This window comes from Streptomyces sp. NPDC054786 (assembly GCF_053611685.1).
Window position 1 is genome coordinate 1 of the sequence record NZ_JBSHAW010000038.1, and the last position, 54,790, is coordinate 54,790.

The following is a 54,790-nucleotide window of genomic DNA, read 5'->3' on the forward strand; positions in this document are numbered from 1 at the left end:
AACCCGTGACCCACCGCATGGAGATGGCACCCATGGCCCTGCCCCCGCCCACCCCCCCCCGCGGCGCCCCCCGCCCCCCGCCCCCCCCCCCCCGCGCCCCCACCCCCCACCCCCGCCCCCCACGGCCGTTTCCGGGTTCCGGAGGGCCCCCGTCCGGCGCCCGGGGCCGGCTTCCGGATTCGTTTGTCAGTGGGTTGCACCACAATGGGTCAGGCGTGGAGCAATGCGTGGTGTGCGGCCGGGCACACACGCACCCCGCAGGGCACGAGCAGAACGGCACGGACAGGAACGGCGGACAGCGATGGCGGTATGGGACGACGTGGTCGGCCAGGACCGGGTGACGGCGCAGCTGGCCGCGGCCGCGCGCGATGCGGACGCCCTCATCACCGCGGAGCATGCAGGACAGGGGCCCCGGCCCGGTGAGCGGCCGCAGCCGCCCGCCGACCGCAGCGGCGCCTCCCAGATGACGCACGCCTGGCTGTTCACGGGCCCGCCCGGCTCCGGCCGCTCCACCGCGGCCCGTGCCTTCGCCGCTGCCCTGCAGTGCGTCAGCCCGGACCGCGCTGTCTTCGTTTCCTCCCGTCCCGCCCAGGAAGGCGGCGCCCCCGGCTGCGGATTCTGCGACGGCTGCCATACGGCCCTGGTCGGTACGCACGCCGACGTCGAGATCGTCCGTACGGACCTGCTCTCCATCGGCGTCAAGGAAACCCGCGACCTGGTCCGCCGGTCCTCGCTGTCCCCGGCCGGCGGCCGCTGGCAGGTGATCGTCCTGGAGGATGCCGACCGCCTCACCGAAGGCGCCGGCAATGTCCTCCTCAAGGCCGTCGAGGAGCCCGCTCCCCGCACGGTCTGGCTGCTGTGCGCCCCCTCCGTGGAGGACGTCCTCCCCACCATCCGCTCGCGCTGCCGCCATCTCTCCCTGCGTACACCGCCGGTCAGTGCGGTCGCCGACGTCCTCGTCCGGCGGGACGGCATCGAGCCGCAGGCCGCCGACCGGGCCGCCCGCGCCACCCAGGGGCACATCGGCCGGGCCCGCCGGCTCGCCACGGACGAGCGTGCCCGCGCCCGTAGGGCGGCCGTGCTCAAACTTCCGCTCCGCGTCGATGACATCGGCGGCTGCCTCAAGGCCGCCCAGGAGCTGATCGACGCCGCGGGGGAGGACGCCAAGCAGGTCGCCGAGGACGTCGACACCAAGGAGACCGAGGAGCTGCGCGCCGCGCTCGGCGCCGCCGCCGGCACGGGCGGACGCCTGCCGCGTGGCACGGCCGGCGCCATGAAGGAGCTCCAGGACAAGCAGAAGCGCCGCTCGACCCGTACCCAGCGCGACAGCCTCGACCTGGCCCTGGTCGACCTCACCGGCTTCTACCGCGACGTCCTCACCCTCCAGATGGGCGCCTCGGTACCCCTCGCCAACGACGAGGTACGCGACAGCATCCATCGCATCGCCACCGCCTCGACCCCCGAACGAACCCTGCGCCGGATAGAAGCCGTGATCGCCTGCCGCGAGGCCCTGGACCGCAATGTGGCCCCCCTCCTCGCGGTCGAGGCGATGACGGCGGCCCTCCGCGCCGGCTGACCACCTCCCCCGCCCCCGGCCGCTCGCCCGGCCCGCCCCTTCAAGGAGCCGCACACACAACGTTCCCGTCCGGATACTCTCCGTCCGAGTCATCGCCCGATGTCCGCCACCCGACATCCGCCACCGCCCTCACCGCCGGGCCCCAACTCCCCCCAGGCGGCCGACTCCCGGCCGCCACCAAGCGCAGCAAGCACCCCAACCACCAGCACCCACAGCGCCATCCCCGGCACCCACAGCGCCACCCCCACAGCACCGCCACCCGCACTCCACCTTCCAGGGACCGACACCGCACTCCACCTTCCAGGGACCGAGACCAAGGGACCGTCCATGGCCACCAGCCGCCTGCTCCGCACCTCCGCCGCGCTCCTCGCGGCCACCGCTCTGCTGATCTCCGGCTGCTCCTCGGGGAGTTCTTCCTCCGGCGCCGAGGCGTCCCCGGGCCCTACGACGGAGGCCGGTGCCCAGCGCCCCGCCGACGCCGCGACCCTCGCGCCCCTCCCGGCCTCGACCCCGGCCGGCCTCCGGTCGTACTACGACCAGAAGCTGAGCTGGCACCCCTGTGGGGCGAGCGGGTTCGAATGCGCGACGATGAAGGCGCCCCTGGACTACTCCCGCCCCGGCGCCGGCGACCTCAAGCTCGCGGTGGCCCGCAGGAAGACCACCGGCCACGGCAGCCGGCTCGGCTCCCTCATGGTCAATCCGGGCGGCCCCGGCGGTTCGGCGATCGACTACCTCCAGCAGTACGCGCCACAGCCCGCCGCGGTCCGTGCGCGCTACGACATGGTGGCGATGGACCCGCGTGGCGTGGCGCGCAGCCAGCCGGTCGAATGCCTCAGCAACAAGCAGATGGACCGCTACACCCAGACCGACCAGACCCCGGACTCACCGGCCGAGGCCAACAAGCTCTACACCGCGTACCGCAACTTCGCCAAGGGCTGCGCATCCCACTCCGGGAAGCTGCTCTCGCATGTCTCCACCATCGAGGCCGCCCGCGACATGGACGTGCTGCGCGCCGTCCTGGGCGACAAGAAACTCAACTACATCGGCGCTTCCTACGGCACCTTCCTCGGCGCGACCTATGCCGGCCTCTACCCCTCCCGCGTCGGCCGCATGGTCCTCGACGGCGCAATGAACCCGGAGCTCGACTCCCGCACCACCAACCTGGAACAGACGGCCGGCTTCAACACCGCATTCAAGGCGTTCGCCGCGGACTGCATCAAGCACAAGGACTGCCCCCTGGGCACCAAGAGCACCGAGGACGCCGCCAAGCAGCTCTCCGCCCTCTTCAAAAAGCTGGACACCCACCCGGCAGCAACGGGCGAGGACCGAAAGCTCACCGAGTCCCTCGCCACCACGGGCGTCATCGCCGCCATGTACGACCAACGCGCCTGGCCCCTGCTGCGCGAATATCTCACCCAGGCCAAGGCCGGCAACGGCCGAGGGCTGCTCACCCTCTCCGACAGCTACTACGAGCGCGACCCGAACGGCTCCTACAGCAACCAGATGTACGCCAACCCCGCCGTCAACTGCCTCGACCTGCCCCCCGCCTTCGCCTCCTCCGACCAGGTCCGCGCCGCCCTGCCCAGCTTCCGCAAGGCCTCCCCGGTCTTGGGCGAAAGCTTTGCCTGGGCCGCCCTGAACTGCACATACTGGCCGGTCAAGCCCACCGGCACGGCCCACCGCATCGAGGCCAAGGGCGCCGCCCCGATCCTCGTCGTCGGCACCACCCGCGACCCGGCCACCCCCTACGGATGGGCCAAGGCCCTCGCCTCCCAGCTCTCCAGCGCCACCCTCCTCACCTACGAGGGCGACGGCCACACCGCCTACGGCCGCGGCAGCAAGTGCATCGACACCACGATCAACACCTACCTCCTCACGGGCGCCGTCCCCTCGAAGAACAAGCGCTGCGAGTGACCCGCCTCACACCCCTTCACCCCGCTCCCCGCCCACCCCTGACCAGCTCCTAAACCGGTTACAGAGCACCCCTCCGCGATGTGTAGACTGGGCCGCGCACCACGCCGCCTTAGCTCAGTTGGCCAGAGCAACGCACTCGTAATGCGTAGGTCTCGGGTTCGAATCCCGAAGGCGGCTCTGTGGAAGCCCCAGGACTCACTCGCCGTGACCTGGGGCTTTTGCTTTTACTGGATGCGGCGGCGACGCCGGGTACGTGCCGCTTTGCTGCCCACGGTCTCAGTTCTGGTCTCAGTCGCCGGTTCCGGGCGGGGCATGAAGGCGTTCCCCATCCGGGGCATCGCGTCCTTCGACAGGTGAGATCGCCCCTTCACGTAGCGGCGGGTCTGGCTGATCTGGGTGTGCCGCAGGATCTCCATGATCGTGGGCATGTCCACGATCAGCTCGTTGAGGAGCGTGCCTGCGGTGTGACGGCTCCCTACAGGCGACGGTCGTCGATGCTCGCCTCTGCCAACAGCTCCTTGAACTCCTCCCAATCGGCCGGCGGGTCGAGCGGTCGGCCAGCCGGCCTTGAGAACACGACCTGAATGTCATGGCGGCCGTACACCCGGCTCCCCCTCCGCCCTCCTGACGCACTCGGATTGTCCCGAACTCCCAGGTGACACCCCATCTTGTCGTGTACACGTGGAAGGATGGAGGGGACTTGAGGGAGGCGGTGCCGCGATGTCCTATCGCGTACATGCGGTGGACCTGATCGACGCGTCGTGGGGGATGCACACGCTCAACGAGGAGCTCGTCGAGACGGTTCTCGCGTTGGCACGGGAGCTGGCTGAGCAAGTCGGCATGGTGGGTGACGACGACGCAGGCGAGGTTTTCGCCAACGTGTACAAGAGCGCGGCCAGAACAAGTGTGAACCAGCTCGGGGAAGCTGCCCACGCTATGGGGCGTGGCAGTGACGCAGTCCTGCAGACGGCCAACAACTACATGGCGGCCGAGAGCGTGGCAGCCAAGAAGATGCTGGAGGCGATGGGGAAGAGCGGAGCAGCTGGCCTTCCGACAGGTCGATCCGGCAACTGCACTCCAGCTCCACGGGGGCGGGGTGAGGGGTTGGAGGAGGTGGTTGGAGAGACGAGCACTTCCACCAAATGGTTACTAGGTGACCGGTTCCGCGGTGACCCCGACAAGCTGCGCAGCGTTGCTGCCACTTGGCGTAAAGTTCGCGCAATCACCGAACGGGTGCACACCGAGGCGCAGGATTGCTGGCTTCAGGCCAAGCGCAATCACGAGGGCAAAACCGCCGAGGCGATTGACAGGTTCTTCACCAAGTTCGTCGGGTGGGAGTGCACCCTGCTGGCCAACCTGCCCGCCGCATGCCAGCAGATCGCCAACGCGTGCGATCGGTACGCCGACCATATCGAGATCGCGCACAAAACGGCACTTGATGATGCATCCGACTTTTTTGGAGAATCATCCTTCCAAATGCCCTGGGAGAAACCGGCGTTCGGCGGTAACGGCAATGATGGCGGCCTGCTGAACGCCGTCGTCAGCGACGGTCGAATAACCCAGCTGGCGAGCCTCGCACATAACCTGGACGACTCCCAGGCCCGCATCCCAGTGCCCGGCCCGAAACCAGACGTCGACGGGCCAATGCCGGGCATCCCGCCGTTCATACGCGTCCCCGCGCCGATCCTCGTGCCCGCAGGGTATCGGCCGGCAGACCCCTCCGTACCGCGTGGGCAGCCCATTCCTCCGCCCAATCCGCCGGATCCACGCTTCCCACCGCTGAGTGCCCAGGAGCGAGCCGCCTTCACTCACTGGGCTGGCGGACTGCGCGACGGAGATTTCGCCAACGGTCGTGACAGAACCGACCCGGACAACGAGTACCAGCACCGTGTGAGCGGCTATCCGGAGAAGGAACTGCCGATCAAACCAGGCCTCACAAGGCATGGCACGCAGATGGCTGATGGCGTGCGCGCTTCTGACGGCATGGCGGTGGACGCCAAGCACGTCCGGGACCCCGGATGTTCCAAAACCTTCCGAAGTCTTGACAAGTTGGCCAAAGCGGACGACTTCCAGAAGAGAGTGCTGTTCCGCGACGACTCGGATGAGCTGAAGAAGTACAAGTCGGCCATGGAGTACGGGCCGAACAAGGGACAGATCCGCGGCCTGGAAATCGTCACCAACGACCAGTCATCCATACCCTACTGGGACGCCATGATGGCCGCCGAAGGCGTTAAAGGCTACGCCCGCTACGCACCCTGACAAGGAGCTCTTGTGCCAGACGCAACCGCGCACGAGTACCGGACGCTGTTCATGTTCGGCGCCCCTAACGCCAACCCGCACAGTTGGGACCTGTCACTCGACACGTTCGCCGACACCCTGCGAAGCCAAGATCCCGACGTCTTCCTGAACCGGGACAGCAGCGAGATCACCGGCGACGCGCTGACGTTCGGCTTCGGAGAGGACCTCGAAGGTTTCGCACAGTCCGACCCTGGCGGGACAGCGCTGCGGGACTGCACGGCCGAAGAGGCGGCCGAATTTGCCCTCTGGCTACGCCAGTACATCCTTCCCGAGGCGGCAGAGATCGAGTTCAACATCCGGCCTGCTGCCGAGGTCGATCTGCCCAACCGTCTCCTCCCTCGTGGAGACCCCACGGCTGTGGAGCAGGCCCTGCTGGCCTACATCCAGGATGTGCTCGCAGCCCAAGACCGCGAAGAGATGTGACAACAAGCGAAGGCATCGGAACCTCCGCCTTCTGCCGTGGGGTCTTCGCGAAGCGGACGTGGGCGCCCTCTGGCGGACAGCGAGGTAGCCGGCGGTGCCAGCGCCACACACTCGTCGCAGGCGGCGATCGCCATCCGTCGGACAGTGCGCGGCAAGCGCCATATCAGGTCCACTCCCAAGGCCGCCGGGTGTTGGCCGCGGACTGCGCAGCGTCGGCGAGTTCCCGGGCGAGGCCGGCCCAGTCGGCGGGCATCCGACGGTGGCCGGCCGCTGCGCGGAGGAGGCCGGCGATGTGCGCAAGGTCTGCGGCGGGGACAGCAAACGAGTCGCCGGACCGGTGCTGAGGAAGCTGCTCCCACCGCGGTCTCACGCGTGGTCTCGCATGATGCCCGATCCAGAGCGGTCCGGAAACGTGCATACGTGTCCACTACGCCTGATGACCTGGGGGACCGGATGGTGTGTGAGCACCGGGCGTCGGTGCCGCGGGTCCTTCACGGGCTTCGCGGCGTCAGGTCCACGACCGCCAGTGCGCCCCCGCCCAGGGGGTTTTCGTAGGTCACCCGGGCGTTCAGTACCCGGGCCTGGCCGGTGACGATGGCGAGGCCCAGGCCGATGCCGGAGCCTCGTTCGCGGGCGCCGGTGCGGAAGCGCCGGGGGCCGTGGGTGAGGAGTTCGGCGGGGAAGCCGGGGCCGTGGTCGCGTACGCGTACCGCTGCGCCGTCGACTTCCAGTGTGACGGGTGGGGCGCCGTGGAGTCGGGCGTTGGTGATCAGGTTGGCCAGGATGCGCTCGACGCGGCGGGGGTCGGTCGTCATGGGTGCTTCGCGGTGGACCGTTACCTTGATGTCCCCGCCTGCCAGGGTGGCGGCCCGGTGCGCCAGGGTGCTCGGGAGGATCTTCTCGTGCTGTGCCTGCTCGACGCCCGGGACATCGAGCCGGGCCACCTCCAGGACGTTCTCCACCAGGCTGCGCAGGGTGTCCACGCCCCCGCTGACCAGTTCGGCCGGGCGGCCGGGCGGCAGGAGCCCGACGGCGGTCACCAGGCCGGCCACGGGGGTGCGGAGCTCGTGGGCGATGTCGGCGGTGACCTGCCGTTCGGCCTCCAGGCGGGCGCTCAGGGCATCGGCCATGGTGTTGACGGCGGCGCCCAGCCGGGCGATCTCGTCCGTGCCCTTGGGGCGGACCCGGTCCGTCAGATCGCCGTCCGCGATCCGCTGCGCGGTGTCCGCGGACGCGGCGATACGCCGTCCCGCGCCGGCCGCCGCGACGATGCCCAGCACACAGCCGACCGCGGTCACGGACGCGCCGGAGCCCCACAACACCCGGTCGAGGTCGGCGAGGGCGCGGGCCTGTGGGGCGTAGGAGCGCCGGACGGCGAGGATGTCGCGGCCGCTGCGGGTGGCGGCCCACAGCACCGGGGCCCCGGAGCCACCGGTGTTCTGGAGGCAGGTGGCCCGCACGGGACGCTCGGTGACGGTCCTGCGGAGCGCGGTGGGCAGGTCCCGTGGATTGACCAGGGCGCCGCTGTCGATTCCGGAGGCGTAGGCGCTGACCGCCTCGACGAGCCGGGCGTCGACCACATGGGCCGCGTTCTTCCGCTGGTCCTCAACGGTGAGCTGGTGGACCAGCAGCCCGATGAGCGTGGCGACGATCGCGGCGGCCCCGGCGATGACCAGGGCGGTCTTGGTGCGCAGTCCCATGGTGGTCAGGGTGCGAGTTTGTAGCCGAAGCCGCGGACGGTGACGATGCGACCGTGGCCGATCTTGGCGCGCAGCCGCTGCACATGGACGTCGACGACACGGGGATCGCCGCCGCACGCGTAGTCCCACACGCGCTCCAGCAGAGTGGTCCGCGAGAGCACGACTCCGGGCTCGGCCGCGAATTCCAGCACCAACCTGCGTTCGGTAGGGGTGAGTTCGACCAGCCGGCCGGCCCGATGGATGTCCATGGAAGCGGTGTCCACCCTGAGATCGCCGAACCGCAGCAGCGTCTCGTCCTCGTGCGGGCCGGTTTCGGTGAAGTCGGTGGTGCGGCGCAGTGCCGCGCGTATGCGGGCGACGAGCACCGGTATGTCGTACGGCTTGGTGAGGTAGTCGTCGGCGCCCGCTTCGAGACCGAGGACGACATCGACCGGGTCGGTACGGGCGGAGAGCATCAGTACCGGCAGCCGGCTCACCTCGCGGATGCGGCGCACCACGCTGACTCCGTCGAGGCGGGGCAGCATGACGTCCAGGAGGGCGACATCGGGGGCGCGGTCCCGGAACTGTGCCAGCCCGGCGTGGCCGTCGGCGGCCGTGCGCACCTGGTATCCGTAGCGCTCCAGGGACAGTTGGGTGGCCTCCCGGAGCAGGGGGTCGTCCTCCACGAGCAGCACCTCGGTCATCGCTTGCCTTCCTAGGGCTCGGGGACGGGCAGCTGGACCTCGCGCAGCTCGGCTGCCTGGTCGGGTGGGAGGCGGGGGGCCCGTACGACGGCGCGGGTGTAGTACGAGACGTTCTCGCGGTGCTGCAGGCGGCTGAGTTCGACGGTGGCGGGATATCCGTTCGCGGGGCAGTGCGGGATGCACCACATGCCCTCCGCCCGTCCGGTGGCAACGGCCTTCGGCTTTCCCCAGGAGCGCCAGCTCAGCCGGGAGACCGAGGAGAACTCGGTGAGGGCGAATCCCGTGGGGCGGGCCAGCGGGTGGCCCAGGGTGTCGGAGACATAGACCGGGCCGGAGACCTGGGTGGGGTTGGGTGCGGGGCCCTCGACGTGGGGCTGTCCTGGGTTGCCGCACCCGGTGAGGCCCACGGCCGTCAGCACCAGCGCGAACACCGTGGCCACGGCCGTGGGCTTGTTCATCGCGAGGAGGTCCGGTCAGCTGGTGGCGAGGGGGCGCTTGCCCTGGAGGTCCTCCGAATCGTACGCACCGGAGCCCCCGGCGAGCTTCAGGGTGAAGGAGGAGAAGACCTTGTTGCCGTGCACGGTCTTGGGGTCCGAGAGCGTGAGGGTCGCCGTCAGCGGCTCGTCGAGACAGGTGTCGAGGCACCAGGCGCCGGTGACCTTACCGGTGGCGACCGCCTTCTTCGCGCCCCACTGCTTCCAGTTGAGGCCCTGTGCCGAGGTGAACTCGGAGAGCACCAGGTTCTTGGGGCTGCGCTCGGCACGGCCCTTGTCCGCGTTCTCCTCGCCGTAGTGGTTCATGACGTAGGGGGTGTGGACGGCGCGGACGGTACGTGTGGTGTGAGCGGCCTGCGCCGAGGCGGTGGCGGCGTTCGCCCCGTTGGCGGTGGCGAAGGTGCCGAGGACGGCGACGCAGGCCAATCCGGCGGCTATGGCCGTCTTGTGGCACCGGGTCATGGTCGGGGTGCGGTTCATGGCTCTCGCTCCGGTTCGTATGGATCGGTCGGCGCGTCAGAAGCTATGAGTGGCGCTTCTCGATGGCCTGTCAGCCGTGTAACCGCCGTCCATCGACGGCTGTTACGTGATCTACATACGCGGGGGAGGGCCTTGCGGCCCGGCCGATGAGGCCCGCGGTGAGGGGAAAGGCCAGGTCAGTCGCGGCTGAGGCGGCGCGCGGCGGGGGACCGTGGCCGCACCGCGGTCTGCTCTGCGGCAGGGACGGGTTCCCGTGGTCGGGGCGGTCGTCTTCACCGACCGGCAGATACCGGGTCAGCGAACGGCGGGCGACGGCAGCAGGCATCTGACCCGCCACCCCTGCGCGTACGGGCCCGCCTCCAGCGCGCCCCCGAGAGCGCTGACCCGTTCCGTGAGGCCTACGAGACCGGTGCCACCGCCCCGGCGGGTGCCCGCGGGCGCCCCGGAGCCCGCGGTGTCGGCGACCGAGACCTCCACGGACCGGTCGGCGGTCCGGCCGGCGAACACCACGACGCGGGCGGCCCGCGGCGCATGCCGCCGTACGTTGGTCAGTGCCTCCAGCACCACGCGGTACGCGGTGTCCTCGGCCTCCCGTGAGAGGGCACCGGCCAACTCGTCCTCCAGGGACAGGGTCACCTCGGCCGTGGCCATGGAGGAGAAACGGCCGATGAGTTCGGGCAGATCGGTCAGACCGTGGTGCCGGATGGGCGGCGGCTCGTCCGCCGTGCGCCCGTCAACCTCGCGCAGCGTCGCCACCGTACGGTCCATGGAGTCCAGCGCCCGCAGCCCGGCCTGCTCGATGCGGTGCAGCAGCGCGCCGTGCTCCACGGGGCCGGTGCCCTCGTCCAGCTGGGCCGCCTGGGCCTCCAGGACGATGCCGGTCACCTCGTGCGCCACGAAGTCATGCAGAGTGCGGGCGACTTCGAGCCGCTGCTCGCGCCGGGCCAGCGCCACGGCATGCGCCCGGCGGTTGTCCAGCGACCGCAGATAGAGCCCGACCCCCGTGGCACAGGCGGCCGGAAAGACAGCCGGCGCGGCCATGAAGACCGATTCCTTGAGCCCGAGGTGGGGGTCGTGCAGGGTGAAGCGCAGCGGCAGCAGGATCGCCGCGGTGCCGGTCAGGGCACCGGCGACGCCGGCACGGGGGCCGGGCACCTGGCGTACCACCCGCTCCAGGAGGACGAGCAGCGCGACCGCCTCGAACGGGAGCCAGAGGAGGGCCAGGCCCGCCTTCCCGAACGAGACGGCGTTCGCGGCGAGGGAGAGCACCGCGAGGCCGCCCGCCGCCCGGTCGAGGGAGATCGGGCGCGTCGGCCACGGCAGGATCGACACGACCAGCGCCAGTGCCGCCATGACGGCCGGCAGCCAGGCGCCGGGTGGCGAGATCGCGGCGGGCAGGAGCATCGCTGCCGCGGCCACCCCGCACCATCGCCGCCGTCTTCGCCGCGCAGGAACGATGTCATCCATGGCGACGAGGCTACGCAGCCGCCGGGAGCCGCCGGGAGCCGCCGGCAGCCGCCGAGCTGCCGGCCGCCACCCGGCGGCCTCCCGCCCCGGCCGTCAGTCGGCCGCCGGATTCCGTCAGCCCGGTGTCCGGCCGGTCGCGTACCCCAACTCCCAGGCCCGTACGGCGATTCCGACCCGATTGCGTACCTGCACTTTGCGCTGAATGCTGGCGACATGGGTTTTGACCGTGCCCGCGGAGATGAACAATTCGCGGGCGATATCGGCATTGGTCTTTCCCTCGGCGACCTTCCCGGCGATCTCCACCTCCCGGTCGGTCAGCACCGCATCGCGGCGGCGGGGGCGGCGGCCGGCCGCGGGCCCGGTGACATGCTGCAGCAGCCGGACCGTGATCGACGGGCTGATCAGGCTGTCCCCGGCCATGGCCGCCCGGACCGCCTCGATGAGCAGCGCCGGTCCCGAGCGCTTGAGCAGAAATCCCGAGGCGCCGAAGCGCAGCGCGGGATAGACATAGGCGTCGAGGTCGAATGTCGTCACGATGACGACGCGGACCGGGGCGACCGCCGCGGGGTCGGCCAGCCGGCGGGTCACCTCCAGGCCGTCCAGGCGCGGCATCCGGATGTCCACCAACGCCACATCGGGTTTCAGGGTGCGCCCCAACTCCACGGCGTCCGCACCGTTTGCCGCCTCGCCGACCACTTCCATGTCGGACTGGCTCTCCAGGATGCGGCGCAGACCCCGGCGGACCATCTCCTGGTCATCGGCGATCAGTATGCGAATCGTCACGCGCAGGAATTCTGCCGTACGGCGGAACGGAAACGAGGCAGTGAAAACGGGAGCGGCCCCGCTCCGGCTCCGGATCGGTGCCGGTCAGCGGGGTGCGGCGGCGCACGCCGCAGGCGGCGCCCACGATCTGTCCGTCGAGCGCGGCCACCCGTCATTGAACAACGCATCCGGCACCCGTCCGGCGGACATCGGCACACGGCTTACCGCACCCACGGCGCTCCGGCGATGGCGCGTGCACGGATGGAGGGGTGTCCGGGGAACCCCCGCCCGCCGGCTCCGCGCGCCTGTCCACCCTCGCTGACCTGGGGAAAAGCGATCGATGGGGCGGGCGGTCCACGGCGTCAGCGGGGATGCTCGCGTGGCGGGTGGCGGGGGATACGGGCATGTTGAGGGGACAGCCGCATTCCTGGACGGAAGGAAGGGCCTCAGGGGGCATATCACCCGCGGACGGGGCCGTTCGCGGGTGAGCGGACCAGGAGGCTCCCGCATGCTTCGGAGATCGCTGCGGATACCCGCCGCCGGGGTCGCCTACCTGGTGACGGCCGCGGTGACGTCGTCCGCGATGGCATCCGGTCCGGAGGAGTACGCGGATGTCGCCGTGAGCAGCGGGACGCGACTCGGGCCCGGCACCGCTGCAACGCTGGTGATCGCCCACCGCGGCGCCTCCCGTTACGCGCCCGAGAACACCCTCGCGGCCGTGGATGCCGCACACCGCCGCGGGCTCATATGGGTCGAGAACGATGTGCAGCGCAGCAAGGACGGCCGGCTGGTGGTGATGCATGACGCCACGCTGGACCGGACGACCGACGCCGCAAAGGTGTTTCCTGGGAGGGCGCCGTGGCGGGTGGGGGACTTCACGGCCGCCGAGATCGCGCGGCTGGATGCCGGCAGCTGGTTCGGCAAGCGGTTCGCGGGGGAGCGGGTGCCGACGCTCGCCGACTATCTACGCCGTCTGGACCATAACGCGCAGCGCCTTTTGCTGGAGATCAAGGCCCCGGAGAAATATCCCGGAATCGAGGCGCAGGTCATCCGCGAACTACGGGCACGAGGGTGGCTGGACCGGGCCCATGTCCGGAGCCGGCTGGTGGTCCAGAGCTTCTGCGTGTCGTGCGTCAAGGCCGTGCACGAGAGGGCACCGGAGATCCGTACGGGGATTCTCGGGGCGCCCGGGGTGGACAAACTGGCGCGCTATGCGCGGTTCGCCGATCAGATCAACCCCCGGGCGTCCGCGCTCAGTTCACACTGGCTGGCGGCCGTGCACCGACTGCGCGGCCCGCATGGACGCCCGTTGCAGGTCTATGCGTGGGACGTGGCGAAGAACACCAGCGCCCGGTCGGTGCGGGCCCGGGGCGTCGAAGGTGTTATTGAATAACGGGCAAGGGCCGGGGATTAGAGGGGCATTGTCCAGATCTCGCGGGGCGCCGGAGGGTGCTCCGGGCCGTGCTGCCGCCCGCGGTGCGTGAAGGAGCTGTGGAGGGCGGATGCGTCGCGTGTGGCCACCACAGACGGGGATTTACGTGATTCCCGCCGCGGGGCTAAGGTGCCTGAGATGTTCGACGCCGCCACACTCCCCGTAAAAGAACTAAGACGCAGGATTTGGCTTTTGGGTTCCGATTTGCGGCCCGGCGCGGGCCAGCGTCCAGCTCCTCCTCTGGGATCGCTCCGGGAGGCTCCTTGAAAAACGATTTTCCGGCATACGGCGAACGGCGGGTGCCGCTTCCCCCGCCCCGCCAGATGCCGCAGGATGCGCTGAGTACGACGGGCGCACCGGCGCGGGCCGGGACCGGCGGCGGGACGGCGACGATGGCACCGGCGGCGACCGCCTCCGGCCCGTCGACGGTCCGTCAGCCGACGGCCCCGGGCGGCACTTCGCATGCCAGGCCCCGTGGCCATGCCAAGGGCCGGGGCGCGGACCGTGCCAAGAATGCCGAGGCGGTCGACGCCAAGGCGAAGCCGCGCGACGCCTTCTTCGACAATGCGAAGTACCTGGCCATCGTGCTCGTGGCGATGGGCCACTCCTGGGAGCCGCTGCGCGACGGCAGCCGGTCGGCAGCGGCGCTCTACATCACCGTCTACGCCTTCCATATGCCGGCGTTCATCATCATCTCCGGCTATTTCTCGCGCAGTTTCGATATGCGCAAGGACCGGCTGCAGCGGCTGATTACCGGCGTCGCCGTTCCCTACATCCTCTTCGAAGTCGCCTACACGCTCTTCAAGAGGTGGGCGGACGATGATCCGGGTTATCCGATCAGCCTGATGGATCCCTGGTATCTGACGTGGTTCCTGGCCGCCCTGTTCATCTGGCGGCTGACCACTCCGCTGTGGAAGATCGTGCGCTGGCCGGTCCCGCTGGCCCTGGCCGTCGCCGTGCTCGCGTCCATCTCACCGGACATCGGCGACGATCTGGACCTCCAGCGGGTGCTGCAGTTCCTGCCGTTCTTCGTGATCGGGCTGTCGCTGCGGCCGGAGCACTTCAGGCTCGTACGCCGCAAGAAGGCGCGGATCCTGGCCGTACCGGTCTTCGCCACCGCGCTGGTCTTCGCGTACTGGGCGGCGCCGCGGATGAACGCCGCATGGTTCTACCACCGCGACGCCGCGCAGGAGCTGGCCGCCCCGTGGTGGAGCGGTGCGGTGATGACGCTGGCGATGTTCGGCTGCTCACTCGTGCTGGTGGCCTGCTTCTTCGCCTGGGTTCCGGGGCGCACGATGTGGTGCACGGCGCTGGGCGCGGGCACTCTCTACGGCTATCTGCTGCACGGCTTCCTCGCCAAGGGGTCGCGCTTCGGGGACTGGTATGAAGCGGACTGGATGCACACCCCGTGGGGTGCGGTGGTGCTGACGCTCATCGCCGGCACCGTCATCACGCTGCTGTGCACACCACCTGTGCAGCGGATCTTCCGGTTCGCCATGGAGCCCAAGATGACCTGGGCGTTCCAGAAGGACCCGGTGGGGATGGCCCGCGGCCGGAACTGAGCGGTCGCGATCCGTACGAGGGATCGCGACCCGCGCCGAGGGCCGCGATCCGCGCCGAACGTGGTGACGCGTCAGCGGTGGGCGACGGAAGCGTACGTCTGTGAACAGCGCCAGGGGCGCTCGTTCCACCGGGAGACCGGCGGGGCGGGCGCCCCTGGCGCGTGGGGAGGGGCAGCGGCCGGGCGCCGGCGTCGCGCCCGGGAAGACCGCCCTCAGCGGACGACGGCGATGCCTTCGATCTCGACCAGGGCCGTCTCGTCCCACAGGCGGGTGGCGCCGATCACGGCCATCGCCGGGTAGTCGCCGCCGACCAGGCGCTTCCACACCGCGCCGAGTTCGCGGGCCCGGCGGCGGTAGTCGGCGACATCGACGGCGAAGACGGTGAGCTTGGCGAGGTCGGACGGGCCGGCGCCGGAGGCCGCGGCGACGTCCAGGAGATTGGTCAGCGCCCGCTCGAACTGCTCGACGATGCCGTCCCCGACGATCCGGCCCGACCCGTCGAGAGCGGTCTGTCCGGCGAGAAAGACCATGGTGCCCGGGGCGGCGCGCACGGCATGGCTGAATCCGGTCGGCGGCGCGAGATGCGGCGGATTGATGCGCTCCAGCCCGCCGCCCGATGCCGCGCCGTGTTCACCGCTCTCGGCACCCGTCTCCGCACCCACGCTCGTCCCGCTCTCGTCACTCATCCCCGCCGGCTCCCCTCCGCTGCCAACTCGTATCGCACACCCAGGGATTGAAGCGCGTCCTGTTCCTCCTGGGGAAGCTCTTCATCGGAGATGACGAGATCGAAGTCGGCCAGCGGCGCGAGTTCGTAGAGTGCCTGGCGGCCGAACTTGGAGTGGTCCACCAGCAGCACTTTGCGCCGGGCCGCGGCCATCAGCGCGCGCTTGACCAGGACATTCTCCTGGGCCTGGTGGTAGCAGTGGCCGTTGTCGACCGCGGAGGTGGACAGAAAGGCGACATCCGCGCGGAAGCTGCGGGCGATATCGGCGGTGGACATGCCGAGGAAGGCGTTGAACGCCGCGTGATACTCGCCGCCCAGCGCGATCACCCGGATATCGGGCTCCTCGGCCAGTTCGTTGATGACCTGCAGGGAGTTGGTGATGACGGTGTAGGCACCCCGCCCGGAGAGCGCGCGGGCCAGCGGCAGCGCCGTACTGGAGTCATCGATGATCACGGCCTGGCCGGGCTCGGCTATGGCCAGTGCGGCCGCGCAGATGGCTTCCTTCGCGGCCACCTGCTCGTTGCCGCGCCAGCGCGCGTTGGACTCGAAGAGGGCGTTGGGCGCGGCCGTGGCGCCGCCGCGTACCTTCCGCAGCCAGCCCTGATGCTCCAGGGTGTCCAGATCGCGGTGCACCGTCATCTGGCTGACCCCGAGTTCCTGGACCAGTTCCTCGATGGTCACCTGGCCCTCGGCCAGCACCCGGTCGGCGATCCGCTTGCGGCGGTCCCTGGGGCTCAGCTTGGTGACCGACGCATCAGTCGCGACCGATACGTCGGCAGCCCCTTCGGTGTCGGTCAACGCTGGTCCCTTCCCGGATCGAATATCGGCCGTTCGCCCGTGGTCGGCCCCTACCCGGGGAGTTTAGGGCGTGCCCGGCGGATCCACGCGGGCCCGCGGCTCCCCATGGGGCCGCCGGGCCGCACGCCGGGCGACGGAGGCCACCTGGTGCCGCACCCGCGTGCTTTCCAGCTGCACCCGCGTGCCTCACGCTGCGGGGCAAAACAGCCGGCTGTGGGTCAGAGAATTCAGGGGGTGCGCGATGCCCTCGCGGCCGCTGCCACCGGCTCATGGCCGTCCAGCGTCCCCTGGGCGCCGTAGGGCCGGCAGCGCAGAAACGCCGACTCGTGGTGGAACGGCCTCGCCCGGTGCTCCCCGACCGCTTCCCTGTGGGCGGGCCGGTCGGCGCCGTAGGCGTAGTGGCGCATCGCCGACATGCTCTGCCAGAGGGAGAACGTGCCGACGAAGCGGGGCGGCCTGGCCAGGGCGACCGAAGCGATCATCGAAGGGTCGGCCGCGGCCCGGCCGGAAGCCCGGGAATTGGCGCGCAGGAACGGCAGTGCGCGGCGCAGCCGCAGCTGCCCGAGGGTGAGGACGACGACCGGTCCGTCCTCCTCGTCCCGCGCGGCGTCGGGGTCGATCTCGACCGGCATCGGGGGCCACGAACCGGAGATCCGCAGCGGCTGCAGTCGCACCTGCCAGCCGCCGGCCAGCCGTCGCGGCAGCGGGTCCTCGGCGAGGAAGCGGTCGAGCGCGGCATCGTCCTCCCACGAGGCGAGCAGTGCGGCCCGGCCGGGGCGCAGCACGGGCGGACCGGACGCGATGGCGCCGGTGAGCGTCGTCTGGGCGTACCGGAGGCCGGGGGTGGTGTCCGGCCGTGGGCGCTCGCGGAGGACGGCGCGCGCGTCGCGCACACCGATGTCGGCGAAGTGGACGGAAACGATCACGATGAGCCCCCGTACCTAGTCCTGCTGACGAAGTTACTATGCGTATACCATGTGGTACACGATCCAGTATCCTTCATCGCAGCGGCCATGGCGAGCCGAAAGCACCAGCCGGAACAAGCCAGATCGCAGGGTGGGAGCGCATGAGCGAGATCGACCGGAGCCGGGCCGCGCGCGCCGAGGCCAGGACGCGTATCGAGGACACGGCCGCCCGGCTGTTCGCGGAGCGCGGCTTCGCGGGCACGACCATCGGGGAGATCGCCGCCGAAGCGGGCCTGAGCAAGCCGATGCTCTACCGCCACTTCGACTCCAAGCAGGAGCTGCACCTCGCCCTGCTGGAGCGGCACCGCGATGAGCTGGCCGCCGCCCCGATCCGCGAACTCCTGCACGGCGAGGGTGATCTGGCCACGAGAATGACGGCGATGTACGACGCCTGGTTCGGGTATGTGCAGAGCCATCCGTACACCTGGCGCATGATGTTCCGGGACACCACGGGGGACGCGCAGGTGGCGGACTTCCACCGTGAGCTGCAGCGCAGACAGCGGGAGACGGATGTGGCGCTGCTGCGCGAGTTCGTGCCCGGCGTCCCCGAGGCCGAGCTGGAGCCCCTGGGCGAGGCGATCCGCAGCTCGCTGTACGGACTCGCCCTGTGGTGGCTGGAGCGGCCCGACCGCCCACGCGAGCTGCTGGTCGCGACGATGGTGCGGATCACCCGTGGCCTGATCTCCACGGTCGATGCCCCTGGCGGCGAGCACCGGGGCAACGGGACATCGACGAGGGAGGGCACCTCCGGTACGCCGGACGGAACGGACTGAACGGGCTCACACCACCGCCGGACACACCGGATGGAGCGCCGCCCTCAACTGCCCCGTCCAGTGCGCCGTCATCTCCCTCGCCACCCGGGTGTCCGGCGCGAACAGCTCGAAGCCGTGCCAGGCACCGGGCACATTGCGGACCGTGACCGCCACCCCCGCATCCATCAGGCGCCGGGCGTAGGCCAGTCCCGCCTCGCGCATCGGATCGAGATCGCAGACCAGGACATAGGCCGGTGGCAGCCCCGACAGCTCGGTGGCGCGGGAGGGTGCGGCATACGCCTCCGCCTGTGCCGTCCCCTCCGGAAGGTAGTGCTTCCACGACTCCTGGACACCGCGCCCATCGAGCACCCGCGTATCCAGGGCACTCTCCGTCGGCGCCTCGTCCGCCCCGACCCGGTCATCCAGATCCGGGACGCACAGCGACTGATGGGCGAGCGCCGGCCCGCCGCGGTCACGGGCCATCAGGGCGACCGCCGCGCTGAGACCACCGCCCGCGGACTTTCCCGCCACCGCGATCCGCCCGGGATCGATGCCCAGCCCGGCGGCCCGCCCGGCCACCCATTCCAGGGCGCGATAGCAGTCCTCCACCCCGGCCGGATAGCGGTGCTCCGGGGCGAGGCGGTATTCGACGGTGATGATGACGGCGGGCAGCGCACGGCAGAGTTCGATGGCCACGCGGTCCTGTCCCGGCAGCGACCGGCCGAGGGCGAACCCGCCCCCGTGGAAGTGCAGTACGGCGGGCAGCGCGCTCCCGGGGGCGTCCCCGTGCGTGCCCTCTCCCGGGGCGGCGCCCACCGCCCCCTCCGGACGGTAGACCTCGACCGTCAGCGCGCTGCCGTCCGTCCGCGGGATGCCGAACCGCTCGCTGCACACGCCCGTACGGTCGGCCGGGAAGGCGGCCAGCATCGCGTGGAACCCGTCGCGCGTGGCCTCGATGTCCTCATACGGATCGGAGAACTGCGGCAACGCCTCAAAAGCGGCTACGAGTTCGGGATGCACCCGCATCGCGGTCCGGTCATTCGTCTCGGGCTGGACGCTCATACGGGGTGCTCCTCGTTCAGGACGGACGTACCACTGCTTCTGCTCACGATCCCCGCCTGCACGCCCGCACCGGCCCCGCCGTGCCGGCCGCCCCGCTCACTTGGCCTGCGCATAGCACTCCACCACCGCCGTGGTGAACGGGAAGCGGACCGGGGTCTGCCCGAAGGCGATCCGGCCCGCCGTCACGGCGGCCGCCGCGATCGCTTCGGAGACCGTCGCCGCCTCCTCCGCGGGGCAGTGCACGATCACCTCGTCATGCTGGAAGAAGACCAGCTCGGCGCGGAGACCGCCCTCCGACAGTGAGCGGCGCAGCGCGGCCAGCAGCAGCAGGGCCCAGTCGGCGGCGCTGCCCTGGACGACGAAGTTGCGGGTGAACCGGCCGCGGGCGCGGGCGGCCGCCGAGCTGGTGCCGTAGGCCGGAGACTGCTCCTCCTCCTGGGGCAGGCCCGCCTCGTCGGGTGGTGCCACGGACGCGGGCGGGCAGGTGCGGCCCATCCAGGTGCGCACCAGCCGGCCCTCCTCGCCCGCGCGCGCCGCGTCGTCCACATACGCCACCGCGGCCGGATAGCGGCGGCGCAGGTCGGCCATGTGCTTGAGGGCGTCGCCGGACGTCTGGCCGTAAATCGCGCCCAGCAGACCGAGCTTGGCCCGGGCGCGGTCGCCGCCGAACGCGCGGGCCGCCAGATCCGCGTACAGATCCTCACCGCTGCCGGCGACCTCCATCAGGCCCCGGTCGCGGGAGATGGCCGCCAGCACCCGGGGTTCCATCTGGTCGGCGTCGGCGACCACCAGGCGCCACCCCGGGTCGGCGAGCACGGCCTGCCGGATCACCTTGGGGATCTGCAGCGCACCGCCGCCGTTGGCGGTCCAGCGGCCGGAGACCGTGCCCCCGGGCAGATACTCGGGGCGGAAGCGGCCGTCGTGCACCCACTGCTGGAGCCAGGTCCACCCGTGGGCGGTGTACAGGCGGTAGAGCGTCTTGTACTCCAGCAGCGGTGCCACCGCGGGGTGATCGATCCGCTGCAGCTCCCACTTACGGGTCGAGGTGAGCGAAATCCCGGCGCGGGCAAAGGCCTTGATGATGTCGTTGGGCAGATCCGGGCGCACCCGCGCGCCCGCCCCGAAGGCCCGGGACACCTCATCGGCCAGCTCCGCCATCCGGCGGGGCTCCCCGCCGCCCGGATAGCGCTCTCCCAGCAGTCCGTCGAGCAGCTTGCGGTGCACATCGGCACGCCAGGGCACCCCGGCCCGCCCCATTTCCGTGGCGACCAGCATGCCGGCGGATTCGGCGGCGAGCAGCAGCCGCATCCGGTCGGGATGTTCCGCTTTCTCCGTACGCGCCAGATGGCCGGCGTAGACCTCCAGCAGCGCCGTCAGCTCGTCCGTGCCGGGCGGCAGCGGCACCGGGCCCGGGTCGAACAGGGACGGCTGGGTCTGTGCCGTACGGACCGGCGCGTCCTGCGGGACGGGCAGGCCGTGCAGTCGCGCCCAGGCGGCGGCCAGCGAATGCGGCTGGCCCGACTGGCCCTCCTCGTGGCCGATCAGCAGCGTCTCCGCGGCCTCCACGTCATAGCACCGCTCGACCCGCACCCCCGCCGCCAGCAGCCGCCGGTAGATCTCCGAGGTGGACCGCCACACCCACCGCTCCACCTCGGGCCGCGAGCGCACGGCCTCGGCGAGCGACGCCTCCCGCAGCACCGGTCCCGCAGGCCGGCCGTCCCGGGCGAGCGGGCAGAGACGAGCACCCCCGTCGCCCGTCTCCACCACCGCCCATCTCATGTTCCCGAGTCTTCCACCAGGGTCTGACATTCGCCTTGACCAGCGAAGACGACACGACCCCGGCCCTCACGGCAGCGAGAGCGCGGCGGCCCGTCGTCCGCCCCTCGGCGGCGTGCCCCGCATCGCCCAGGGCCGTTCCAGGGGCCGCGGCGAGGGCCCAGGGAAGCCGTCCGCGGCACCAGATTCTGCTGCCCCAACCGCTATGCCGGCACCGGCGCTTGGGCCACCCCCCTGACGCCAAGGCACGCGACGCCACCGACAATCGGCCGCATACGGAGGGGGATTGGCGTCCCGTGCAATCATGAGGCGACCGGCGACAACGCGTCACTGCGTCCTTTCGGACACGTGAGCCAGGTATTCACTCGATTGAACCGCTACCTTTGTCCCAGTTGGTGAGTTGAGCAGCTTGTCGCTCTAAGCGGCACGTACAGATACCTGAATGCTGCTCAGTGAAGAGGTTCACCGTGAAGTTTGTCTCGAAGGCCGCCGTCCTGTCCGCCGCCGCGGGAATCGCTGTTGTGGGCGGGGCCGGTGTGGCCAGTGCCCATGGTGGTGCCGGCGCGGCGGGTGTCGCCCAGAACTCCCCCGGTGTTCTCTCCGGGAACCTCATCCAGGTCCCCGTCGACGTGCCGGTCAACGTGTGCGGCAACACCATCAACATCGTCGCCCTGCTGAACCCGGCGTTCGGCAACACCTGCGTCAACGCCTGATCCCCGTGTAGCACTTGAGGCCCGGCCCGCATTCGGGTGGGCCTCTCGACGGCAAAGGCCGGTACGAGTTCTTCGTACCGGCCTTTGAAATGCCAAAAAGGCAACCGGAAGGCGGACTTGGCCCGGGCGCGGTGATAAGTATCTATGGTTTCGTGGCATTCGGGTGAAACGGCGAAACCGCGCCCCCAGAAGCGAGTTGACCAGTGCGCTCCGGATACGGGCACTCCGCTTCGAGAAGGGTAAATCGTGATCAAGAAGGTCCTGGCCACGACGGCTGTAGCCGCGTCCGTCGTCGGCATTTCGGCGGCGGTCGCCCCCCAGGCGATGGCGATCGGAAACCACAACGGCACCTCCACGGTCAACGGCAACGGTGCCAAGAGCGCGTTCGGCAACTCCACCACCGTGGGCAAGATGAGCCCGCAGCTGGAGCTCGTCCAGGGCTCGCTGAACAAGCCCTGCGTCGCTATCAACAAGGTGCCCGCTCACATCCTGTACGCGTTCCACGTCTCCGACGTCGACCTGCTGTCCAACCCGCAGAACCAGCAGTGCACGGAGAACTCGACGCAGGCCAAGGGCGACGAGCCGCTGTCGCACATCCTCGACGGCATTCCGGTCCTGTCCGGGAACGGTGTCGGCAACCACTGAGCCGGCCCATCGGCCGCGGGCCTGGACCGCCGGCTCTCCTTTCCGGAGCGGTCCGGGACCTGCGGCACCCCGTTACGAATCGCAGGGACGAATCGTCCCGGGCTCCTTTCGGTAGGAATTCGTATCCGACGGGCGACCTGACTGTTCGAACTCCGGTGTTTTTTCCGCGTTGTATGCGCGGTGGCAATCTCCAGGAGCGGCCTTGCGTCGATCGGGCGATCCCGCCAAAAAACTCCCGGCAAGAGTTTCGTGCACGAGGAGAAATCGTTACCAATATCGGCAGCGGTGTTACGGGCGAGCAGAACAGCGCCCGTGCGACACGACGGTCGTGTTCGCTACGGACCCGCTGCAAGGAAGGGCTGAAAGTGAAGTACGCAAAGGTCGCAGCGATCACTGCCGGAACGATCATGGCGGTGGGCTCGGCTGCGCCGGCGTTCGCCGACGCGGGTGCCGCGGGTGGCGCCAAGAACTCGCCCGGTGTGCTCTCCGGCAACGCCATCCAGGTCCCGGTGCACATCCCGGTCAACCTCTGCGGCAACACCGTCAACATCGTTGCGCTGCTGAACCCGGCGTTCGGCAACAACTGCCTGAACCACTGACTCGAAGGAATTCGAGCCGTGTCCATGTGACCCGGCCCCGATGCGCTTCCCCCTGTGCATCGGGGCCGGTCGCTGTCCGGTTCCTGTACGACGGGTAATACGGCCGCGCCTTTCGGGTGGCATTGCCAAGAAGCGCGGACTTCAGAGTTTCTCCTTGCGACAGCACTCGTTAATCAACGTGAATGCGGTGACCCGAGCAATCGAAGTGAATGCTCGCGCGGCACTTGTGTCGCGGAACCGTCAAGCACCGCCGAAGGGACAGTTGAAAGTGAAGTACGCCAAGTCTGCTGCGGTTGTTGCCGGTTCCGTCATGGCGCTGGGCGTGGCCGCGCCCGCATTCGCCGCTCAGCCCGGAGCTCCGACCATGAGCCTCAACGGCGGACTGAACGATGCGCTGAGCAGCAAGCAGCTGGACGGCCACCAGCTCATGCCACTGGTCAGCACGGTCAAGACCGCGCAGGGCAAGATCGGGTCGACCAACCCGAAGAAGCTGCTCCGTGGCGTTACCGGGGCGACCAAGAAGGCCCCGCTGCTCGGTGGACTTCCGCTGAAGTAAATGCCGGGCGCGCCGGCGGCGGGTGGCGAGCGGAGCCGTCCGGCCCGGGGCGGCGACGTCGATGCGGACTGCACCACACCCGGCCGCGCCCGGTGAGTGCGACGCGGTATCGGTATTCCGTATTACTCGGCGTCGGATTTGACGAGGCCGGCGCTCCGGCGCACCCCGAATGTTCCCTTAAGGCTTCCGGCCGTGATCCCGATCGGAAAAACGGATCAGACCGGCCAGCTCATTTGAGTGAATGAGGGCAACCAAAAACATCCCTGTGAGTTGGGCAGACTGCCCGGCCCAAGGGCATCCCGAAACACGAAGGACCAAAATGATCAAGAAGGTTTTGGCGACCGCGGCAGCGGCTGCCTCCATCGTCGGTGTAGCCACAGCTGCGGCCCCCGCGGCGATGGCGATCGGTAACCAGCACGGAACGTCTTCCGTCAATGGCAACGGTGCGCGGGAGTACTTCGGCAACTCCACCACGTACGGCTACATGAGTCCGCAGATCGGCCTGATCCAGGGCTCGCTGAACAAGCCCTGCATCGCTGTGGGCAAGCTGCCCCTTCATGGCGTCGGCCTGGGCCACCTCAGTGACATCAACGTTCTGTCGTCGCCGCAGAACCAGCAGTGCACCGAAAACTCCACCCAGGCCAAGGGTGACGAGGCACTGTCGCACATCTTCGACAACATCCCGATCCTCTCGGGGAACGGCGCCCACAACCACTGACCCTGGCCAACAGCACCCGGGCCGCCCGGTCCTCCTTCTTCCGGGCGGCCCGGGTTTCTGCTGTCCGGCACCGGGGCGGAAATGTTATTCCCTTGTGACTGAACTCCGCTGCACCGGATCGTTAGGAATGATGTGTGGAGGGAAGCGTGCCAATGCCCTTGCGAGTTTGATGGGGCTGCCAGGGCATTGGCAAGCTGTCCGAAATGGAGCGGGGCCTGTGGACCGCCCACCGGCAGCGCAGGCTGCGGCACACAAAAGCCAACTGACGCGCCGGCGCGATAAGCCGGCCGTGGCTGTATCCGAATTGATGCACCCGCGGTGGCAGCGATGACGGGTGACGCCCTCCCGGTGGGCCTGGTGCCAGCTATTCGGGTGATGGTGCAGAACTCAATCCGGTATGGCGGGTTGTTCAAACAGGGCTCCCGTTTCGGGAGTTCCTTCTCCTGAAGGGTTTCGTGATGAAGAAGATGTTCGCGGGCGTGGCTGTGGCGGCGTCGCTGGTCGGAATTTCCGCTGCGGCCGCTCCGCAGGCCATGGCGATCGGTGACCAAGAGGGCACCAGGACGGTCAACGGAAACGGCGCGCAGTCGGTTTTCGGTAACTCCACCACGCGCGGCAGTCTGAGCCCCCAGCTCGGCCTCGTCCAGGGCTCGCTGAACAAGCCCTGCCTCGCTATCAACAAGGTGCCCGTGCACCTCGTGCACGTGGCTCATGTCTCTGACCTCAACCTGCTGTCCAACCCGCAGAACCAGCAGTGCACCGAGAACTCGACGCAGGCCAAGGGCGACGAGCCGCTGTCGCACATCATCGACGACATCCCGATCCTGTCCGGGAACGGTGTCGGCAACCACTGACGGCCAACGGCCTCGGCCGTTCCACCGCTTGTGCCCCGGGCGGCCGGCGCCGCGTATGCGCTGCCGGCCGCCCGGTCGTACGAGCAGAACGGGGGGTGCGGGCGGCGGACCGTACGCAACGACTGCAGAGGAGGGACGAGAGATGCGACAGAGCCTGAAGACGTGTGTGTTCGTGGCGGCGGCGTCGGGCGTGGTGCTCGGCGCGGGCGGCGGCGTGGCGTACGCGGATGCCGGCGCCGGGGGTGGCGCGAGGAACTCTCCCGGGGTGCTGTCCGGGAACAACATCCAGGTGACCGTGGACGCCCCGGTCAACGTGTGCGGCAACTCGGCCGACGCAGGCGCTGCGCTCAATCCGGCCATGGGCAACGGGTGCGGGAACGGTGCGCCGCACGCGCCGGCCCTTCACCAGACGCCGCCGGGGCAGCGGGGGCCGGTGGCCCAGCGGCCACCAGGGGCCGAGCAGGCCCCGGGGGTGCACTGGACGGCCCCGGAGCCGGAGCACCGCGCGGACCCGGAGCGGCGGCCGGCCCCGGAGCGGGCCGGGCACCCTGCCGCGGCGCCGGTGAAGCCCGCCCCCGGGCCCGCGCCGCGGCCCGCGCGCGAGGCGCGGGTGGGAGCGGTGGAGCGGGCCGGGGCGTCGGCGGGCTCCGCGCTGCTGGCGTCCACCGGGCCCGGCGAGCTGAGCTTGGTGGCCGGTGTGGGCGGTGGGCTGCTGGTGGGCGGGGCGCTGCTGCTGCGGCGTACCCGGACGCGCCGTAGATGAGCGCGGGCCGCTTACGGAGGGCCGGGCGCGGCCCGGGCAGCGGGATCGGCGGCCGGCCGAGCGGGTCCGGCGGGCCGCTCGGCCTGGGCCGCCCGGTCGAGTCTGCTGCCGGCATCGCCGGACGACTCGACCGCGGGCCCGTCGTACCCGTGCCGCCGGGCGGCGCTGCGGCTGGAAGCCGCCCTGCGGGTCGTACGACGGATCGTGCGGATCAACGCGTGAAGACCGTGTCCGGCACGGGAAGGATCGTTCTTTCGCTCGTTGGTGGGGACCCGTCTTCCGGGTGTTTGAAGTGGGGCGGAACCGGAAGCACCGCGGGGCCGTGCCGCTCGCTGCGGCCTCTGGCAAAATTGGGGTGAAAGCCGCAAAGGTGATGGGTCGATGAGGTGGGGCCATGCTCATTGCGCTGGCGCAGACCGACTGTGTGCTGGGCGAGGTGGCGGAGAACCTCGATGCCGCACGCGAGCAGATCGAGCAGGCGGCGGCGCAGGATGCGGATCTTGTCGTCTTTCCCGAACTGAGCCTGCACGGCTACCACTTGGGTGCGCTCAAGCGCGATGAGTCCATCCCGGCGAGCGATCCGCGACTGCTGGAGCTCAGTACCCTCGGCCCCGATGTGCTGGTCGGCTTCCATGAGCACACCAGCCTGCGGGCGTACAACACCGCGGCGCACTACTCGGCCGGCGCGCTGGTGCATGCCCACCGCAAGCTGTACCTCCCCAACTACCTGGCCTGGGAGGAGCGCAAGCACGTCAGTCCGGGGCAGTCGCTGCGGGCGTACGAGCTGAAGCGGGCCAAGAGCGGCGGCCGGGGCGCGACGCTGGTGTGCAACGACGCCTGGCAGCCGACGGTGCCGTGGCTGGCGGTGCAGGACGGCGCCGAGGTGCTGTTCGTCCCGACGAACAGCGCGGCGAGCCTGGATCCGGAGGCGATGGACACCGGCCTGTACTGGGACACGCTGCTGTCCTATACGGCGCGGATGCTGCAGTGCTGGGTGGTCTTCGTCAACCGCGTGGGAAATGAGCACGGTGCGACGTTCTGGGGCGGCTCGCGGGTGGTGGACCCGCGCGGCACGGTCGTGGCGCAGGCGCCCAAGTGGGAGCCCGCCCTGGTCACCGTCGAGATCGATCTCGCCGAGGCGCGTCGGCAGCGCCGTGCGGTGCCGCTGGTCGCCGAGGCCCGGCTGGGGCTGATCGACCGCGAGGTGCGGCGGCTGATCGACGAGGGCGGCGATCACTGAGGAGCGGGCGGCCCGGCCTCAGTGGCGGGCGGCGGACTCCGGGTGAGGCGCCTCGGCCGGCTCGTCGCCCTTGAGGGCCTTGGCCTCGGACTTGAGGATGCGCATCGAGCGGCCCAGGCCGCGCGCCATGTCGGGCAGCTTCTTCGAGCCGAAGAGCAGCACGAGCACCGCGATGATCAGGATCAGATGCCAGGGCTCGAAGGCGTTGCGGAGCATGCGCGCGCTCGCTTTCGTCGGGAGGGCCGGCGGACGTTCTGTCCAGTATTACCCGAACGGTCCGGCCGTCCGGTCCAGGGGTCGCCCCCAGGGCCGGACGGCCGGCGGCGTGGTTACCAGCTCGACTTGCGGACGCCCGGCAGATGGCCCGCGTGCGCCTGCTCGCGCAGCCGTACGCGGGACAGGCCGAAGGCGCGGAAGTGGCCGCGCGGGCGCCCGTCGATGCTGTCGCGGTTGCGCACCCGGGTGGCGCCGGCGTCCCGCGGCTGGCGGGAGAGCTCACGCCGGGCGGCGGTGCGCTCCTCCTGCGGTGTGTGCGGGCTGCGGAGGACGGCTTTGAGGAGGCCGCGGCGGGCCGCGTAGCGGGCGACGGTCGCGCGGCGCTTCCCGTTCTTGGCGATCTTGCTCTGCTTGGCCATCAGACCTTCTCCCCCCGGGCGCGGATACGGGCGACGGCCGCCTCGACGCCGATCGTGTCCACGGTCTTGATGGCCTTGGCGCTCAGCGTGAGCCGGATGTGCCGGCCCTCGCCCTGCAGCCAGTGGCGCTTGCGCTGGACGTTGGGGTCGAAGCGGCGCGGGGTGCGGCGGTGCGAGTGGGAGACGGCGTTGCCGAAGCCCGGCGTGCGGCCGGTCAGCCGGCAGTGGGCGGACATGGTGCGGTCCTTTCGGTCGGAGCCCCTGGTGAGAGCCTATTGAAAATGGAAACCATTTCCGTATACTAGCCACATGGCCCGCAACGAACTACGCCCGGTCGTCAAGCTCCGGTCCACCGCCGGCACCGGCTATACCTACGTGACCCGCAAGAACCGCCGTAACGACCCCGACCGCCTGGAACTGCGCAAGTTCGACCCGGTGGCCGGCCGGCACGCCACCTTCCGAGAGGAGCGCTGAGCACCGTGAAACCTGGCATCCACCCCGCCTACGGGCCGGTCGTCTTCCGCGACCGGGCCGCTGACTTCGCCTTCCTGACCCGTTCGACCGCCACCAGCGAGAAGACGGTCGCGTGGGAGGACGGCAACACCTATCCCGTCATCGACGTCGAGATCTCCTCGGCGAGCCACCCCTTCTACACGGGCACCGCCCGGGTGCTGGACACCGCGGGCCGCGTCGAGCGGTTCGAGCGCCGCTACGGCACGCGCGGGGCCCGCTGATGGAGCGGCTCCCTGTCGTCCTGGTGGGCGGCCTGCACGCGCAGGCGCGGCGGGCCGCCGTCGAGCGGCTGCTGCGGGCCGTCCCCGGCAGCGTCGCCCTCCACCACGACCTCGCCTCCGCCGCCGAGGGCACCGTGCGGCGCACGGTCCGCGACGCGGGCGGCACCCTCGACACCGGTTCGGCGCCGCTGGTCAACGACTGCGCCTGCTGTGCGCTGCGCGAGGACCTGGTGCCCGAGCTGGAGCGGCTGGCCGCCGGGCGCACCTGCCGGCTGGCCGTCGTCGAGCTGTGGGACTCGGTCGAGCCCAAGGCGATGGCCGAGGTGGTCACCGCATGCGGGAGTGAGAATTTCGCGCTGACCGGGGTGATCACCGCCGTCGACCCGGCGCTGCTGCTGCCCTACCTCGGCTGCGGCGACGACCTCGCGGAGGCCGGTCTCGCGGCCGCGGCCACCGACCAGCGCACGGTCGCCGACACCTGGGCGCGGCAGCTGGAGTACGCGCCGGTGCTGGCGCTCGCCACGGGGGAGGAAGAGGCGGAGCCGGCCGACCTCGCGCTGCTCGCCCAGCTGCATCCGATGGCACACCAGGTCCCCGTGGAATCCGGGGCGTTGGCGGCCACGGCGACGGCCGGTTTCGATGTGGCGGCGGCCGCGGCACGCCAGCACCCGGCCTGTGCGCTGCTGCCGCAGGAGGCCGACGCGGAGGGCGTCGGCACGCTCGTGTGGCAGCACACCCGGCCCTTCCACCCCGAGCGGCTCTACCGCGCACTGGAGGACCTGACCTGTGCGGCCGTGCGCAGCCGGGGCCGGTTCTGGCTGGCCGACCGCCCGGACACCCTGCTGTCGTGGGACGCGGCCGGCGGGGCGCTGTGTGTGGAGAACGCCGGGCCGTGGCTGGCCTCGCTGCCGGATGCCGCCTGGGAGATGGTGCCGCCGACGCGCCGGGCCGCCGCCGCGCTGGACTGGCACCCCGAGCACGGGGACCGCGCCCAGCATCTGGTCTTCACCTCGCCGGGCCTGGACCGCGAAGACCTCGCGTCCCTGCTGGAGTCCTGTGTGCTCACCGACGCCGAGTACGCGGGCGGCCGGCCGGCCTGGAAGAGCCTGTCGCCCGCCTTCGACGCCCTCCTCGACCCCGTGTCGTGAGGGACCGCGTCCGCCCGGCGGCCGTACGGAGCCGGTCCATCGACGCGTATACGTCAGCACGTCCCCTACAGCACGTACAGCAGCAGCGGCAGCTCTCCCGGGCGATCAAGAACGCACGGGAGACGGCGCTGCTCCCGTACGCGTCACGGTGACGGTCGCCTCCTGGTGACGGGTGCCGTCCGGTGACGGGCGGAGGTCCCTTGCGTGGGAGACGCAGGGGACCTTCGGCATCTCCACGGGGGACGAACACCGTCCGGCAGGCGCGCCGTCGGACGCCCGCCCGGATCCTGGAACCCGCAGGGCCTGGCGTACGTCCCTTCCTCGGCTGTGAGGGTTCCGGCCCTGGTGATCCGTACCGGGTACAGGGCGCACCTCATCAGGGGTGACGGGCGGCGGCCGACGGTGAGGGAGGGGCCGGCCCGGTTCCTCGACGAGCTGTGACCGCCTCTGCACCGGCTGTCGTGCACGTGCATCTGCGCATGCATCCGCATGAGAACGCAGCTATGCTCCCGGGCAGTTGACACCATTTATCACCGGGAGACCCCTGTGCTCCACGCATACAACGGCATGGCCGCCACGGATCTCCACGATGTGGCATGGCAGAAGAGCAGGCACAGCAACTCCCAGGGCTCCTGCGTGGAGTTCGCCAAGCTGCCCGGGGGTGACATCGCGGTACGCAACTCGCGCTTCCCGGACGGCCCCGCGCTCGTCTACACACCGGCCGAGGTCCGGGCGATGCTGCTCGGCATCAAGGACGGGGAGTTCGACCATCTCGTACGGGACTGAGTGCCCGGGGGTGTCCGGGCGGCCGTAGGGGGGCCGGCCGCGGGGGCGGCGCGGCGTCCGCACACGGCAACCGGGCGCCCGTAGGTGACGGTGCGCCCGGCGTGAGGAAGCGGCTACGGCAGTCGGAAGAGGGCCCACACGATCTTGCCGTGTGCGGCACCGGCCAGCGGATGCCAGCCCCAGCTGTCGCTGAAGGAATCCACGAGATGCAGCCCCCGGCCCGACTCCGCGGCGGAGTCCGCCTCGCCGGCGACCGGTGAATCATCGCTCGGGTCCCGTACGGCGCAGATCAGCCGGGAGGACCAGCGCATCAGATGCAGCCGGGCGGGCGGGGCGGTGTCGGGGTGCTCCGGAGCGGCCAGGATCGCGTGCCGCAGGGCATTGGTGACGAGCTCGGAGACCACCAGGGCGACCGAGTCGAAGAGATCGTCCAGATCCCAGCCCTGCAGGGTCTCGCGGGTGAACGCACGTGCACAGCGCACCGATTCATAGCGCGCCGGGAGCGTGCGGGAAGCGGAACCGGAGACAGCCAAGGGGTCGACGGGAGGAAAGCCCTGCCATAACGGCTCGAGCATGGTCAAAACCTTGGTCCCCATGCGAGGCACTCCTGGCGTTCGCGGACGTCATGACCCTGGCCGGTCAGCCGGATCTGGCGGATCTTTCACGAGCGTGCATGCGTGCGACGCCTATGGTTCCCAATGCGCGGGACAGATGCAAGGGCAGATGCACGTGCACGTGCCGAGGTTGTACCGGAGTAGACCGATTCCTTCGGAATTCTTCCTGCGGCTTCATGGGGACGGCCGGCCGGAGCCTCACATATCAGTAACCGGATGAGCACTCAACGAAGCCCGAACGTGGCAGACTGCGGCCCACTGTTGGGACAGGGTGGGGTCACAGGAGGGTCTGAGAGGTGTCCGCAAGTGAGTCGAGCGGGTCGGTGGTGCGGCGGATCCTGCTCGGGTCGCAGCTCCGTCGGCTGCGTGAATCGCGCGGGATAACCCGTGAGGCGGCCGGCTACTCGATCCGTGCGTCCGAATCGAAGATCAGCCGCATGGAGTTGGGCCGCGTGAGCTTCAAGGCACGGGATGTGGAGGACCTGCTCACGCTGTACGGGGTCGGTGACGCGCAGGAGCGCGAGGCACTGCTGTCCCTGGCGCGCGAGGCGAATGTCGCCGGCTGGTGGCACAGCTACACCGATGTGCTGCCCGGCTGGTTCCAGACGTATGTCGGTCTGGAAGGAGCCACTTCGCTGCTCCGGGTCTACGAAGTCCAGTTCGTGCACGGGCTGTTGCAGACCGAGAGCTATGCACAGGCCGTCGTCAGACGTGGCATGCCGGATGCCGGGCCCGCCGAGATCGAGCGCCGTGTCGCGCTGCGTATGGAGCGGCAGAAGCTGCTGGTGACCGAGCGGTCGGCGCAATTCCACTGTGTGCTGGACGAGGCCGCCCTGCGTCGCCCGTACGGCGAACGGTCGGTCATGCGCGAGCAGGTGAAGCATCTGATCGAGGTGTCCGAAAGACCGAATGTGCGGCTGCAGGTGATGCCGTTCAGTCTGGGCGGGCATGCCGGCGAGAGCGGAGCCTTCACCATGCTCGGCTTCCAGGAGTCGGGTCTGCCGGACGTCGTCTATCTGGAGCAGCTGACGAGCGCGCTCTATGTGGACAAGCCCGAAGAGGTGGCGCAGTACGCGCGGATGATGGACCGCCTCCAGGAAGAAGGGCCGAATCCGGCCGAGACCAGGGACCTGTTGCGCGGTCTGCTCCAACTGATGTGACGCATCGGTAGGATGGCGCACCATCAGGAGTCAGCACCCCCCAATGCGGCGCCCTGAGCGCCCTGTTCTCCAGATCGGGATGGCATGTCCTACTTCGACGAGTTGGCGTATCAGTTCATCGACGGCGAGTGGCGGTCCGGCAGCGGCTCATGGGACATCGTCGACTTCAATCCTTATAACGGGGAGAAGCTGACCTCCATAACCGTCGCCACGGTCGAGGAGATCGACCAGGCCTACCGTGCCGCCGAGCGCGCACAGCGGGCGTGGGGCGCCACCAATCCGTACACCCGGCGGCTCGTCTTCGAGCGCGTGCTGCGGATCATCGACGACCGTGAGGCGGAGCTGGCCGAGACGATCGCCGCCGAGGTCGGCGGCACGCTCGTCAAGGTGGGCTTCGAGCTGCATCTGGCCAGGGAATTCCTGCGCGAGGCGATACAGCTCGCGCTGCGCGCCGAGGGCCGCATTCTGCCCTCGCCCATCGATGGCAAGGAGAACCGTCTCTACCGGCTGCCGGTCGGTGTCGTCGGTGTCATCAGCCCCTTCAACTTCCCCTTCCTGCTGTCGCTCAAGTCCGTCGCGCCGGCCCTGGCGCTCGGCAATGCCGTCGTCCTCAAGCCGCACCAGAACACCCCGGTGTGCGGCGGCGGCCTGGTCGCCAAGATCTTCGAGGAGGCGGGGCTGCCGGCGGGGCTGCTCAACGTCGTGGTCACCGATATCGCCGAGATCGGTGATGCGCTCATCGAGCACCCGGTGCCCAAGACCATCTCCTTCACCGGCTCCGAGAAGGTCGGCCGGCATGTCGCGACGGTCGCCGCCGCCCACTTCAAGCACTCCGTGCTGGAACTGGGCGGCAACAGCGCACTGGTCGTCCTCGACGACGCCGATATCGACTACGCGGTGGACGCCGCCGTCTTCAGCCGCTTCGTTCACCAGGGCCAGGTCTGTATGGCCGCCAACCGGGTGCTCGTGGACCGCGCCGTGGAGCGGGAGTTCACCGAGAAGTTCGTCGCCAGGGTCGCGGCCCTGAAGGTGGGCGACCCCACCGACCCGCAGACCCATATCGGCCCGCTGATCAACGAGGGGCAGGCCGAGGCGATCACCTCGCTGGTGGACCGCGCGGTCGCCGGCGGTGCCTCGGCGCTCCTCCACGGCGAGACCCGGGGCACGCTGGTGGCACCGAGCGTGCTGAGCGGGCTGCCGGAAGACTCCCCGCTGCTGCAGCAGGAGATCTTCGGACCGGTCGTGGTGCTGGTGCCGTTCGACGGTGACGACGAGGCGGTGCGGCTCACCAACTCGACGCCGTACGGGCTCAGCGGCGCCGTGCACACCGCCGACATCGAGCGCGGTGTGCGCTTCGCCAAGTGCATCGAGACCGGGATGTTCCACGTCAACGACGCCACGGTGCACGATGAGCCGATCGTGCCCTTCGGCGGCGCGAAGAGCTCCGGGGTGGGGCGGCTGAACGGCGACGCGATGGTGGAGGCCTTCACCACGACCAAGTGGATCTCCATCCAGCACGGGCGTTCGCAGTTCCCGTTCTGAGGAACGAGGGGTCGAGGGCGACCGCCCGCGGGTTGCGGACAGAAGCTGACCGCAAGGGCTCCTACCTTGAGTGATGTCGAAAGGCGGACGGCGAACGGCCGGCCGCCGAGGATGTTCACGAAAGGCGGCTCTCATGCCCACTCACGTTCTTGCCGAGGCCCACGGTGACGAGGCCGGCGCGCTGCTGGCCTTCCTGGAGGCCCAGCGCGGCGGGCTGCGGCGGGCGGTCCTGGGGCTGACCGACGAGCAGGCGGCCCGGCGCCCCAGCGCCGGCGAGCTGTCGCTGGCCGGGCTGGTCAAGCATGTCGCGGAGACCGAACAGACCTGGGTAGAGACCGCGCAGCAACGGCGGCACTCCATCGAGCGGACCGCCGAGAACTGGCACCTGAGCTTCCGGCTCGCGGACGGCGAGAGCCTGGCGGAGGTGCTGGTGTTCTGGGACGGGGTCGCGCGGCGTACGGAGGAGTTCATCCGCTCCGTGCCGAGCCTGAACGACACCTTCCCGCTGCCCGTGGCGCCGTGGTACCCGCCGGAGGCCCGGCAGTCGATGCGCTGGCTGGTGCTGCACCTGATCGAGGAGACGGCCCGGCACGCCGGCCACGCCGACATCCTCCGTGAGTCCCTGGACGGCCGGACGGCCTTTGCGCTGGTGGACGAGGAGCAAAAGGTGCAGCAGGGGTGAGCGCGGGGCCCGGCCGCCGCGCTCTAGGCTGACGGCAAGGGCGGGTGAGGGATGAGGAGACGATGTCGGCGATCCGGCTGTTGGTACTGGGCGCCGTGCGGCAGCACGGCCGGGCGCACGGCTATCAGGTGCGCAACGACCTGGAGTACTGGGGCGCCCATGAGTGGTCCAACGCCAAGCCCGGCTCGATCTACCACGCGCTCAAGCAGATGGCCAAGCAAGGGCTGCTGCACGCCCATGACATCGCGCCCAGCACCGCCGGCGGTCCGCCGCGTACCGAGTACGAGCTGACCGCGGCGGGCGAGGCGGAGTACTTCGCGCTGCTGCGCGCGGCGCTCGCCCAGTACGACCAGAAGGTCGACATGCTCAGCGCGGCCCTCGGCCTGGTCGTCGATCTGCCGCGGGCCGAGGCGGTGGCGCTGCTCAAGGAGCGGGTGCGGGCGCTGGAGGAGTGGCGGAGCACGGTCACCGAGTACTACACGCCCGAGGAAGGCCCCGAACGGCTCGGCCATATCGGCGAGATCATGAATATGTGGGTGCACTCCGCGGACAGCGGCGCCGCATGGACGCGGGGGCTGATCGAGCGGATCGAGGGCGGGGCGTATGTCTTCGCCGGCGAGGGGGAGCCGTTCGTCGGCGTACTCGCCGAAGGGCAGGAGAACCCGTACGCGACGGAGGGTGCGGGATCCGAGGAGGGCGTGGAGCCTGAGGGGGAAGCGGGCCCTGAGGGGGGAGCGGACCCTGAGGGGGAAGCGGGCCCTGAGGGCGACGGGGATTCCGGGCGCACGGGTGGTGGCGGCGCCGCGAAGAAGACCTCTTGATCACCTTTGACTGAACGGGAGGTCCTCGCGCCTTCGCGGCGGAACGGTTTCCGCCCTAGTGGTGGAACGCCGTCGCGACGTTCGCCGGGCGCTGCAACGGCTCCGCCTGTTCGCGCAGTTCGGGCAGCAGCTGTTCCAGGTCGGCGAGGAACAGGTCGGCGAGGTCCATGGAGAAGCCGTTGCGGCAGACCACCCGCAGGACGGACAGGTCCTCGCGTTTCGGGGGGAAGGTGTAGGCGGGGATCAGCCAGCCGCGCTCCTTCATCCGCCGGGAGACGTCGAAGACGTCGAAGGCGGTGACGTCGTCCGCGGTCGTGAAGGCGAAGACCGGCAGCTGGTCGCCGTGGGTCAGCATGCTGAAGTCGCCCAGCGCGCTGATCCGTTCGGCCATCGAACGGGCCACGTCGCGGGTCGCCTGCTGTACGGCGCGGAAGCCGGCCCGGCCGAGCCTCAGAAACGTGTAGTACTGCGCGGCGACCTGGGCGCCGGGCCGGGAGAAGTTGAGCGCGAAGGTCGGCATATCGCCGCCCAGATAGTTGACGCGGAAGACCAGCTCCTCGGGCAGCGCCTCCCCATCGCGCCACAGCGCCCAGCCGACGCCCGGGTAGACCAGGCCGTATTTGTGCCCCGAGGTGTTGATGGAGGCGACCCGCGGCAGCCGGAAGTCCCAGACCAGCTCCTGGTCGAGGAACGGGGCGATCATGGCGCCGGACGCGCCGTCCACATGGACCGGGATGTCCCAGCCCTGCTGCTTCTGGATCTCGTCGAGCGCCGTGCAGATCTCGGACACCGGCTCGTACGACCCGTCGAAGGTCGAGCCGAGGATCGCCACCACGCCGATGGTGTTCTCGTCGCACAGCCCGGCGGCGGAGTCCGCATCCAGATGGAAGCGGTCGCCCTCCATCGGGACCATGCGTGCCTCGACCTCCCAGAAGTTGCAGAACTTCTCCCAGCAGACCTGGACGTTGGCCCCCATGACGAGGTTGGGCCGGGCCCGGTCCGGATACCGGTCCTTGTTCCGCTGCATCCAGCGCCGCTTGAGGGCCATGCCGGCGAGCATGCAGGCCTCGCTCGACCCGGTGGTGGAACAGCCGATGGCGGCCGACGGATCGGGGGCGTGCCACAGGTCGGCGAGCATCGCCACACACCGCCTCTCCAGTTCGGCGGTGCGCGGGTACTCGTCCTTGTCGATCATGTTCTTGTCCCGGCACTCCGACATCAGCACGCCGGCCTGCGGCTCCATCCAGGTCGTGACGAACGTCGCCAGGTTCAGCCGGGAGTTGCCGTCCAGCATCAGCTCGTCGTGCACGAACTGATAGGCGGTGTGCGGGGAGATGGGGCCGTCGGGCAGGGTGTGCCGCGGTGGCGAGGTCTCCATACCGGCGACCGGGTCGGCCTCGCCGTAGAAAGGGTTGACCGGGTGCGCGATGTGCTTACGGTCGGATGCCGATGCGCCTTTGTGCAGAGTCATCTGTCGCCACTACCCGTCAACTGGCCGGTGAAAGGCCGTGTTTGATGGCCTTCGTGAATTTCACTACGCGCTCGGCCTGGATGCGGGCCGCAGTGCGTGCCTCGTCGTCGAGCGGGGTGTCCGGGCCGCCGACATGGGAGGTGCCGTAGGGATTGCCGTCGGTGAACTTCGCCGGGTCGGTGTAGCCCGGTGTCACGAGGATGCCGCCGAAATGGTGGACGGTGTGGTAAAGCGCGAGCAGGGTGGACTCCTGGCCGCCGTGCTTGGTGGCACTCGCGGTGAAGCCGCTGTAGACCTTGTCGGCCAGTTTGCCCTGCTGCCAGAGGCCGCCCAGGGTGTCGATGTACTGCTTGAGCTGCGAGGTCACATTCCCGAAGCGGGTGGGGGTCCCGAAGATCACCGCGTCCGCCCAGAGCATGTCCTCGTGGGTGGCCTCCATGATGTCGGCGGTGGCCGCGGCGTTCGCCGCCCATGCCGGGTTGGCGTCGATCGCGGTCTGCGGGGCGAGTTCCGCGGTCCGGCGCAGTCGCACATCGGCCCCGGCGTGCTCGGCGGCGTCCGCGATCCGCCGGGCGAGCTCGGCGATGGTGCCGGTCGACGAGTAGTAGATGACGGCGACCTTCACGTCATGCACGGGCATGAGCACCTCCTGGAACCCGACAATAAGGGCATAAGGGGTGCGTGGCCTCCAGAGTTCACCCAGTGGAAGCGCAAGGGGCGGGCGGCCGTCCCGGAGGACCGCCACCCGCCCGTATCCGCGTCTGCGCAGTGGCGCCGGGCCTGCCCGCCCGGCGCCGGCTCAGCTCGTGGTGGCCAGCGACAGCTTCGCGGCGAAGCCGAGGAAGGCCGCGCCCGCGCCCGCGGACAGCCCGGCCGTCAGCCGCTTGCGGCGCCGGAAGGTCGCCGCCAGAAACGTCCCGCTGAAGATCAGGACCGACAGATACGTGAAGCTGAACAGCTGCGCCCAGGCACCCAGTGTCAGGAACGACAGCACCGGATGGGCATAGGACGGGTCGACGAACTGCACGAAGAAGGAGATGAAGAACAAAATCGCCTTGGGGTTGAGCAGGCTGACCACCAGCGCCCTGCGGTACGGCCGCTCCACCGTCTCCTTCGGCGCCTCGGGAGCCTCGCCCTGCCGCTCGGCCCTCCGTGCCTCCCGGCCGCGCCACAGCGCCCAGGCGCCGCGCAGCATCCCGACCGCCAGCCACGTCAGATAGCCGGCGCCGGCGAACTTCACGACGGCGAACAGCACCGGGCTGGTCTGCAGCAGCGAGGCCACCCCGCCGGCCGACAGCGTCATCAGCACCGTGTCACCGCACAGCACACCGGCCGCCGCCCGGTAGGCGACCCGCGGGCCGCGCCGGGCCGCCACCGAGACGACGTACAGCGAATTCGGGCCCGGCAGCAGAATGATCAGTGCGAGCCCCACCAGATACGTGGACAGATCCGTTATCCCCAGCATGTGCGGCAGGATCTCATCCCCGCGTCCGCCGCCTCACCGGCTTTTCATGATGCGGACTTGCACCTCACGTGACGTGAGGACACATCGTGGAGGGCGTACCGAGAAGGGAGCGGATATGAGCTATGCGGTAGGGCAGGTCGCCGCCTTCGCCGGGGTCACGGTGCGCACCTTGCACCACTACGACGAGATCGGGCTGCTGCTGCCCGGCGAACGCAACCACGCAGGTCACCGGCGCTACGGCGAGGACGACCTGGACCGGCTGCAGCAGATCCTGTTCTACCGGGAGCTCGGGTTTCCGCTCGACGAGGTCGCGGTCCTCCTGGACGACCCGCACGCGGACCCGCAGGAACATCTGCGGCGCCAGCACGACCTGCTGACCGGGCGGATCGGCAGACTCCAGGAGATGGCCGCCGCCGTCGAACACGCGATGGAGGCACGAAGGATGAAGGTACGGCTCACACCGGAAGAGAAGTTCGAGGTCTTCGGGGACTTCGACCCCGACGAGTACGCCGCGGAGGCCGAGGAGCGCTGGGGCGGCACGGACGCCTACAAGGAGTCGCAGCGCAGGGCGGCCGCATACACCAAGGACGACTGGAAGCGGCTGACGGCGGAGTTCGACGCCCTCCACCGCGCGATGGCGGACCTGCTCGCGCAGGACGTGCCGGCGGACTCCGAGGCGGCCATGGATGTCGCGGAGCAGCACCGGCGGTTCATCAGCGGGGCGTACTACGACTGCACCTACGAGATCCACAGCGGACTCGGCGAGATGTACGTCGCGGACGAGCGGTTCACCGCCACCTACGAGGCCATCAGGCCCGGCCTCGCCGTCTACCTGCGCGACGCGATGCTGGCCAACGCCATCCGCCACCTGTGATCCGTACGGGCCGGGGAAGCGCGCCCCCGGCCCGTACGGCCTGCTCGGCACCGGCCGGTGCGCCGCCCTCCGCACGCCCGGCCAGGCGCTCAGCCCTGCGGAGAGAGCACCACGGCCGTCCCGTAGGCGCACACCTCGGTGCCCACGTCCGCGGCCTCCGTGACATCGAAGCGGAACATCAGCACCGCATTCGCACCGCGCGAGCGGGCCTGCTCCACCAGCCGTTCCATCGCCTGGTTACGGGTCTCGACCAGGGTCTTGGTCAGGCCGCGCAGTTCGCCGCCGATCATGGACTTCAGGCCCGCGCCGATCTGGCTGCCGAGGTGGCGCGAGCGCACGGTCAGGCCGAAGACCTCGCCGATGACCCGTTCCACGTGAAACCCCGGGACGTCGTTGGTCGTCACCACCAGGACGTCGGACTGCGCATGCTGTCCGCCGCCGTACTCCTCGATGCCCATCGCGCGCACCTCCTTGCGGCCAGCATCACCCGGCCCTCCGGGAGCGGCCAGCGGTCGGGGGCGCTCGGGTGGGGCCCCAGGGCCCGCCTGGAACCAAGGGGAGTCACCCGGCGTTGATAGTTTTGGGCCGCACATGCGCCTGCACCCTCGTCGCTTCGCTCGTCGCACCGCACGATCCGGCGCCCTCGACCCAGGAGCCTTCACCCCGTGAATACTCTCGCGCTCGGCCCCCAGTGGCTGGACCCGGACTATCTGATCGCGACCTTCGGCCTGGCCGGCGTCCTGTTCATCGTCTTCGCGGAGTCCGGCCTGCTGATCGGCTTCTTCCTGCCGGGCGACTCGCTGCTGTTCACCACCGGTCTGCTGGTGACGACGAACAAGCTGGACCGGCCGCTGTGGATGGTGTGCTCCCTGGTCGTCCTGGCTGCCGTCCTCGGTGACCAGGCGGGGTATCTCTTCGGCCGCAAGGTCGGCCCCTCGCTCTTCAAGCGCCCCGACTCCCGCCTCTTCAAGCAGGAGAACGTCGAGAAGGCGCATGCCTTCTTCGAGAAGCACGGCCCCAAGTCGCTGATCCTGGCCCGCTTCGTGCCGATCGTGCGGACCTTCACCCCGATCATCGCCGGTGTGAGCCGGATGAACTACCGCTCCTTCCTCACTTTCAACCTCATCGGCGGCGCACTGTGGGGCGCCGGTGTCACGCTGCTCGGCGCCTCGCTGGGGAACATCGCGTTCGTCCACAAGCACATCGAGCTGATCCTGATCGCGATCGTGCTGATCTCCGTCGTACCGATCGCCATCGAGTACCTCCGCGCCCGCGGCAAGGCCAAGAACGAGCCCGCCCCGGTCGGTCCCGCCGACCGTCCCCACGGCGCCGCCCCCGACACCCGCCGCGGCCGCCACGCCAAGCGCTGACGACCGGGCGAGAGCCCCCGGCCCGTCGCCGCCCCCGCACCCCAGCGGCCGACCGCCCGCCGCAGGCGCCACGGCGAGGCCGCCGACAGCGTGCTCCACCGGCACAGTGTCTACGAACCGGTAGCCGAAACGTCGCCCCCGAGCACGCGCGGTCCACCCCCATCAGGCATCGTGTCCTTGTCATCCGTCAGGAGGCTTACGAGGAGAGCGAAGACCCGTGGCGTCGGACCCACAACGCGGCCAGCGCGGCACGAGCGGCAGCGGCAGCAGCAGCGGCTCCTCGGACCAGACCGGTTCCGAAGAGCGCAAGCCCCATCCGGACGAGGCGCACAGCGCCTTCACCCCGCCGCTGGGCGTGCCCTATCCGCCGCTCCCCGAGGACGAGCACCCCACCTCGGAGTTCGCGCTGCCTTCCGGCCTGCGCCCGGAAACCGCGGGCGAACAGGAGGGCTCGGCGTTCGCGCGCCCCAGCAGCACCACCGGCCAGACCCCGATGCCCGCCGGCTCCACCGCCCTGAGTTACGCCTTCACCCCGCCGCACGGCATCCCTGCCGTCCGCCTCACCAAGGAGGCTCCCTGGCAGGACCGGATGCGGACGATGCTCCGGATGCCGGTGGGGGAGCGGCCGGTCCCCGAGCGCTTCGAGCGGGCCGACGACGAGACCGGCCCTGCCGTACCCCGCGTGCTCGACCTGACGCTGCGTATCGGGGAGATCCTGCTCGCCGGTGGTGAGGGCGCGGAGGACGTCGAGGCCGCGATGTTCGGCGTCGCGCACGCCTACGGGCTGGAGCGCGTCGAGCCGACCGTCACCTTCACGTTGCTGTCGATCTCCTACCAGCCGTCGCTGGTCGACGACCCGGTCACGGCCAGCCGGACGGTGCGGCGCCGCGGTGTCGACTACAACCGGCTCTCCGCGGTCTTCCGGCTCGTCGACGAGATCGCGTCCGAGGGCATCACCCTCGAAGAGGCCTACCGCGGCCTCGCCGAGATCCGCCGTAACCGCCACCCCTACCCGAGCTGGGCGCTGACGGTGGCCTCCGGGCTGCTGTCCGGTGCCGCCTCCATACTGGTCGGCGGCGGGCTGCTGGTGTTCGTCGCGGCCGCGGTGGGCTCGATGCTCGGCGACCGGCTGGCCTGGCTCGCGTCCGCGCGCGGGCTGCCGGAGTTCTACCAGTTCGTGGTCGCCGCGATGCCGCCCGCCGCGGTGGGCGTCGCCTTCGGTCTGGCGCACGCCAATGTGCAGGCGTCCGCCGTGATCACCGGTGGACTGTTCGCGCTGATCCCGGGGCGGGCACTGGTCGCCGGCGTCCACGACGGGCTGACCGGCTACTACATCACCGCCGCCGCCCGTCTGCTGGAGGTCGGCTACCTCATCGTCGGCATCGTCGTCGGCGTGCTCAGCGTGCTCTACATCGGTCTTCAGCTGAACCCCGGCCTCCGTCGGCTCAACCCCGAGGAGACGCTGGGGGTGTACAACGAGCCGCTGGTGCAGATCGTCGCGTCCATGCTGCTGGCGCTGGCGTTCTGCGTGCTGCTCCAGCAGGAACGCAACACCGTGGCCTTTGCGACCTTGAACGGTGGCGTCGCCTGGGTCGTGTACGGCGCGCTCGCCTACGTCGTCGGAATGAACCCCGTGCCCGCCACCGCGATCGCGGCCGGACTGGTCGGCCTCTTCGGCCAGTTGCTCTCCCGTTACCGCTATGCGTCCGCGTTGCCGTACGTCACCGCGGCCATCGGCCCGCTGCTGCCCGGTAGTGCCACGTACTTCGGCCTGCTCAACTTCGCCCAGGGGCATCTGCCGCAGGGCCTCACGTCCCTGGTCCAGGCCGTCTCGCTGGCGCTGGCCATCGCGGTGGGGGTCAACCTCGGTGCCGAGGTCGCGCGGCTGTTCCTGCGGGCGCCCGGCCTCCAGGAGGCCGGCACCGGCCGTCGCGCCGCCAAGCGCACCCGCGGCTTCTAGCCGCGCCTTTCGGATCAGCGCGGGACCGCGACGCCCGGCGGCCCGCCCCCGACACGCACAACGGGCGGCAACCCAACCGGGTGCCGCCCGTTCGCGTAAGAAAATCAGCGCGCAGACCCCGGCGCGTCGCGGTCAGCAATCCCCCGCCGCACGCCGGAACGGCACGACTGTGTCAGTGCTTGCCGCCCTGCGCCTCAAGGCGCTTGTACGAGGCCTCGATCTCGGCCTCGGCCTCGGTGCGGCCGACCCAGTTGGCGCCCTCGACGGACTTGCCGGGCTCCAGGTCCTTGTAGACCTCGAAGAAGTGCTGGATCTCCAGGCGGTCGAACTCCGATACGTGGTGGATGTCCCGCAGGTGCTCCACACGCGGGTCGGACGCCGGTACGCACAGCAGCTTGTCGTCGCCGCCGGCCTCGTCCGTCATCCGGAACATGCCGATGGCGCGGCACTTGATGAGGCAGCCGGGGAAGGTCGGCTCGTCCAGGATGACCAGGGCGTCGAGCGGGTCGCCGTCCTCGCCCAGGGTGTTCTCGACAAAGCCGTAGTCGGCCGGGTAGCTGGTCGAGGTGAAGAGTCGACGGTCCAGGCGGATCCGGCCGGTCTCGTGGTCCACCTCGTACTTGTTCCGCGAACCCTTCGGGATCTCGATGGTGACGTCGAACTCCACGGGTGGCTCCTCCATGATCAACACATACGTCTGGTGATTAAGTGTCCCCCACGCAGGTGTGTGGTGGCGAAAGGGGCTGGTCCGAGGTGCCGGAGACCGGAAAGTGGCAGGTCAGATGGCAGTCGGCGGAACGGTCCGCGCGGGCGGCGACGCACGTGGCGGTCCGGTCGGCGCAGACAGCGGTCGATGCCGCGCGGCAGGCCTGGCAGGCCACACCGCGCCATACCCAGCAGACCTGGCGGCTGACGGCGGTATCGGCAGCCACCGGCCTGGCGGTCGCGCTCGCCGCGGTGGCGGCGGCCGGGCCGTGGGACTCGGGTCAGCGTACGGCCGAGCGCGCGGAGGCGGGCTCGATGGACGGTGCCAGTGGTGAGCATCACGCCGCCGACCCCGGTCCGGCACCCAGCGCCCCGCCCGTGCTGCCCGCGCTCGGCGGTGTGGTGCACGGCGCCGCGGGTCGTGGCGCCGCCCCCGTGCCCACCGACGCCGGGCTGGCCGACGCGCTCGCACCGCTGTTGAAGGACCCGGCGCTCGGCCCGCTGCGCACGGCCTCCGTCCTGGACGTCGCCGCGGGCCGCGAGGTCTTCGGCGAGCGCCAGGGCACGGCCGCCACCCCCGCCTCCACCGTCAAGCTCGCCACCGCCGTCGCCGCGCTCTCCGCGCTCGGACCCGACCACCGCATCGACACGACCGTCGTCATGGGCGGCAAGAACCGCATCATCCTGGTCGGCGGCGGCGACCCCACCCTCACCGCCCGCGCCCCGCGGCCGGGCGCCGAGGAACAGCCCGCGAGTCTGCGCGCCCTCGCCGACGCCACCGCCCGCACCCTCAAGCAGCGCCACACCACCAAGGTCAGCCTCGGCTACGACACCGGCGCGTACGCGGGCCCCGTCGAGCACCCCATCGGCCCGAACGAGAACATCGCCCCCGTCACCGCCCTGATGACCGACGAGGCGCGCCTCGACGACTCCGAGCACGGCACCGCCCCCCGCGACACCGACCCGGCCCACGCCGCGGCCCGCACCTTCGCCGGGCTGCTCCACGAGCGCGGCATCACCGTCGACGGCGACCCCGCCGGCGCCAAGGCCCCCAAGAAGCCCGACCGGATCGCCACCGTCCGCTCCCTGCCGCTGTCCGCGCTCGTCGAGCGGATGCTCACCTACAGCGACAACGACATCGCCGAGGCGCTGGCCCGCCAGACCGCCCTGGCCGCGCGGCAGCCGGCCAGCTTCGCCGGCGCCGGAAAGGCCGTACACACCGCCCTCGAACGGCAGCACCTGCCCTTGTCCGGCGCCGTCTTCGAGGACGGCAGCGGCCTCGACCGCGACGACAAGGTCACCGCCGCCCTGCTCTCCCACCTCCTGCTGCAGGCCTCTTCGCCCGACCGGCCCGCGCTGCGCCCCGTCGTCACCGGCCTGCCGGTGGCCGCCTTCACCGGCACCCTCAGCAACCGCTACCGGGGGGAGAGCGCCGGCGCCGGCGCCGTACGGGCCAAAACGGGCACCCTCACCGGCGTGAACACCCTGGCCGGCAGCGTCGTCGACGCCGACGGCCGGCTCCTCGTCTTCTCCTTCATGACCACCGGCACCTCCGACCCCCAGGGCGCCCAAAACGCCCTCGACAAACTCGCCTCAGCGGTGGCCAACTGCGGCTGCCGCTAGACCCGGCAAGGCCCGTCACCGCACCCACGGGCCCCCCGCGGCGGACCGGTCCGCCGCGGGCGCCACGGTGAGCCGGCACCACGGCGGGAAAGCCAAAAACGCGGTCCGCTACCCCACAGCGGAGCGCCCACGTACGGTGAACTCATGACGAGCATCGGTGGAACCGAGATGGTCGACTGGAATCTCGCGGTCGCGACCGCCACCCGTTTCGTGCGGCCGGGGCCGGAGGTGAGCCGGGACGAGGCGCGCGCGATCGTCGCCGAGCTGCGCAAGCACGCCAAATCCTCCGAGGCGCACGTCCGTGCCTTCACGCGGATGGCACAGCCCGACGCGACGGGCGACGCGCCGCATGACACGCCGGTCCTCGTCGTGGACCGGCCCGGCTGGATCAAGGCGAACGTCGCCGGGTTCCGGGCCGTGCTCAAGCCGCTGCTGGCCAAGATGGAGGACCGCCGCTCGGCGGTGCCCGGCGGCGCGGTGCTCGGCGCGGTGGGCGGCAAGGTGACCGGCGTGGAGCTGGGCATGCTGCTGTCGTTCCTGGCCTCGCGGGTCCTCGGCCAGTACGAGACCTTCGCACCGGCCTCCCGGGATCTGCCGGCCGCGGCACAGGGCGGCCGGCTGCTCCTCGTCGCGCCGAACATCGTGCACGTGGAGCGCGAACTGGAGGTGGAGCCGCACGACTTCCGGCTGTGGGTGTGCCTCCATGAGGAGACCCACCGCACCCAGTTCACCGCCGTCCCGTGGCTGCGGGACCACATCGAGGGTGAGATCCAGGCGTTCCTCGGCGAGACGGACATCGATCCGGGCACCCTTCTGGAGCGGCTGCGCGAGGCCGCCCAGTCGCTGGCCGGCGCCAAGCCCGAGGGCGAGGAGGGCGAGGAGGAGGGCAGCCGCTCCCTCGTCGACCTCGTCCAGACGCCCGCGCAGCGCGAGATCCTCGGCCGGCTGACCGCGGTGATGTCCCTGCTGGAGGGCCACGCCGACTACGTGATGGACGGCGTGGGACCCGATGTCGTGCCGTCGGTCGCCGAGATCCGGGAGAAGTTCCAGAAGCGCCGGGCCAGCGGCGCCGGGCGGCTGGACCAGGCGCTGCGCAAGCTGCTCGGCCTGGACGCCAAGCTGCGGCAGTACCGCGACGGTGAGCGGTTCGTCAGCGCGGTCGTCGAGGAGGCCGGCATGGACGGCTTCAACCGCGTCTGGACGTCGCCGAACACCCTCCCGACCAAACAAGAGATCGCCAAACCGGCGGACTGGATCGCGCGGGTGCACCGCAAGGCGGACGGGGCACCGTAAGCCAACGGCGTGAGCTGGGCACGCCGGGTGGCAGTAGCGCGCCCCTTCAATCACCCGTCTGAGGGACCGTTACGGATGGATAGGCGTGCAATGCTCGGGGAACCGCTCGCCTCTGTCACCATCTAGGCACTCTGTGTGACGAAGTTGCCCTCACCGGCCCGAGGCTCCCCAGCTGAACGATTGGAAACGGACATGGGTCCCCATCCAGCGGTCGCCGCGATACGCCTGGCGGTCCGCCGCGTACTCCACGACGTCCTCACCCACCACTGCGCGCAGGACCGGCACGAGCCCCCGCTCGTGCTCGTCGCCTGCTCCGGCGGCGCCGACTCGATGGCGCTCGCCTCCGCTCTCGCCTTCGAGGCCCCCAAGCTCGGCGTCCGCGCCGGGGGCGTCACCATCGACCACGGCCTCCAGGAGGGCTCGGACCTCCGCGCCACCGAGGTCGCCCTGCGCCTGCGGGGCCTGCGGCTGGACCCGGTCGAGGTCGTCGCCGTCCACGTGGGCGAATCCCATCGGGTGGCGCACGGCGCCTCGTACCGGGGTGGTGGGGGGCGACGGGTGGGTGGGCCGGAAGCCGCCGCCCGCGACGCCCGTTACGCCGCCCTGGACACCATCGCGGAGCGCCACGGCGCCACCGCGGTCCTCCTCGGCCACACCCGCGACGACCAAGCGGAAACGGTGCTGCTCGGTCTCGCCCGCGGATCCGGGACCCGCTCGCTCTCCGGTATGGCCGCGACCAGCGGCAGGGACGGCCGCTACCGCCGGCCCTTCCTCGACGTGGACCGCCAGACCGCCCGCAAGGCCTGCCTGATCCAGTCGCTGCCCGTCTGGGACGACCCGCACAACGCCGACCCCGCCTACACGCGCTCACGGCTCCGCCACGAGGGCCTGCCCGCATTGGAGAAGGCGCTCGGCAAGGGCGTCGTCGAGGCGCTGGCCCGTACCGCCCAGCTCTCCCGCGACGACGCCGACGCCCTGGACGCCTGGGCCGCCGACGCGGAGGACACGGTCCTCGACGACACCGGCACCCTCGACATCGCCGCCCTCTTCGCCCTGCCTCCCGCGGTACGCCGCCGGGTGCTGCGCCGGGCCGTCATCGGCGCCGGCTCACCGGCCGGTTCGCTCTTCGCCCGCCACATCGAGGAAGTGGACCGCCTGATCACGGCCTGGAGGGGGCAGGGGGCCATCAACCTCCCCGGGCGCGTAGGTGTGCGACGGCAGGGTGGCAGACTGGTGATTCGGCAGGGCTGAGCCGCAGACGCTGCCCCGCACCGAAGTCTCACGACTGACGCGAACACCGAACAGAGCGAGAGTGGCACGGGTGGACGACAAGGACATGGGTTCCGACCTTCAGTCGGTACTCATCAGCAAGCAAGAGATCGACACGAAGCTGGCTGATCTGGCCGCGAAGATCGACGCGGAGTACGCGGGCAAGGACCTGCTCATCGTCGGTGTCCTCAAGGGCGCCGTGATGGTCATGGCGGACCTGGCGCGCGCGCTGTCCACCCCCGTCACGATGGACTGGATGGCCGTGTCGTCGTACGGCGCGGGCACCCAGTCCTCCGGCGTGGTCCGGATCCTCAAGGACCTCGACACCGACATCAAGGGCAAGCACGTCCTGATCGTCGAGGACATCATCGACTCCGGCCTGACGCTGTCGTGGCTGCTGTCGAACCTCGGCTCGCGGGAGCCGGCCTCGCTGGAGGTCTGCACGCTGCTGCGCAAGCCGGACGCGGCCAAGGTCGCCATCGACGTGAAGTGGATCGGCTTCGACATCCCCAACGAATTCGTGGTGGGATACGGCCTCGACTTCGCGGAGAAGTACCGCAATCTGCCGTTCGTCGGTACTCTCGCGCCGCACGTCTACGGCGGCTGAGGGCGCTCCTCGCGCCCGTCCGGCCGACGTGGCCGGACGAGGCCCGGATCGGCTCTCTGTGGGCCGGCGGGAACCCTTCGGGGCTTCCCGCCGTTGGAGCAGGGAGAACGGAATCCTCGGCTGCATGTTCACCCTCGGCGCAGGCGCCGGGTGACAATGCTGGGGTACCGTCCGAAGGCAGTTCTTTTTCGGGCCAGTAATACACCGTACGCACGACCAGCCCTCCCAAGGGCGTTGTGCCTCACTGTGGCAGGAGGGACGGGGCCTTAGCGGCTCCGTATGGATGGACGTGAAGCGATACTTCCGTGGGCCGGTCATGTGGATCGTGCTGGCCGTCCTCGCCGTGGTCGTGTTGATGCAGGTCGTCGGCTCGTCCGGCGGCTACAAGACGGTGGACACCGGTCAGGTCGTCAAGGCGATCGCTGACAACAAGGTGAAATCCGCCGAGCTGACGACCGGTGACGAGAACAAGATCAAGATCGAGCTGTCGGGCTCCAACAAGATTGAGGGCTCGAACAAGCTCCAGGCGAGCTACATCGGCGACCAAGGCGTCGACGTGGCCAAGAACCTGCAGGCCAAGTACCAGACCGGCGAGATCAAGGACGGGTACACCGTCTCCCCGTCGAAGCAGAACCCGTTCGTCGGTGTGCTGCTTTCGCTGCTCCCCTTCGTCCTCATCGTGGTCGTCTTCCTGTTCCTGATGAATCAGATGCAGGGCGGCGGCTCCCGGGTGATGAACTTCGGGAAGTCGAAGGCGAAGCTCATCACCAAGGACACCCCCAAGACGACGTTCTCGGACGTCGCGGGGTCGGACGAGGCCGTCGAGGAGCTCCACGAGATCAAGGAGTTCCTCCAGGAGCCGGCGAAGTTCCAGGCCGTCGGCGCCAAGATCCCGAAGGGCGTGCTGCTGTACGGCCCGCCCGGAACGGGCAAGACGCTGCTCGCACGCGCCGTCGCCGGCGAGGCGGGCGTCCCGTTCTACTCGATCTCCGGCTCCGACTTCGTCGAGATGTTCGTCGGTGTCGGTGCCTCCCGTGTCCGTGACCTCTTCGAGCAGGCCAAGGCGAACGCCCCGGCGATCGTCTTCGTCGACGAGATCGACGCCGTCGGCCGGCACCGTGGTGCGGGCCTGGGCGGTGGCCACGACGAGCGCGAGCAGACCCTGAACCAGCTCCTGGTCGAGATGGACGGCTTCGACGTGAAGGGCGGCGTGATCCTGATCGCCGCCACGAACCGTCCGGACATCCTCGACCCGGCGCTGCTGCGCCCCGGCCGTTTCGACCGGCAGATCGCCGTCGACCGTCCGGACCTGCAGGGCCGTCTCGAAATCCTCAAGGTTCACCAGAAGGGCAAGCCGGTCACGCCGGACGTCGACCTCTCGGCCGTCGCCAAGCGCACCCCCGGCTTCACCGGTGCCGATCTGTCCAACGTGCTCAACGAGGCCGCGCTGCTGACGGCCCGGAGCGACGAGAAGCTGATCAGCAACCACTTCCTGGACGAGGCGATCGACCGCGTCGTGGCCGGCCCGCAGAAGCGGACCCGGATCATGTCCGAGAAGGAGAAGAAGATCACCGCGTATCACGAGGGCGGACACGCCCTGGTCGCGGCGGCCTCACCGAACTCCGACCCGGTGCACAAGATCACGATCTTGTCCCGCGGCCGGGCGCTGGGCTACACCATGGTCCTGCCCGACGAGGACAAGTACTCCACCACCCGCAACGAGATGCTCGACCAGCTGGCGTACATGCTGGGCGGCCGCGCGGCGGAGGAGCTGGTCTTCCACGACCCGACCACGGGTGCCGCGAACGACATCGAGAAGGCCACGGCCACGGCCCGCGCGATGGTCACGCAGTACGGCATGACCGAGCGGCTCGGCGCGATCAAGTTCGGCACGGACAACTCCGAGCCCTTCCTGGGCCGTGAGATGGGCCACCAGCGCGACTACTCGGAAGAGGTCGCCGCGCTGGTCGACGAGGAAGTCAAGAGGCTCATCGAGACCGCGCACAACGAGGCGTGGGAGATCCTGGTCGAGAACCGCGATGTGCTGGACAACCTGGTGCTGACGCTGCTGGAGAAGGAGACCCTCAACAAGGAGGAGATCGCCGAGCTCTTCAAGCACGTGGTCAAGCGCCCGGCCCGCCCGGCGTGGACCGGCTCCTCGCGTCGTACGCCTTCCAGCCGCCCGCCGGTGCTCTCGCCGCGGGAGCTGACCCCGGCCAACGGCTCGGTGACCACGACCGCCACCGTCTCCACGGAAAAGGCGGAAGCCCCCGAGGAGCAGCGCCCCGAGAGCTGATTCCGCGGCCCCCGGGCCCCGGAATAAACGCCGCGCCCCCCAGGTTTAGCCTGGGGGGCGCGGCATTTCGCGATTCCACCGCGAATTCGAGCGGGCGCAGAAGGAACGAGGCACCACATGACCGACCCTGTGACGCTCAACGTCGACGGCAAGATCGGCACATTCGACGAGAAGCGCGCCGAGAACGCCGTACGCGAGCTGCTCATCGCGGTGGGCGAGGACCCGGACCGCGAGGGGCTGCTGGAGACGCCGGCACGGGTGGCCCGCGCGTACAAGGAGATCTTCGCCGGGCTGTATCAGAAGCCCGAAGATGTGCTGACGACCACCTTCGACCTCGGTCATGACGAAATGGTGCTGGTCAAGGACATCGAGCTGGTCTCCACCTGCGAGCACCACCTCGTGCCCTTCGTCGGGGTGGCGCACGTCGGCTACATCCCGTCCGCCGACGGCAAGATCACCGGCCTGTCCAAGCTGGCCCGGCTGGTCGATGTCTACGCCCGGCGTCCGCAGGTCCAGGAGCGGCTGACCACGCAGATCGCGGACTCGCTGATGGAGATCCTGGAGCCGCGCGGCGTGATCGTCGTCATCGAGTGCGAACACATGTGCATGACGATGCGCGGGGTGCGCAAGCCGGGTGCCAAGACGACGACGTCGGCCGTGCGCGGCCAGCTGCGCGACGCCGCCACCCGTGCCGAGGCGATGAGCCTGATACTGGCCCGCTGAGGCGCACGGCCCGGAACACCGACGGCCGGGCCCCCGGACGCTGCTTGAGGGACCCGGCCGCGGGCGGGGCCTAACGGGACGGCTGCCGGCCCGTCAGGCCTTGAGGTGGTTGCCCAGCCACTCCAGGGCGGCCGGGATCTCCCGGCGCCAGGTGTTGAAGTTGTGGCCGCCGCTGTCGAGGATGATCGACGAGATCCGGCTCGGCGACTTCGTCTGCTGGATGAACCGCAGCGTCTGGTGGTAATTCCCCTCGCCCTGCTTGCTGCTGGTGACCAGCAGGTTCACCTCGGGGGCGGGCAGGTGCCGCTGACGCCACAGCAGATTGTTCTCGCGCTGCAGCTGCGAGTTGCCGCCGAAGAGGTCGCCGGTGGTGGCGTCGAGGGGGGCCTCGTAGGCGCCGGAGAGGGCGACGGCGCTGGAGTACGCGTCGGGGTGGCGCATGGCCATCTTCAGCGCGCAGTAGCCGCCGGTGGAGTCTCCGATGACACCCCAGTTCCTGGCCTCGCGCCCTATTCGGTAGTGCTCGGCGATATCCGCACGCAGGTCCTTGGTGAAGAAGGTCTCGGTCTGCGGGCCGTTCGGTATGTCCACGCACTCGGTGTCGCGGGGCGGCGCGACCGTCGGACGCATCATCACCAGGACGGTCGGCTGCATCTTGTGCCGCTTGAGCAGCTCGTGCTCGGTCTGCGGGAAATGCAGCTTTTTGTAGAGCGCCTGGGCGGTGCCCGGGTACCCGGTGAGCACCAGAGCCACCGGGAATTTCTTGTCCGCGTATTTCTTCTGGAAGTACTGCGGCGGCAGATAGACAAAGGCGGGGCTGGCGATCTGGGAGTGTTCGCCGCGGATCACCACCTTGTCGATCCGGCCGCCGGCCGCCGGGCGCGAGCCGTTCTGGACGCTGACCCGCTCGGTACCCAGCATCTGCAGCTTGGTGCCGTTCGGCCCGGTCTGGTAGTTGGTGACCACGCCCGGCTCCTGCTCCTGGCCGAAGAGGTCGGCCCAGGACGCGTAGAAACCGAAGGAGTTGTTGGCGTACAGGCCGATCACGGCGAAGAGGCAGAGCTGGGTCGCCACCAGGAGTCCGACACGGCCGAGGACGGCACGCCAGTTCGCCTTGGAGAGGCGGGGCCAGAGCCAAACGGTGAGGACGAACAGTGCCACCGCGACGAGGACGGCAAGAAGCAGCACTTTCTTACTGGTGAGACCCATGTGGTGCTTTCTTCCGGGCGGCCGGGCCATCCGTACCGCTAATGGAACCCCGAGCCCTGAAACGCCGTCATACAGGGCGCAAAAAGTCCAGATGCTGCGACAAGGCTCGCACGTTCTCTCGACCGGGGCGACGGGAAAGTGATGTCTGACAGGCTAGATGGCGAAAAGTCGGAGAAGGTTGCGTGGCGAACGCCAGGCTGGCTCCGTGGCCCGCGGCCCGAAGCGGTGCCGACGTGCGTCGGCACGGCCGGCGTGGTCGTCGGCCTGCTGAACCTGGCCGCCGGGGTGTTCCCGCGGTTCCGGCACAGCCGGGTGCATGCCCTCGCCGAGGTGCTGCCGGGCGCGGTGAGCCCGTTGGCGGCCGCCGCGTCCATCGTCGTGGGCATCCTGCTGCTCCTTTTGGCCCACGGGCTCAAGCGGCGTAAGCGGCGGGCCTGGGGAGCGGCCGTGGCGCTGCTCCCGGTGGGGATCGCCGCTCAGCTGGTGTACCGCCACTCCGTGTTCGGCGCGGTGCTCTCACTGGCCCTCCTGGCGTTCCTGGTGCGGCACCGCAGGGAGTTCGCGGCGCTGCCCGACCCGCGCAGCCGCTGGAAGGCGGTGGCCAACCTCATCGTCCTCGGCGGTGCCTCCTTCGCCATCGGCATGGTCATCGTCAGCTCCCACCCCAACAAGATCGTCGGATCGCCCTCCGGCTGGGACCGCGTCCGGCACGTCCTGTGGGGCCTGTTCGGCTTCGAGGGCCCGATCGCCTACACCCAGCAGGTGGACTACACCGTCGGCTACTCGCTCGGCGCGCTCGGTCTGCTGACGGTCGCCACCACCGCGTATCTCGCCTTCCGCCCCGAGCACCCGGCGGCCCGGCTGACCGACGACGACGAGCAGCAGCTGCGTGAGCTGCTCGCCCGGCACGGCGCCCGCGACTCGCTCGGCTACTTCGCGCTGCGCCGCGACAAGGGCGCGGTCTTCTCGCCGACCGGCAAGGCCGCGGTCTGCTACCGGGTGATCTCCGGTGTCATGCTCGCCAGCGGCGACCCGATAGGCGATGTCGAGGCCTGGCCGGGCGCCATCGAGCGCTTCATGGAGTTGGCCAAGGCGCACTCCTGGACCCCGGCGGTCACCGGCTGCAGCGAGACCGGCGGCCAGGTGTGGACCCGGGAGACCGGTATGGACGCGCTGGAGCTCGGCGACGAGGCGATCGTGGACGTGGCCGACTTCACCCTCACCGGCCGCGCCATGCGCAACGTACGGCAGATGGTCAAGCGCATCGAGCGCAACGGCTACGAGACCCGGGTGCGGCGGGTGCGCGACCTGGAGCCGGCCGAACTGACGCAGATCCAGAAGGCCGCGAACGCCTGGCGGGACACCGACACCGAGCGCGGTTTCTCCATGGCGCTGGGCCGGATCGATGCGGTGGCCGACGGCGACGCGGTGATCGCCACGGCTCATCTGCCCGTGGGCGAGGGCGAGGAGCCCGGTCCGTACGGGGATCTCAAGGCGATGCAGCACTTCGTGCCGTGGGGCGACAGCGGTATCTCCCTGGAGCTGATGCGGCGTGACCGCAGCGCCGACCCCGGCATGAACGAGCTGCTGATCGTCGCCGCGCTGCAGGCCGCCCCGGACCTCAAGATCAAGCAGGTGTCGCTGAACTTCGCGGTCTTCCGCTCCTCTCTGGAGCGCGGCGAGAAGCTCGGCGCGGGGCCGGTCATCCGGATCTGGCGCGGGCTGCTGATCTTCCTGTCCCGCTGGTACCAGATCGAGTCGCTGTACAAGTTCAACGACAAGTTCCGGCCGCATTGGGAGCCCCGGTTCGTGGTCTTCCGCAACAGCCGTGACATCCCCCGTATCGGCCTGGCGGCGCTGCAGGCCGAGGGCTATCTGGAGCTGAGCCTGCCGCGCGCACTGCGGCGGCGGAAGTCCGCCGAGCCGCGGCCGTGCGTGCATACGCCGGAGCCGGTCAGGGCGGCGGGCACGGTCGAGCGGGCGGCCTGACCGGCCGCCGGGCCGGGCCGCCGGAGGGAGTCGTTCCGCATCGTCCGGGAGCGCGCCGGCGCCCGCTCGGTCCCCGCAGCCGACGGCCGCAATCCGGCCGGTCGGCACACGGCCTACGCTGGTGACATGAGTACCTTGCGTGGCCGGGTGGCCGGACTGCCGGACTGGGAACGCTGCGCGGTGATGGGCGTCGTCAATGTGACGCCCGATTCGTTCTCCGACGGCGGTGACTGGTTCGACACCGAACTCGCCGTCAAACACGGTCTCGACCTGGTGGCGCAGGGCGCCGACATGGTGGACGTGGGCGGCGAGTCGACCCGGCCGGGCGCGGCGCGGGTGGACGAGGCCGAGGAGCTGCGCCGGGTCGTCCCCGTCGTACGGGAGCTTGCCGCGGCCGGTGTCGTGGTCTCCGTCGACACCATGCGGGCCTCGGTCGCCGAGCAGGCAGTGGAGGCCGGGGCGCGCCTGGTCAACGACGTCAGCGGGGGCGCCGCCGACCCGGCGATGGTGCCCGTGGTGGCCGCGCACCACGTCCCGTTCGTGGTGATGCACTGGCGTGGCCAGTCCATCGACATGAACAACCGCGCCGTCTACGGGGACGTCGTCGCGGAGGTCGTCGACGAACTCGGACGGAGCGTCGAGCGTGCGATGGCGGGCGGGATCGATCCGGAGCGGATCGTCATCGACCCCGGCCTGGGCTTCGCCAAGAACGCGGACCACGATCTCGCGCTGGTCGCCCGGCTGGCCCGGCTGCGGTCGCTGGGCCGTCCGTTGCTGGTGGCCGCATCGAGGAAACGGTTCCTGGGCAGGGTGCTGGCGGGCGACGAGGCAGCCGCCCCACCGCCCGCCCGGGAGCGG

General features: G+C 70.1%; 56 protein-coding genes, 1 tRNA gene and 1 pseudogene (1 of these 58 cut by a window edge). 35 read left to right on the forward strand and 23 right to left on the reverse strand.

Annotated elements, in window-relative coordinates:
* Positions 1–301 precede the first annotated feature (301 nt).
* The 3 genes from ACWGI6_RS28275 (at position 302) to ACWGI6_RS28285 (ending at position 3,667) form a co-directional block, all read left to right on the forward strand.
* Positions 302–1,576, forward strand: coding sequence for a DNA polymerase III subunit delta' (locus tag ACWGI6_RS28275; protein WP_453270132.1), 1,275 nt, complete (start codon positions 302–304; stop codon positions 1,574–1,576).
* Positions 1,577–1,903: 327 nt separating this feature from the next.
* Positions 1,904–3,490, forward strand: coding sequence for an alpha/beta hydrolase (locus tag ACWGI6_RS28280; protein ID WP_453270133.1), 1,587 nt, complete (start codon positions 1,904–1,906; stop codon positions 3,488–3,490).
* Positions 3,491–3,593: 103 nt separating this feature from the next.
* A tRNA-Thr gene (locus tag ACWGI6_RS28285) sits at positions 3,594–3,667 on the forward strand.
* A 47-nt stretch (positions 3,668–3,714) separates the two neighbouring features.
* Here the strand turns inward: ACWGI6_RS28285 and ACWGI6_RS28290 are convergent.
* Positions 3,715–4,070: pseudogene (locus ACWGI6_RS28290) on the reverse strand (tyrosine-type recombinase/integrase); the annotation flags it as partial.
* A gap of 140 nt (positions 4,071–4,210) precedes the next feature.
* Here ACWGI6_RS28290 and ACWGI6_RS28295 point away from each other — a divergent pair.
* Positions 4,211–5,749, forward strand: a complete 1,539-nt coding sequence (locus ACWGI6_RS28295; protein WP_453270134.1) for a restriction endonuclease fold toxin-2 domain-containing protein — start codon at positions 4,211–4,213, stop codon at positions 5,747–5,749.
* Between the two features lie 12 nt (positions 5,750–5,761).
* The gene (locus ACWGI6_RS28300) at positions 5,762–6,211 is read left to right on the forward strand and encodes a hypothetical protein (protein WP_453270135.1); all 450 of its coding nucleotides are present in this window, start codon (positions 5,762–5,764) and stop codon (positions 6,209–6,211) included.
* A 163-nt stretch (positions 6,212–6,374) separates the two neighbouring features.
* On the opposite strand, the gene ACWGI6_RS28305 is transcribed toward ACWGI6_RS28300, so the two are convergent.
* From ACWGI6_RS28305 to ACWGI6_RS28335, 7 genes are all read right to left on the reverse strand, one after another.
* Positions 6,375–6,629, reverse strand: coding sequence for a DUF7739 domain-containing protein (locus tag ACWGI6_RS28305; RefSeq protein WP_453270136.1), 255 nt, complete (start codon positions 6,627–6,629; stop codon positions 6,375–6,377).
* Positions 6,630–6,702: 73 nt separating this feature from the next.
* Positions 6,703–7,911, reverse strand: a complete 1,209-nt coding sequence (locus ACWGI6_RS28310; protein ID WP_453270137.1) for an ATP-binding protein — start codon at positions 7,909–7,911, stop codon at positions 6,703–6,705.
* Between the two features lie 5 nt (positions 7,912–7,916).
* Positions 7,917–8,594: a two-component system response regulator CseB gene (gene cseB / locus ACWGI6_RS28315; RefSeq protein WP_453270138.1), complete on the reverse strand. Its 678-nt coding sequence runs from the start codon at positions 8,592–8,594 to the stop codon at positions 7,917–7,919.
* An 11-nt stretch (positions 8,595–8,605) separates the two neighbouring features.
* Positions 8,606–9,052, reverse strand: coding sequence for a hypothetical protein (locus ACWGI6_RS28320; RefSeq protein WP_453270139.1), 447 nt, complete (start codon positions 9,050–9,052; stop codon positions 8,606–8,608).
* A gap of 15 nt (positions 9,053–9,067) precedes the next feature.
* Positions 9,068–9,568: a hypothetical protein gene (locus ACWGI6_RS28325; protein WP_453270140.1), complete on the reverse strand. Its 501-nt coding sequence runs from the start codon at positions 9,566–9,568 to the stop codon at positions 9,068–9,070.
* Positions 9,569–9,862: 294 nt separating this feature from the next.
* Positions 9,863–11,035 (reverse strand): sensor histidine kinase, encoded by a 1,173-nt coding sequence (locus ACWGI6_RS28330; RefSeq protein ID WP_453270141.1) that lies wholly within the window; start codon positions 11,033–11,035, stop codon positions 9,863–9,865.
* 114 nt (positions 11,036–11,149) lie between these two features.
* Positions 11,150–11,818 carry a response regulator gene (locus ACWGI6_RS28335; RefSeq protein ID WP_453270142.1) on the reverse strand — a complete coding sequence of 223 codons (669 nt, stop codon included), beginning with the start codon at positions 11,816–11,818 and terminating at the stop codon, positions 11,150–11,152.
* Positions 11,819–12,305: 487 nt separating this feature from the next.
* Between ACWGI6_RS28335 and ACWGI6_RS28340 the strand changes: the two genes are divergently transcribed.
* Together ACWGI6_RS28340 and ACWGI6_RS28345 are read left to right on the forward strand one after the other, a co-directional pair.
* Positions 12,306–13,190: a glycerophosphodiester phosphodiesterase gene (locus tag ACWGI6_RS28340; protein ID WP_453270143.1), complete on the forward strand. Its 885-nt coding sequence runs from the start codon at positions 12,306–12,308 to the stop codon at positions 13,188–13,190.
* A 302-nt stretch (positions 13,191–13,492) separates the two neighbouring features.
* Entirely contained in the window at positions 13,493–14,791 is a 1,299-nt protein-coding gene (locus tag ACWGI6_RS28345; protein WP_453270144.1) for an acyltransferase family protein, read from the forward strand.
* Positions 14,792–15,003: 212 nt separating this feature from the next.
* Here ACWGI6_RS28345 and ACWGI6_RS28350 read toward each other — a convergent pair whose 3' ends face one another.
* From ACWGI6_RS28350 to ACWGI6_RS28360, 3 genes are all read right to left on the reverse strand, one after another.
* Positions 15,004–15,477: a RidA family protein gene (locus ACWGI6_RS28350; protein ID WP_453270145.1), complete on the reverse strand. Its 474-nt coding sequence runs from the start codon at positions 15,475–15,477 to the stop codon at positions 15,004–15,006.
* Complete coding sequence (locus ACWGI6_RS28355; RefSeq protein WP_393909226.1) at positions 15,474–16,313, reverse strand: DeoR/GlpR family DNA-binding transcription regulator; 840 nt, start codon at positions 16,311–16,313, stop codon at positions 15,474–15,476. Before ACWGI6_RS28355 ends, ACWGI6_RS28350 begins: the two co-directional genes overlap by 4 nt.
* Before the next feature lie 227 nt (positions 16,314–16,540).
* On the reverse strand, positions 16,541–17,239 hold the full coding sequence (locus tag ACWGI6_RS28360) for a spheroidene monooxygenase (RefSeq protein ID WP_453270146.1): 699 nt from the start codon (positions 17,237–17,239) through the stop codon (positions 16,541–16,543).
* Between the two features lie 140 nt (positions 17,240–17,379).
* On the opposite strand from ACWGI6_RS28360, the gene ACWGI6_RS28365 reads away from it, so the two are divergent.
* Entirely contained in the window at positions 17,380–18,051 is a 672-nt protein-coding gene (locus tag ACWGI6_RS28365; protein ID WP_453270147.1) for a TetR/AcrR family transcriptional regulator, read from the forward strand.
* 6 nt (positions 18,052–18,057) lie between these two features.
* Here the strand turns inward: ACWGI6_RS28365 and ACWGI6_RS28370 are convergent, their stop codons facing one another.
* Together ACWGI6_RS28370 and ACWGI6_RS28375 are read right to left on the reverse strand one after the other, a co-directional pair.
* Complete coding sequence (locus ACWGI6_RS28370; protein ID WP_453270148.1) at positions 18,058–19,092, reverse strand: alpha/beta hydrolase; 1,035 nt, start codon at positions 19,090–19,092, stop codon at positions 18,058–18,060.
* 96 nt (positions 19,093–19,188) lie between these two features.
* The gene (locus ACWGI6_RS28375) at positions 19,189–20,871 is read right to left on the reverse strand and encodes a bifunctional 3'-5' exonuclease/DNA polymerase (RefSeq protein WP_453270149.1); all 1,683 of its coding nucleotides are present in this window, start codon (positions 20,869–20,871) and stop codon (positions 19,189–19,191) included.
* 464 nt (positions 20,872–21,335) lie between these two features.
* On the opposite strand from ACWGI6_RS28375, the gene ACWGI6_RS28380 reads away from it, so the two are divergent.
* The 8 genes from ACWGI6_RS28380 (at position 21,336) to ACWGI6_RS28415 (ending at position 26,956) form a co-directional block, all read left to right on the forward strand.
* Entirely contained in the window at positions 21,336–21,581 is a 246-nt protein-coding gene (locus ACWGI6_RS28380; RefSeq protein ID WP_329174559.1) for a chaplin, read from the forward strand.
* 246 nt (positions 21,582–21,827) lie between these two features.
* Positions 21,828–22,226 (forward strand): rodlin, encoded by a 399-nt coding sequence (locus ACWGI6_RS28385; RefSeq protein ID WP_453270150.1) that lies wholly within the window; start codon positions 21,828–21,830, stop codon positions 22,224–22,226.
* 365 nt (positions 22,227–22,591) lie between these two features.
* On the forward strand, positions 22,592–22,825 hold the full coding sequence (locus ACWGI6_RS28390; RefSeq protein WP_329174554.1) for a chaplin: 234 nt from the start codon (positions 22,592–22,594) through the stop codon (positions 22,823–22,825).
* A 268-nt stretch (positions 22,826–23,093) separates the two neighbouring features.
* The gene (locus ACWGI6_RS28395) at positions 23,094–23,381 is read left to right on the forward strand and encodes a hypothetical protein (RefSeq protein ID WP_453270151.1); all 288 of its coding nucleotides are present in this window, start codon (positions 23,094–23,096) and stop codon (positions 23,379–23,381) included.
* Between the two features lie 319 nt (positions 23,382–23,700).
* A complete protein-coding gene (locus tag ACWGI6_RS28400) occupies positions 23,701–24,099 on the forward strand; it encodes a rodlin (protein ID WP_453270152.1) in 399 nt (132 codons plus the stop codon).
* Positions 24,100–24,557: 458 nt separating this feature from the next.
* Positions 24,558–24,953, forward strand: coding sequence for a rodlin (locus ACWGI6_RS28405; RefSeq protein ID WP_453270153.1), 396 nt, complete (start codon positions 24,558–24,560; stop codon positions 24,951–24,953).
* Positions 24,954–25,095: 142 nt separating this feature from the next.
* Positions 25,096–25,716 carry a chaplin gene (locus tag ACWGI6_RS28410; protein WP_453270154.1) on the forward strand — a complete coding sequence of 207 codons (621 nt, stop codon included), beginning with the start codon at positions 25,096–25,098 and terminating at the stop codon, positions 25,714–25,716.
* A 394-nt stretch (positions 25,717–26,110) separates the two neighbouring features.
* Positions 26,111–26,956, forward strand: a complete 846-nt coding sequence (locus tag ACWGI6_RS28415; RefSeq protein WP_453270155.1) for a nitrilase-related carbon-nitrogen hydrolase — start codon at positions 26,111–26,113, stop codon at positions 26,954–26,956.
* A gap of 18 nt (positions 26,957–26,974) precedes the next feature.
* Here ACWGI6_RS28415 and tatA read toward each other — a convergent pair whose 3' ends face one another.
* From tatA to rpmB, 3 genes are all read right to left on the reverse strand, one after another.
* Positions 26,975–27,172 (reverse strand): Sec-independent protein translocase subunit TatA, encoded by a 198-nt coding sequence (gene tatA, locus ACWGI6_RS28420; protein WP_453270156.1) that lies wholly within the window; start codon positions 27,170–27,172, stop codon positions 26,975–26,977.
* 113 nt (positions 27,173–27,285) lie between these two features.
* Positions 27,286–27,591 (reverse strand): 30S ribosomal protein S14, encoded by a 306-nt coding sequence (gene rpsN / locus ACWGI6_RS28425; protein WP_453270157.1) that lies wholly within the window; start codon positions 27,589–27,591, stop codon positions 27,286–27,288.
* Positions 27,591–27,827, reverse strand: a complete 237-nt coding sequence (gene rpmB / locus ACWGI6_RS28430; protein WP_453270158.1) for a 50S ribosomal protein L28 — start codon at positions 27,825–27,827, stop codon at positions 27,591–27,593. The genes rpsN and rpmB overlap by 1 nt, the downstream gene beginning before the upstream one ends.
* 73 nt (positions 27,828–27,900) lie before the next feature.
* Between rpmB and rpmG the strand changes: the two genes are divergently transcribed.
* The 4 genes from rpmG to ACWGI6_RS28450 all read left to right on the forward strand — a co-directional run bounded on the left by rpmG (position 27,901) and on the right by ACWGI6_RS28450 (position 30,259).
* Positions 27,901–28,065 (forward strand): 50S ribosomal protein L33, encoded by a 165-nt coding sequence (gene rpmG, locus ACWGI6_RS28435; protein ID WP_393909212.1) that lies wholly within the window; start codon positions 27,901–27,903, stop codon positions 28,063–28,065.
* A gap of 5 nt (positions 28,066–28,070) precedes the next feature.
* Complete coding sequence (locus ACWGI6_RS28440) at positions 28,071–28,325, forward strand: type B 50S ribosomal protein L31 (RefSeq protein ID WP_453270159.1); 255 nt, start codon at positions 28,071–28,073, stop codon at positions 28,323–28,325.
* Positions 28,325–29,473, forward strand: a complete 1,149-nt coding sequence (locus ACWGI6_RS28445) for a CobW family GTP-binding protein (RefSeq protein WP_453270160.1) — start codon at positions 28,325–28,327, stop codon at positions 29,471–29,473. Before ACWGI6_RS28440 ends, ACWGI6_RS28445 begins: the two co-directional genes overlap by 1 nt.
* Before the next feature lie 546 nt (positions 29,474–30,019).
* Complete coding sequence (locus tag ACWGI6_RS28450; RefSeq protein ID WP_393909209.1) at positions 30,020–30,259, forward strand: DUF397 domain-containing protein; 240 nt, start codon at positions 30,020–30,022, stop codon at positions 30,257–30,259.
* 113 nt (positions 30,260–30,372) lie between these two features.
* Here ACWGI6_RS28450 and ACWGI6_RS28455 read toward each other — a convergent pair whose 3' ends face one another.
* The gene (locus tag ACWGI6_RS28455) at positions 30,373–30,855 is read right to left on the reverse strand and encodes an ATP-binding protein (protein WP_453270161.1); all 483 of its coding nucleotides are present in this window, start codon (positions 30,853–30,855) and stop codon (positions 30,373–30,375) included.
* A 314-nt stretch (positions 30,856–31,169) separates the two neighbouring features.
* On the opposite strand from ACWGI6_RS28455, the gene ACWGI6_RS28460 reads away from it, so the two are divergent.
* From ACWGI6_RS28460 to ACWGI6_RS28475, 4 genes are all read left to right on the forward strand, one after another.
* Positions 31,170–32,033 carry a helix-turn-helix domain-containing protein gene (locus ACWGI6_RS28460; protein ID WP_453270162.1) on the forward strand — a complete coding sequence of 288 codons (864 nt, stop codon included), beginning with the start codon at positions 31,170–31,172 and terminating at the stop codon, positions 32,031–32,033.
* A gap of 84 nt (positions 32,034–32,117) precedes the next feature.
* Entirely contained in the window at positions 32,118–33,575 is a 1,458-nt protein-coding gene (locus ACWGI6_RS28465; protein ID WP_453270163.1) for an aldehyde dehydrogenase family protein, read from the forward strand.
* 133 nt (positions 33,576–33,708) lie between these two features.
* Positions 33,709–34,257, forward strand: coding sequence for a DinB family protein (locus ACWGI6_RS28470; RefSeq protein ID WP_393909205.1), 549 nt, complete (start codon positions 33,709–33,711; stop codon positions 34,255–34,257).
* 62 nt (positions 34,258–34,319) lie between these two features.
* Positions 34,320–35,078, forward strand: a complete 759-nt coding sequence (locus tag ACWGI6_RS28475; protein WP_453270196.1) for a PadR family transcriptional regulator — start codon at positions 34,320–34,322, stop codon at positions 35,076–35,078.
* 55 nt (positions 35,079–35,133) lie between these two features.
* Here ACWGI6_RS28475 and ACWGI6_RS28480 read toward each other — a convergent pair whose 3' ends face one another.
* The 3 genes from ACWGI6_RS28480 to leuE all read right to left on the reverse strand — a co-directional run bounded on the left by ACWGI6_RS28480 (position 35,134) and on the right by leuE (position 38,014).
* A complete protein-coding gene (locus tag ACWGI6_RS28480; protein ID WP_453270164.1) occupies positions 35,134–36,549 on the reverse strand; it encodes a glutamate decarboxylase in 1,416 nt (471 codons plus the stop codon).
* A gap of 16 nt (positions 36,550–36,565) precedes the next feature.
* Positions 36,566–37,189, reverse strand: coding sequence for an NAD(P)H:quinone oxidoreductase (gene wrbA, locus ACWGI6_RS28485; RefSeq protein WP_453270165.1), 624 nt, complete (start codon positions 37,187–37,189; stop codon positions 36,566–36,568).
* Between the two features lie 159 nt (positions 37,190–37,348).
* Positions 37,349–38,014, reverse strand: coding sequence for a leucine efflux protein LeuE (gene leuE, locus ACWGI6_RS28490; protein WP_453270166.1), 666 nt, complete (start codon positions 38,012–38,014; stop codon positions 37,349–37,351).
* Positions 38,015–38,129: 115 nt separating this feature from the next.
* Between leuE and ACWGI6_RS28495 the strand changes: the two genes are divergently transcribed.
* Positions 38,130–38,888, forward strand: coding sequence for a MerR family transcriptional regulator (locus tag ACWGI6_RS28495; protein WP_453270167.1), 759 nt, complete (start codon positions 38,130–38,132; stop codon positions 38,886–38,888).
* An 89-nt stretch (positions 38,889–38,977) separates the two neighbouring features.
* On the opposite strand, the gene ACWGI6_RS28500 is transcribed toward ACWGI6_RS28495, so the two are convergent.
* Complete coding sequence (locus ACWGI6_RS28500) at positions 38,978–39,346, reverse strand: YbjQ family protein (RefSeq protein WP_088799183.1); 369 nt, start codon at positions 39,344–39,346, stop codon at positions 38,978–38,980.
* A 207-nt stretch (positions 39,347–39,553) separates the two neighbouring features.
* On the opposite strand from ACWGI6_RS28500, the gene ACWGI6_RS28505 reads away from it, so the two are divergent.
* Complete coding sequence (locus ACWGI6_RS28505; protein ID WP_453270168.1) at positions 39,554–40,258, forward strand: DedA family protein; 705 nt, start codon at positions 39,554–39,556, stop codon at positions 40,256–40,258.
* Positions 40,259–40,475: 217 nt separating this feature from the next.
* Positions 40,476–42,218 (forward strand): threonine/serine ThrE exporter family protein, encoded by a 1,743-nt coding sequence (locus tag ACWGI6_RS28510; protein ID WP_453270169.1) that lies wholly within the window; start codon positions 40,476–40,478, stop codon positions 42,216–42,218.
* 172 nt (positions 42,219–42,390) lie between these two features.
* On the opposite strand, the gene ACWGI6_RS28515 is transcribed toward ACWGI6_RS28510, so the two are convergent.
* On the reverse strand, positions 42,391–42,885 hold the full coding sequence (locus ACWGI6_RS28515) for an inorganic diphosphatase (RefSeq protein WP_030077125.1): 495 nt from the start codon (positions 42,883–42,885) through the stop codon (positions 42,391–42,393).
* 86 nt (positions 42,886–42,971) lie between these two features.
* Here ACWGI6_RS28515 and dacB point away from each other — a divergent pair, with 86 nt between their 5' ends.
* From dacB to folE, 6 genes are all read left to right on the forward strand, one after another.
* A complete protein-coding gene (gene dacB, locus ACWGI6_RS28520; RefSeq protein WP_453270170.1) occupies positions 42,972–44,546 on the forward strand; it encodes a D-alanyl-D-alanine carboxypeptidase/D-alanyl-D-alanine endopeptidase in 1,575 nt (524 codons plus the stop codon).
* A gap of 144 nt (positions 44,547–44,690) precedes the next feature.
* Positions 44,691–45,839 (forward strand): zinc-dependent metalloprotease, encoded by a 1,149-nt coding sequence (locus ACWGI6_RS28525; protein ID WP_453270171.1) that lies wholly within the window; start codon positions 44,691–44,693, stop codon positions 45,837–45,839.
* A gap of 192 nt (positions 45,840–46,031) precedes the next feature.
* Entirely contained in the window at positions 46,032–47,090 is a 1,059-nt protein-coding gene (gene tilS / locus ACWGI6_RS28530; RefSeq protein ID WP_453270172.1) for a tRNA lysidine(34) synthetase TilS, read from the forward strand.
* An 85-nt stretch (positions 47,091–47,175) separates the two neighbouring features.
* Positions 47,176–47,715: a hypoxanthine phosphoribosyltransferase gene (hpt, locus tag ACWGI6_RS28535; RefSeq protein WP_393909250.1), complete on the forward strand. Its 540-nt coding sequence runs from the start codon at positions 47,176–47,178 to the stop codon at positions 47,713–47,715.
* Between the two features lie 283 nt (positions 47,716–47,998).
* Positions 47,999–50,011: an ATP-dependent zinc metalloprotease FtsH gene (gene ftsH / locus ACWGI6_RS28540; protein WP_453270173.1), complete on the forward strand. Its 2,013-nt coding sequence runs from the start codon at positions 47,999–48,001 to the stop codon at positions 50,009–50,011.
* A 117-nt stretch (positions 50,012–50,128) separates the two neighbouring features.
* Positions 50,129–50,734, forward strand: coding sequence for a GTP cyclohydrolase I FolE (gene folE, locus ACWGI6_RS28545; RefSeq protein WP_453270174.1), 606 nt, complete (start codon positions 50,129–50,131; stop codon positions 50,732–50,734).
* A gap of 93 nt (positions 50,735–50,827) precedes the next feature.
* On the opposite strand, the gene ACWGI6_RS28550 is transcribed toward folE, so the two are convergent.
* On the reverse strand, positions 50,828–51,943 hold the full coding sequence (locus tag ACWGI6_RS28550) for an alpha/beta hydrolase (RefSeq protein WP_453270175.1): 1,116 nt from the start codon (positions 51,941–51,943) through the stop codon (positions 50,828–50,830).
* A gap of 141 nt (positions 51,944–52,084) precedes the next feature.
* Between ACWGI6_RS28550 and ACWGI6_RS28555 the strand changes: the two genes are divergently transcribed.
* On the forward strand, positions 52,085–53,932 hold the full coding sequence (locus ACWGI6_RS28555) for a phosphatidylglycerol lysyltransferase domain-containing protein (protein ID WP_453270176.1): 1,848 nt from the start codon (positions 52,085–52,087) through the stop codon (positions 53,930–53,932).
* A gap of 126 nt (positions 53,933–54,058) precedes the next feature.
* Positions 54,059–54,790, forward strand: partial view of a dihydropteroate synthase gene (gene folP / locus ACWGI6_RS28560; protein WP_453270177.1) — the 5' portion only. Its footprint extends 192 nt past the window's final position; 732 of the gene's 924 nt are visible here — the first part of the coding sequence; its start codon is at positions 54,059–54,061; its stop codon lies beyond the right edge, outside the window.

What these genes read in the sequence shown, in the direction of transcription:
- ACWGI6_RS28470 (WP_393909205.1), top strand. Translation starts at nt 33,709, where the DNA reads ATGCCCACTCACGTTCTTGCCGAGGCCCACGGTGACGAGGCCGGCGCG.
- rpmB (WP_453270158.1), bottom strand. Translation starts at nt 27,827, where the DNA reads ATGTCCGCCCACTGCCGGCTGACCGGCCGCACGCCGGGCTTCGGCAAC.
- ACWGI6_RS28455 (WP_453270161.1), bottom strand. Translation starts at nt 30,855, where the DNA reads ATGGGGACCAAGGTTTTGACCATGCTCGAGCCGTTATGGCAGGGCTTT.
- ACWGI6_RS28295 (WP_453270134.1), top strand. Translation starts at nt 4,211, where the DNA reads ATGTCCTATCGCGTACATGCGGTGGACCTGATCGACGCGTCGTGGGGG.
- tatA (WP_453270156.1), bottom strand. Translation starts at nt 27,172, where the DNA reads ATGCTCCGCAACGCCTTCGAGCCCTGGCATCTGATCCTGATCATCGCG.
- ACWGI6_RS28275 (WP_453270132.1), top strand. Translation starts at nt 302, where the DNA reads ATGGCGGTATGGGACGACGTGGTCGGCCAGGACCGGGTGACGGCGCAG.
- ACWGI6_RS28325 (WP_453270140.1), bottom strand. Translation starts at nt 9,568, where the DNA reads ATGAACCGCACCCCGACCATGACCCGGTGCCACAAGACGGCCATAGCC.
- leuE (WP_453270166.1), bottom strand. Translation starts at nt 38,014, where the DNA reads ATGCTGGGGATAACGGATCTGTCCACGTATCTGGTGGGGCTCGCACTG.
- ACWGI6_RS28500 (WP_088799183.1), bottom strand. Translation starts at nt 39,346, where the DNA reads ATGGGCATCGAGGAGTACGGCGGCGGACAGCATGCGCAGTCCGACGTC.
- wrbA (WP_453270165.1), bottom strand. Translation starts at nt 37,189, where the DNA reads ATGCCCGTGCATGACGTGAAGGTCGCCGTCATCTACTACTCGTCGACC.
- folE (WP_453270174.1), top strand. Translation starts at nt 50,129, where the DNA reads ATGACCGACCCTGTGACGCTCAACGTCGACGGCAAGATCGGCACATTC.
- ACWGI6_RS28340 (WP_453270143.1), top strand. Translation starts at nt 12,306, where the DNA reads ATGCTTCGGAGATCGCTGCGGATACCCGCCGCCGGGGTCGCCTACCTG.
- ACWGI6_RS28365 (WP_453270147.1), top strand. Translation starts at nt 17,380, where the DNA reads ATGAGCGAGATCGACCGGAGCCGGGCCGCGCGCGCCGAGGCCAGGACG.
- ftsH (WP_453270173.1), top strand. Translation starts at nt 47,999, where the DNA reads ATGGACGTGAAGCGATACTTCCGTGGGCCGGTCATGTGGATCGTGCTG.
- ACWGI6_RS28350 (WP_453270145.1), bottom strand. Translation starts at nt 15,477, where the DNA reads ATGAGTGACGAGAGCGGGACGAGCGTGGGTGCGGAGACGGGTGCCGAG.
- ACWGI6_RS28495 (WP_453270167.1), top strand. Translation starts at nt 38,130, where the DNA reads ATGAGCTATGCGGTAGGGCAGGTCGCCGCCTTCGCCGGGGTCACGGTG.
- ACWGI6_RS28320 (WP_453270139.1), bottom strand. Translation starts at nt 9,052, where the DNA reads ATGAACAAGCCCACGGCCGTGGCCACGGTGTTCGCGCTGGTGCTGACG.
- ACWGI6_RS28305 (WP_453270136.1), bottom strand. Translation starts at nt 6,629, where the DNA reads ATGCACGTTTCCGGACCGCTCTGGATCGGGCATCATGCGAGACCACGC.
- ACWGI6_RS28310 (WP_453270137.1), bottom strand. Translation starts at nt 7,911, where the DNA reads ATGGGACTGCGCACCAAGACCGCCCTGGTCATCGCCGGGGCCGCCGCG.
- ACWGI6_RS28400 (WP_453270152.1), top strand. Translation starts at nt 23,701, where the DNA reads ATGATCAAGAAGGTTTTGGCGACCGCGGCAGCGGCTGCCTCCATCGTC.
- ACWGI6_RS28475 (WP_453270196.1), top strand. Translation starts at nt 34,320, where the DNA reads ATGTCGGCGATCCGGCTGTTGGTACTGGGCGCCGTGCGGCAGCACGGC.
- ACWGI6_RS28370 (WP_453270148.1), bottom strand. Translation starts at nt 19,092, where the DNA reads ATGAGCGTCCAGCCCGAGACGAATGACCGGACCGCGATGCGGGTGCAT.
- ACWGI6_RS28330 (WP_453270141.1), bottom strand. Translation starts at nt 11,035, where the DNA reads ATGGATGACATCGTTCCTGCGCGGCGAAGACGGCGGCGATGGTGCGGG.
- ACWGI6_RS28410 (WP_453270154.1), top strand. Translation starts at nt 25,096, where the DNA reads ATGCGACAGAGCCTGAAGACGTGTGTGTTCGTGGCGGCGGCGTCGGGC.
- cseB (WP_453270138.1), bottom strand. Translation starts at nt 8,594, where the DNA reads ATGACCGAGGTGCTGCTCGTGGAGGACGACCCCCTGCTCCGGGAGGCC.
- ACWGI6_RS28555 (WP_453270176.1), top strand. Translation starts at nt 52,085, where the DNA reads ATGTCTGACAGGCTAGATGGCGAAAAGTCGGAGAAGGTTGCGTGGCGA.
- ACWGI6_RS28415 (WP_453270155.1), top strand. Translation starts at nt 26,111, where the DNA reads ATGCTCATTGCGCTGGCGCAGACCGACTGTGTGCTGGGCGAGGTGGCG.
- tilS (WP_453270172.1), top strand. Translation starts at nt 46,032, where the DNA reads ATGGGTCCCCATCCAGCGGTCGCCGCGATACGCCTGGCGGTCCGCCGC.
- ACWGI6_RS28465 (WP_453270163.1), top strand. Translation starts at nt 32,118, where the DNA reads ATGTCCTACTTCGACGAGTTGGCGTATCAGTTCATCGACGGCGAGTGG.
- ACWGI6_RS28550 (WP_453270175.1), bottom strand. Translation starts at nt 51,943, where the DNA reads ATGGGTCTCACCAGTAAGAAAGTGCTGCTTCTTGCCGTCCTCGTCGCG.
- hpt (WP_393909250.1), top strand. Translation starts at nt 47,176, where the DNA reads ATGGGTTCCGACCTTCAGTCGGTACTCATCAGCAAGCAAGAGATCGAC.
- ACWGI6_RS28480 (WP_453270164.1), bottom strand. Translation starts at nt 36,549, where the DNA reads ATGACTCTGCACAAAGGCGCATCGGCATCCGACCGTAAGCACATCGCG.
- ACWGI6_RS28525 (WP_453270171.1), top strand. Translation starts at nt 44,691, where the DNA reads ATGACGAGCATCGGTGGAACCGAGATGGTCGACTGGAATCTCGCGGTC.
- ACWGI6_RS28375 (WP_453270149.1), bottom strand. Translation starts at nt 20,871, where the DNA reads ATGAGATGGGCGGTGGTGGAGACGGGCGACGGGGGTGCTCGTCTCTGC.
- ACWGI6_RS28405 (WP_453270153.1), top strand. Translation starts at nt 24,558, where the DNA reads ATGAAGAAGATGTTCGCGGGCGTGGCTGTGGCGGCGTCGCTGGTCGGA.
- rpmG (WP_393909212.1), top strand. Translation starts at nt 27,901, where the DNA reads ATGGCCCGCAACGAACTACGCCCGGTCGTCAAGCTCCGGTCCACCGCC.
- rpsN (WP_453270157.1), bottom strand. Translation starts at nt 27,591, where the DNA reads ATGGCCAAGCAGAGCAAGATCGCCAAGAACGGGAAGCGCCGCGCGACC.
- ACWGI6_RS28280 (WP_453270133.1), top strand. Translation starts at nt 1,904, where the DNA reads ATGGCCACCAGCCGCCTGCTCCGCACCTCCGCCGCGCTCCTCGCGGCC.
- ACWGI6_RS28445 (WP_453270160.1), top strand. Translation starts at nt 28,325, where the DNA reads ATGGAGCGGCTCCCTGTCGTCCTGGTGGGCGGCCTGCACGCGCAGGCG.